Genomic DNA, 40,687 nt, shown 5'->3' with positions numbered 1-40,687 from the left:
ATATAAAGTATATAAACCAGTAACTGCTAGCAGCTTTGAAGTTGACAGTACAGCACCAGCAAAGGTCGTAGATGGGAATATGAGTACTCGTTGGGGAACAGCACAAAATAAAGCTGCAAATGAATGGGTAGAAATAAACTTACAAGAAGCTAAACAAGTAAGACAAATTAATATTTACTTTGAACGAACAGATGCAAACCAAAATATTCTAGGATATAAGATTGAGTTAGAAAATAATGGAACATACACTGAAGTTTATAGAAAAGCAGAAAAGGCCAAACAGGTGGAAAAAATACTTCTTAATGAAAATAAAACTGCTTCAAAGGTAAAAATAACTATTTTAGATGCTAATAGTGGAACATTAAATTGGAAAAATGTTGGGATAAATGAAGTTGAAGTTTATTCAACAGATCAAACTAATATACCAACATTAGATAGCGTAATTTCTAGTGTTACAGGTCAAACCATTGAAAATAATATAGAAAAACTACCAATGCCATCAGTACCAGAGGGATTTTCAATTAAGATAAATGGTGCTGATTTTGAACAAATTATTGCTACTGATGGAACTATTGTTAGACCATTAACAGATAAAAATGTAAAAGTTTCATTTGTGGTTACTGAAACAGCAACTAATAAAACAAAAAAGACTGATGATTTAAATTTCATTATAAAAGGAAAGAATACTCAAAAGGAAGGTATGAATACAAAGCCAGTTGTAATTCCAGAAATAGCAGAATGGTATTCAGATAGCAGTAATACTTTAAATATAAATACTATTAATAAAGTAGTTTATAATGATGACTCATTAGTAAATGTAGTAGATGAATTTATAGATGATTATAAGAATTTTACAGGGGTAGAATTAAGTAAAGAAAAGGGAAGTACTAAATCAAATTCATATAATTTTATAAAAGAAGCTCCAGATACTTTATTAGGTGATGAAGGATATACAATGGATATTCAAGGGGATAAGATTGTTGTAAAATCTCAAAGTGTTACAGGAAATATGTATGGAATGCAGACTATATTACAGATGTATAAGCAAAATAAAAGTACATTTAATGTGGGAATTATGAGAGACTATCCTAGATTTAAAACACGTGGATTTTTATTTGATGTAGCTCGTAAGCCTGTATCAATGGAAATGATGAAAGATGTTGCACGAACTATGAGATATTATAAGATGAATGATTTCCAAGTACATTTATCAGATAATTATATTTTCTTAGAAGACTATGGGAAATTAGAAAATGAAAAAGAAGCATTTAAAGCATATGAAGCTTTTCGTTTAGAATCAGGTTTAAAAAATGATAAGGGAGAATCTCCTACAGCAAAAGATTATTATATGTCTAAAGAAGAATTTAATGACTTTATTGTTGAGGAAAGAAATCTTGGAATGAATATAGTTCCAGAAATAGATGTTCCAGCTCATGCTACATCATTCACTAAAATTTGGCCAGAGTTAATGGTTGCAAATCAAGTATCTAGGTTAAATTCAAATCGACCTCTACTTGACCATATAGATATATCTAAACCAGAAGCTATAAATAAAGTAAAAGAAATATTTGATGACTATACAAAAGGAAGTAATCCAACTTTTGATTCACAAACAACAGTTCATATTGGTGCTGACGAATTTTTAGCAAACTATACATCATATCGTAATTTCATAAATGAACTAGTACCATATATAAAGGAAAGCAATACTGTTCGTATGTGGGGTGGACTGACTTGGATTGATGATGGAAAAACAGTAATTAATAAAGAGGCAATAGAAAACGTAGAAATGAATTTATGGTCTAGTGGTTGGGCTGATGGAATACAAATGTATGATATGGGATATAAGTTAATAAATACAATTGATGATTTTGGATATATGGTTCCTAACGGAAATAAAACACGTTCAAATTCTTATGGAGATTTATTAAATGTGAATCGTATATTTAATGAGTTTGAAGCAAATCGTATAGGAACTAGATCAGGATATAAATATATTCCTTCAGGTGATAATCAAGTTTTAGGTGCAGCTTTTGCAATTTGGAATGATAATATTGATAAGAGGGCATCAGGATTAACTGAATCAGATTTATATTGGCGTTTCTTTGATGCTATGCAATTCTATGCTGAAAAAACATGGGCTACAACTGGTAAGGAAAAAGGAACTTCTCAAGTTTTAAGTACATTAGCAAGTGAAAAGGGAATTGGACCAAGGATAAATCCATATTATCAAGAAAGTAAAGTGGGATCAGTATATCAAAGCTATGATTTTGAAAATGGATTACAAGATACTTCTCCTAATGATAGAGACTTAGTTCAAGGAAAAGCTAAGGTGGAAAATGGAGCTTTAGTTTTATCAGAAAAAGATAGTTATGTAACTTCAACTATTGAAAAGCTTGGTAATGGTAATAAATTATCCTTTGATATTACTTTAAATAAATCATCAAAACCAGGGGATATTTTATTTGAAGCAGATTCTCCATATGGTACTCATGATATAAGAATTATGGAAAATGGAAAGCTTGGATTTACAAGAGAATTGTATAACTATTACTTTGATTATGAATTACCAGTTGGTAAAAAAGTTAATATAAAAATAGTTGCAAAACAACAAAAAACTGAATTATATGTAAATGATGAATTTGTTTCTCAAGCAAGTGGAAAGTTTATTCATAATGATATAATTAAGAAAGAAAATATAACAAATTCTACATTTGCACTACCTTTGGAAAGAATAGGATCAAAGACAAATGCTATTCAAGGTGTTATTGATAACGTAGAAGTTTCTGAAACTAAAGCATTTGAAGATGTTTATCATAAAGAAAATTGGAATGGTACTACTAATACTGAAACTATTTATAATGATACTGAAGGTAAATTGATATATGCATTTGATAATAAAGCAAATACAATATGGCACTCTAATTGGCAAGGTGCAAGTGATAAGTTAAATGGAAGTAATTCATTTTATGCTGAAATAAATTTGGGTAAATCATATGAAATAAATCAATTCTCATTTACACCTAGATCAGATGCTGTAAGTGGTTATGTTACTAAAGCAGATTTATATATAAAAAATAAAGCTTCTGATGAGTGGAAGCTTGTAGCTGAAAATAAAGTCTTTGATGTAAATGCAAATAAAAAGACATTTATATTTGATGAACAAGAAGTTCAATACATTAAGTTTGTAGCTAAAGCATCAAATGATGGTTGGGTGGCAGTTTCAGAATTTGATATTGCAAATAAACCAGAGCAAATGTTTACTGTTTATGTAGATACAACTGATGGGGGAAGTGTAAGTGGTGGAAAAGATGTAAGGAAGGGAGAAGAGGTTACTGTTACTGCAACTCCTAATAAAGGATATTCATTTGATGGATGGTATAATTCTTTAGGGAATAAGGTTTCTGAAAGTGTAACATATACATTTAATGTAGCAAGCAATACATCATTAACTGCTAAGTTTATAAAGGTTGGAGTACCTGAGGCTAATAAGTCTGAACTTCAAAATCTTTATAATGAAAATAAAGATAGATTAGAAGAAATATATACATCAGAATCATGGGTAAGCTTTAAAGCTGAATTAGACAATAGTATGGTTGTATTAGAAAATAAAGAAGCTACACAAGAAGTAGTGGATGAAGCTTTAAATAAATTAACTAATGTTATTGATAAATTACAAATAATGAAAGGTGATAAGACTGAACTAAAAAAAATAGTTGAAACAATAAAAGTACTAGATGAAAGCAAATATATAGCATCAACCTGGTCTAACCTTACTGCAGAGCTTGAAAAAGCTAAAAAAGTAATAGAAAATGAAGATGCAGTAGAGTCAGAAGTTAATGATGCTTATAATAAGTTAGTTAAAGTATATTTAGAGTTACGATTAATAGTTGATAAAACTAAGCTACAAGAATTAATTAATGAAGCAGAAGCAATAGATGTATCTAAGTATACTGAAGTAAGTATTGCAATTCTTAATGAAAAAGTGCAAGAACTTAAGAGTATCTTAAATGATAAAGAAGCTACACAAGAAGTAGTGAATGAGGCTTCAAAAGCCTTAGAGAAAGTTTTAGATAATTTAGAATTAGTAAAAGCTGATGATAATGAAACTACATCCACTCCTGGAGATACTGAAACAAAACCAGCAACACCAAAGCCAACAGTACCACCTACAAGTAATGCTATAGATTTAGCAAACTCTACTATAACTATAGCAGGTAATAATAAAGTGAAAGAGGATAAAGCAAGTAAATTACCAAATACAGGAGGAACTTCAGCTATAGGAGTTATATTATCAGCATTAATGATAACTGGTGCAGGTGTATTTTTAAGAAGAAAGAAATAAAAAGTAATTAATTAAAGAATGAAAAAATAACTATAGATTTAGAAAAATAAGAACTTCTATTATAGGTATTAACCTAAAAATACTGTATTACAAAGTAATTGTAGTACAGTATTTTTTATTAATCATTAAGTAATAATATGTAATTTTATATAGTTAAATTTTATAGGAAAATAACTAAAATTCCTTGAAGTACCCCAATAACAGCACCCAATACGAGACCTAGAATTTCAATATGTTTTAGCTCCTTTTTAGCAACTTTAATTATTATTTCTTCTAGTTTTTCCAAGTCTAATTCATTGATTTTTTCTTCAACAATTTTTTGAATATCAACATTTTCCTTAGCCTTATTTAATAAATCGGTACTAATTTCATTAACTGCTTTAGGAACCTCATTATTTAATATTTCATCAATATAAGGTAATGCCATCACTCTAAAGGGCATAGGAATAATATCTAACTTTTCATTTATTATATTTTTAATTTTATCTATTAAATAAGAATTGAAGTTTTCACCATTAGAGCTATTAAATGCTTGATTTAATATATCGTCCATTGATAGTAATTCATTGGAAATAACTTCTCCTATATTAGCTGCAATTTCATTTTTTCTTTTAGGAATTAAGCCTAATATTTCAATATTTAAAATGGGAATCTTTATTGGTTTTATTGGTCTAAACAAAAGCTTTATAGCTAAGATATTAGTTATCCATCCTATAAGACCACCAACAATTGTTAGTATTAATATAGTTGTAAAATTATTCATAAGTGCCTCCCTATATCTTAAGTTTAATGATTGTATATGTAAAATACATAGAATATTTTATAACCAAGAAAGAAATATTTCAACAGAAAAATTGACTAATAAGTACAAAAGATAAATGTTACATATCTTGATTCAACTCCCAGTCATATAATATTTATCTTCTTCCAAGCTGAAGATAATAATACCTTATTTTATTCGCAATTATAAAATCTATTAGTAAAGTAAGCTCTTTTATAATATAAAAAAAGAAGTTCCTAGAGGAAACTTCTTTTTTACGTAATTTATTATTAATTCTTAATTGTTAATTTTGAATGAGCTCTTTAATGATACTATTCTATTAAATACTAATTTATCATCAGTAGTGTACTTAGGATCTACATTAAAGAAGCCGTTTCTTACTAATTGGAATTTATCTTGTGGTTTTGCAATATTAGCAGTAGTTTCTTCTATAAATCCTTCTAGTACTTCTAATGAGTTAGGATTTATTTGTTCTAAGAAATGCTTTCCTTCATTTTCTGGAGCATCATCTAATATTAATGGTTCATAAAGTCTAAATTCTGCTGGCTTTGCAGTTTTTGCATCTACCCAGTGGATAGTTCCTTTAACTTTTCTTCCAGTGAATCCAGAACCACTCTTAGTTTCTGGGTCATAAGTACAATGTAATTCAACTACATTTCCATTTTCATCTTTTATTACATCGTTACATTTAATAAAGTAAGCGCCGATTAATCTTACTTCGTTTCCAGGGAATAATCTAAAGTACTTTTTAACAGGTACTTCCATAAAGTCTTCTTGCTCTATATATATTTCTCTTGAAAATGGAACTTCTCTAGTACCAGCTTCTTCGTTTTTAGCGTTATTTGGAACTGGCAGCATTTCTGTTTGTCCTTCTGGATAGTTAGTTATAACTACTTTTAATGGTCTCATAACTGCCATAGCAGCATTAGCTTTTAGTTGTAAGTCTTCTCTTATAAAGTATTCAAGCATTTGAGAATCTACAACTGAATTAGCTTTTGAAACTCCAATTGCTGAGCAGAAGTTTCTTATAGCTTCAGGAGTATAGCCTCTTCTTCTTAATCCAGAAACAGTAGGCATTCTTGGATCATCCCATCCATCAACTACTTTTTCATCAACTAGTTGCTTAAGCTTTCTCTTACTCATAACAGTGTTAGTCATGTTAAGTCTAGCAAATTCAATTTGTCTTGGAGTATGCTCCATTTCACATTCTTTAACAAACCAATCATAAAGAGGTCTATGGTCTTCAAACTCTAAAGTACAAATTGAATGTGTTATACCTTCAATTGCATCTTCAAGAGGATGAGCAAAATCATACATAGGATATATACACCACTTATCTCCAGTATTATGATGTGTTGCATGAGCAATTCTATAAATAATAGGATCTCTCATATTGATATTAGGAGAAGACATATCTATTTTAGCTCTTAGAACCTTTGATCCATCTTCAAATTCACCATTTTTCATTCTTTCTAATAAATCAAGATTTTCTTCCACAGATCTATTTCTATAAGGACTTTCTTTTCCTGGTTCAGTTAAAGTTCCTCTATATTCTCTTATTTCTTCTGGAGTTAAATCGCAAACGTAAGCTAAGCCCTTCTTAATTAATAGCTTTGCTTTGTCGTACATAACATCGAAATAATCAGAAGCAAAATATATATTGTCCCAATTACCCCCTAGCCATTTAACATCTTCTTTAATTGATTCAACATATTCAGTATCTTCTTTAGTTGGATTAGTATCATCAAATCTTAAATTAAATTTACCTTTGAATTCTTCTGCAAGACCTGAATTTAAAACTATTGATTTAGCATGACCTATGTGTAAGTATCCATTTGGTTCTGGTGGAAAACGAGTTATTATTTCATCGTGCTTTTTATTTTCTAAGTCTTCAATAATTATATTTCTTATAAAGTTAGATGACATGTTTTCATTTGACATATGCAAACCTCTCCTATACAAATTATCTTTTAGTATTATATATAGTTATATACTATTTTTTTCTTTTAAATCAAATATTATATAAATAATTATGTATATAATTTTAAACCAATGATGAGAAAAAATAAAGTATTAGTAAGGGAAAAGATAGTTTTTATAAGTAATTATGAAAAAGTATATATTTTTAAGTAGATTTTTAAAGAATTCTATATAAAAGATGAAATATTAAGATAAATTAATATTAAAATATAATTAGATATTAATTGTAACTTATGGTATAAAAAGTAAAAATAATGTATAATTATTTTAATTAATATTTTTAGCTAGAAGGGAGAAGGTTTTATGAAAGAGAAGGTTAAAGCATTTTTTGCAGCGATAGGATATTTATTTATAGCATTATTGTCTCAATTATCAGTATCCATTATAGGGGGAATAATAATATCAGTATTCTATGTAATAAATGAAATGAGCAATATTAGTGGAGGGGTTAATCCTATTAGTTCAGATCTAGATGGTCTTTTAGAATTTACCGTAAGTTTAACAAATGTTTTTCTATTGATTTCATCCATATTAACTGTTCTTATTTTATTTTTAATTTATAAAATAAGAAAGAAAAATTGCAAGGAGGAACTTCAAATTAAAAAAACTAATAGCTTTAATATTTGTTTTGCAATTATTTTAGGTATTTCTTGTTGGTTATTTAATTCTGGTGTATTAAGTTTAATTGATGAAGCAGGATTATTTACAAGTCAATTTGATTATATGGAAAATATGTTAGCACCACTTAGTAGTGGAAGTATAATTATATCCATAATTGCAGTAGGAATAGTAGCTCCTTTTGCTGAAGAATTTTTATTTAGAGGGGTAATTTATAACACCTTAAGTAAGAAGATATCCATTAAATGGACTATAATAATACAGGCTATTTTATTTGGCGTTTTCCATTTTAATTTAGTTCAAGGTGCTTATGCAACACTATTAGGATTAGTATTTGGTTACATTACTTATAAAACAAAGTCATTATGGCCAGCTATAATTGTTCATATGGTTAATAATTTAATTGCAACTATAGCACCTTATGTGTTAAGTGAAAGCTTTGGAGGAAATACAGTTTATATAATCTTTAGTATAATAGGAGCTATTGGAGTAACCATAGGTTTACTTTTAACTAAAAATAAAAACGTAAATAATGATGAAGATTTTGCTTTTACTAATTCTAATAATTTTTAATTAATAGTAAAGAGTTTAGGATACATTAAAAAATGTTTCTAAACTCTTTTTTTCTTGCTTAAAAATAAAAATTAATATAAAATAATAATAAATAGTAATAAACAATAATAAATAATAATGAATAATCATAAGAAGGTGTATTTTTTTGTTTATGGAAGAAAGGCTTGAGGATATATTAGATATTCTTAAAAGAAATGGTAAAGTTAGAGTTAAAGAGCTAAGTGAAAAATTTAATGTTTCAGAAGGTATGATACGTAAGGATTTATGCAAACTTGAACAATATGGTGGTATAAAAAGAACTTATGGTGGTGCAATTCTAGAAAGAAAAATAGAACATAATGAGAATACTTCATCTAGAGTAATTATGAATTTAAATGAAAAAGAAAGCATTGGCAAAATAGCAATTGCTGAAATAGAAGAAGATGATGTTGTTTTTTTAGATATTTCTAGTACTAATTATATGATTGCAAATATGATGTCTAATTTTAATAAGAAAATAACAATAATTACAAATATGAATAGAATTGCTATGGAGTTTGATTTTAATAATAATATAGATGTTATTCAAATAGGTGGTTCTTATAATAAGAAGCTTGGGGGAACCATTGGAGCTTTTTCAATTGAAGAAATTAAAAAATTTAAAATAGATAAGGCCTTTATAGGTGTTGGTGGGATAAATATAGAAGAGAATTTTATAAGTAACTTTAACTTAGATGAGGCAGAAACTAAGAAAGCTATAATTAATTCAAGTAAAACCACGTATTTATTAGTAGATAATAATAAATTTTATAAAGATGGTTCATATAAATTTTCAGAATTAAATGAGGTTGAATATATAATTACTGATAAGGAGCCAGATAAAAATATAATAGAAGCTCTTAAGAAAACTAATGTTAAATTATTATATTAATAGGGAAGGGATTTAAAAATGATAAAATTAATAGCATCAGATATGGATGGAACATTGCTAAATAAAAATAATGAAATAAATGAAGAGTTTTTTAAAATTTTTAATAAGCTTGTTGAAAAAGACATAATATTTGCAGCTGCAAGTGGAAGACAATATTATAACTTATTAAAAAGATTCGAAAAAATTAAAGATAATATGATGTTTATAGCTGAAAATGGAACTTTTGTAGTATATAAGGGTGAAGAAATCCTTGTTAATGCTTTAGATAAGAATATTGCTAAAGAGCTTATAAAGATAGGAAGAACTATTGAAAATGCCTATGTTATAGTTTGTGGTAAAAAATCAGCTTATATAGAAAGTAGTGATGAAAGATTAGTAAAGGAAACAAAGAAATACTATGAGAGATACGAAATAGTAGATGACTTAGATAAAGTAGAAGATGATATATTAAAGGTAACAATATGTGATTTTTCAGGTTCTGAACTTAATAGTAATAATTACTATAATGAATATAAGGACAAGCTTCAAGTAACAGTATCAGGAGAAATTTGGCTTGATATAACAGCTAAGGGTGTTAATAAGGGAGTTGCTATAAAGAAAATTCAAGATATGCTTGATATAGATCATAAAGAAACAATGGTATTTGGAGATTATCTTAATGATTTAGAAATGATGGATAGTGCATATTATAGTTTTGCTATGGAAAATGCCCATGATGATTTAAAGAAGGTTTCTAGATTTATTGCAAAAAGTAATAATGATAATGGAGTAGTAGAAGCTATAAAGGAAACATTAAAAATTTAGAGGGCAGTATATAATATCCTTTAAGGTGTAGTTATAATAACTGCATGGAAATTCATAGGACTTTAGTCATATTATTTTATGACCATAATAAGATAATATAGGACTTTAAAAAGTTAGTTAATAGTATGACAATATATATAATAAGGTAAAATGTTACAATTGATATAAATTTTAGATTAATTGTAGGCTTAAGGAGGCTTAGTATGAATTGTATTGAAATAGATGATATTCTTTCAACTACAGTATTATATGAAGGTTTTTCTGATTATAGTGAGGTCCTTGAATTTTCTAAGGATAGTATGAAAAAGCTAAAGGAAATAGCAAATAAATATAAAAATGATTATGAAAATGATATTATATATAATGAAAACTACATATATTTAGATAATGATATTAATTTATATCTAAGAGAATTTGTTTATAGGTTCACAACTTCTATTACAATTGAAAAATTAATATATCCATTAGTTAATTATGATATTATTAGTTATGAAATTATAGATTTGTCACATGACAGTGAAAAATTAATACTATCCAGTGAAGAAATTAATAGAGATAGTGAAAATATAAAGATTAAATTAAATAATATAGAAGTTAATGGTATTAAACTAAAGATAAAAAGTAAAAAAAATTTATGGCCTAAAATTCCTCAAATTCAAATAATAAAAAGAGCTTAAAGGGTGCTGTGGTAACAGTGCCCTTTATTTAGCTATAAATATAGTATAATTGACTTTTAATTAACATTTAATATATTATAACAAAAAAGAAGTAATTAATTGGGTGATAGTAATGAATTATAAAAATGAAGTTTTTAGTTTTATTAATAATATAGAAGGAGTAAATGAAAAAGCAAAGGAAACTGCAAGAGAAAGAATGAATATCTTAGCTAAGCCTTTAGGAAGTTTAGGTAAACTTGAAGAATTAGCTATTAAATTATCTGGAATTACAGGTAAAGTAAAGAATAGAATAGATAAAAAATGTATAATAATTTTATCTTCTGATAATGGTGTAGTTGAAGAAGGGGTTGCATCATCTCCACAGTATGTTACCTTAGCACAAACTATAAATTTTTCTAAAGGTCTTACGGGTGTTGCAGTTTTAGCAAAGGAAAATAGCACTGATTTAATAGTAGTAGATATTGGAGTGAATTGTGATGGAGAAATTCCAGGTGCTATTAATAAGAAGATAAGAAAAGGAACTTATAATATAGCTAAGGGCGAAGCTATGAGCTATGAAGAGGCTCTAAAAGCTATATATATAGGAATTGATTTAGTAAGAGATGTTAAAGAAAAGGGCTATGATATATTAGGTGTTGGAGAAATGGGAATTGGAAATACTACTACAAGTAGTGCAGTTTTAGCTTCCCTAGTAGCTTGTGAAATAGATGAAGTTGTTGGTAAGGGAGCTGGCCTTACAGATGAAGCTTTTATACTTAAGAAAGAAGTAGTAAAGAAGGCAATAGAGATAAATAAGCCAAATAGAGAAGATCCAATAGATGTAATTGCTAAAGTTGGAGGCTTTGATTTAGCAGGAATGGTAGGAGTTTATTTAGGTGCAGCTTATTATAAGCTTCCCATTGTAATAGATGGATTTATTTCAGTAGTAGCAGCCTTAGTAGCAACTAAATTATGTAGCAAGGTTAAAGATTACTTAATTCCATCACATGTTTCAAAAGAAATAGGCTATAGTATTGCTATAAATAATATAGGCCTTGAACCAATGTTGAATTTAGATATGAGATTAGGTGAAGGAAGTGGATGTCCCATAGCATTTTCAATAGTTAATTATGCTTGTGCAATTATGAACAACATGGCTACTTTTCATGAAGCAGAAATAGATCCAAGCTATTTGAGTAAGATTAAGGATAAGAAGAATTATATTGTTGATAAATAAAAGAAAAAGGTTGAATAAAAATGATTATATTGTTAGTTGGTGGTTCTAAAAGTGGAAAATCTATGGCAGCTCAAAATTATGCAAAAAAGTTAGAAAATAAAGAAGGACTATTATATTATCTTGCTACTATGAAGCCTTCAGACCTAGAAGATAACAGTAGAATAGAAAGACATTTGCTAGATAGAGAAGGCTTTGGATTTACAACTATAGAAAAACATAGAAATTTAAAAGATATAGTTTATAACTTAAATAATAATGATACTATTTTATTAGATAGTATTACTTCTTTAGTTACTAACGAGATGTTTTGTGAAGGTAATTTTATACCAAATGTTAGAGAAAAGTTATTTGAAGATATAGATTCTATAAGTAAAAAGGTAGAAAATTTAATAATAGTTACTGATTATTTATTTAGCGATGGAATTATTTATGATAGTTACACAGAAGCTTTTAGAAAAGAAATAGGAAGGTTAAATATTAATTTATGTAAAATTTCAGATGTTGTTATTGAGTGTAGCTTTAACAATGAAATAATACATAAAGGTAAAAATATGATAAGGAAGATAAAATGAAGAATTTAATTAATGGTTTTATAATGGCTTTAAGTATGTTTACAATATTACCAGTACCCTATAAGGTATGGAAGGATGAAGCTGTTAGACATATGATGAAACTTTATCCTTTAGTTGGTATATTTGTTGGAGTTATAAATTATGTAGTTTTTAGGCTTACAGATTATTTTAATTTATCAACAATATTAATATCAGCTTTAACTATGGTAACACCTTTTATTATAACAGGAATGTTACATTTAGATGGTTTTATGGATGTATGTGATGCATTACTATCTAGAAGAGATAAAAAAGAAAAGGTAAGAATTCTTAAGGATCCTAATACTGGAGCATTTTCAGTTATTTCTCTTGGAATATTATTTATAATTGATTTTGCTTCTACTTATACCTTAGTAGAAAATAGAACTAGCATAATTGGAATTATAATTATACCTATTATATCAAGAAGCTTAATGGGGATTATGTTACTAAAAAAAGAAGCTATGAAGGAAAGTTCTTTAGGCTCTTATTTTAAAAAGGGAACTACGAAAGTTGATATATTAATTTTATATATATTTTTAATAATAGCTTCGGGCTTATTTATGTTATTAGGAATAAAGTTTATACTAGTATCTTTAGCAATGATAATTATTGCTATTCTTTCTGTAGAGAAAAGTATTAAAGAACTTGGAGGAATTTCAGGGGATATTGCTGGGTATGGATTAGTACTAAGTGAAGTTTTAGGAATATTAATCTTATCGATTATTTAGTTGGGAGTGATAGCTTTGATTTTAATTTTTGGAGGAGCTTATAACGGAAAATTAAGTTTTGTAAAAGAAAAGTTTAATATTACAGAGGATGATATATACACAATAAATGATGAATTAAATAGCATTGATATAGATTTCACCAAAAGTGTAATTAATAAATTTCATAAATTTATATATAAACTTTCTTTAAAAGGCATTGATGCCACTGAGTATATGATTAAAAATAAGGAACTTTTTAAAGATAAAATAATTATATGTGATGACATTTCCCAGGGAATAGTTCCATTAAAAAAAGAAGATAGAATGTGGAGAGAAAATACAGGTAAGTGTCTCCAATATATAAGTAAGACTTCTAAAACTGTTTATAGGGTTTTCTGTGGAATAGCAACGGTGCTTAAAGATGAATAAGATTGAAATTATATTAATAAGGCATGGAAAGACTATTGCTAATGAGAAGAGGCTTTATTGTGGTAAGACAGATTTATCCTTAAGTAATAGTGGAGTAGTAGAATTAAAAAAATTAAAAGAAAGTCTTAAATATCCTAAATGCGATAAATACTTTACTAGTGGAGCAAAAAGAGCAAATGAAACCTTTAAAATTCTGTATGAAAATAATGAATTTATAGAATTAAGAGGTTTCTTTGAATATGACTTTGGAGATTTTGAAATGAAATCCTATGAGGATTTAAAGGAAGATGAGAGATATATAGAGTGGATAACAGATAAGTCAGGAGAAGTGAAGTGTCCTAAGGGTGAAAGTAAGAATGCTTATAAAAAAAGGATAAGAGAGCAGTTTATATCTTTTATTAAAGATATAAATAATATGAAAATCAATTCAGTTTTATTGATTTCCCATGGTGGAACTATAGGTACAATATTAGAAGAGTTTTATGATAATAGTAAAAACTTTTATACTTGGCAACCTAGCTTTGGACAAGGATATAAAATTACAGTAGAGTTTTTAAATAATAAATTTGAAATTACAAAAGTTGAAGATATAAAGAATATATAAAGGTTAGGAAGAAGAAAATGAAGGAATTAACTATAGGTTTTTTATTAGATTTATTAATAGGAGATCCACAAAACCCCTTTCATCCAATTAGATTTATAGGGAAGATATGTAATAGCTTAGAAATGATTTTTAGGAAGATGCTAAGTAAATCCTTAAAAATAGCAGGTTTATTAACTTGGATTTTTTCTGTGGTAATAGTATATACTATAAGTTTTTTAATTCTAAAGTTAAGCTTTAGTATTAATCATATTTTGGGTACTGCTATTAGTGGAATTATGATTTATTTCACAATTTCAGCTAAGGCTTTAAAGGTAGAAGGCTTAAAAGTTATAAAATTTTTATTAAAGGATGATTTAGAAGGGGCAAGAAAACAACTTTCATATATAGTTGGAAGAGATACTAATTCATTAGATAAAGAAGGAATATTAAGAGCAGTAGTTGAAACTATAGCAGAAAATATGTCAGATGGTGTTGTAGCACCATTATTTTATGCTGGATTGTTTGGTGCTCCCTTTGCTTTTGTATATAAAGCTGTTAATACTATGGATTCTATCTTTGGATATAAAAATGATAAGTACAAGGATTTCGGTTATTTTCCAGCTAAATTAGATGATATATTTAATTACATACCAGCTAGACTTACAGGATATTTAATAATACTTTCATCCTACATATTAAAGTTAGATTATAAAAATTCTTATAAAATATACTCTAGAGATAAATATAATCATAGTAGTCCAAATAGTGCCCATCCTGAAGCAGCTGTAGCAGGTGCACTTGGATTAAAGCTAGGAGGAGCAAATTATTATTTTGGTAAATTAGTAGAAAAGCCAACTATAGGAGATAATATAAAAAATATTGATATTTCAGATGTTTATAAAACTAATAATATATTGTATTTAGTTACAACATTAAGCTATTTAGTTGCTGTTGTATTAAATTTAATTGGAGGATTTTAAATGAGTAAGGTAGTTCATGGTGGAAATATAGATGAGATATCTAGAAATTTTAATTTAGATAAAAGTAAGCTTATTGATTTTTCTGCTAATATAAATCCTTTAGGAATTAATGCTAGAGTTAAAGACATAATAATAAAGTCTTTAGATGAAGTTGAAAAATATCCTGATATTACATATTTTAATTTGAAATCAGCAATAAGTGAATTTGAAGGCGTAGAAAACAAAAATTTAATTTTAGGGAATGGAGCTGCAGAAGTTATTTTTAATTTAGTTAGAGCTGTAAAGCCTAAAAAGGTATTATTACCTGCACCTACTTTTGGAGAATATGAGGAAGCAGCCTTAAGTGTAAATAGTGAAATTAAATATTATCACTTAAAAGAGGAGAAAAATTGGATTATTGACGAAGAAATAAATAGTTACATAAATGATGATATAGATATGGTTTTTATTTGTAATCCAAATAATCCTACAGGAACTCTTACTAGTAAAGAATCAATTATAAATATAATTAAAAAAGCAAAATTTACCAATACAATTGTTGCAGTAGATGAATCTTTTTTAGATTTTATAAAGGAAGCAGAAAATTATTCAGCAATTAGCTTCATAAAAGAATATGATAATCTTTTTATTATTAAATCTATGACTAAACTATTTGCAATACCAGGTATAAGAATAGGATATGGTATTTCTAGCAATGAAGATATTATAAATAAAATAGAAGCTCTTTCAGTTCCATGGAATATTAATGTTTTGGCTGAGAAGGCTGCAATATATTCTTTAAAGGAAAAGGAATATATTAAGAAGACTATTTCATATATTGAAGAAGAAAAGAATTACTTATATAATGAGCTAAATAGCTTTGAGGATATAAAAGTTTTTAAGCCATCTGTTAACTTTATAATGTTTAAATTAGAAAAAGAAATAGATTTAAAATTAGAATTAATGAAAGAAAATATCATTATAAGAAGCTGTAGTAATTATGAAGGATTAAATAATAAGTATTACAGAGTTGCAGTAAGAAAAAGAGAAGAAAATGAAAAGTTAATTAAAGTGCTAAAAAAAGTTATAAATTAGTATATTATAATTGACATAATAAATGATTAATAATATAATTCTAAATGAAATTTAGCTATATAACTATATAAGGTGCTTTTTTTAAAGCTTAATAGGGAATCAGGTATAATCCTGAGCTACCCCAGTAACCGTGATATGGACGAAATCTATTTAAGCCACTGCTGTATTTAGTGGGAAGGCTAGAAAGTAGGATGAAATTAAGCCGGGAGACCTGCCTTTTATGGGAAAACTATTATCTTCTGAGGGTGGGATAATGGGAATACTATTATATTTTTGAGTTAGTATTATAATTCAAAACTATAATTAAGGTATTTTAGGGCATACTCTTAGTGTGTCTTTTTTTATTTTGTAATAAAAATTACAAAATAGCCCTAATAAAAAAATTAGGAGGATTTATTATGAAAAAAAGAAGTAGAATTCTTTCATTAGTGTTTGCAATGATGTTTTCTTTAGCATTATTTGCAGGCTGTAGTGATACTACAAAAACTATGACAGATAGGGAAGGTAATGAATTTACTTTACCTAATAAGGTTGAGAAAATAATATCAACAGCACCATCTAATACAGAAGTATTAGTTGCTTTAGGACTTTCTGATAAGCTTGTTGCTATTGATAAGTATTCAGCAGATATTGAGGGGGTAAATACAGATTTACCACAAATAAATTTCAGAAATCCAGATGCAGAAACATTAATTTCTTTAGAACCAGATATGATTATAGCATCAGGACATAATAAAGCTGGTGAAGAAGATCCATTTAAATTAGTTAAGGAAGCTGGAATACCAGTAGTATATATTCCAAGTAGTGATAGTATAGATGGAATTTATGGAGATATAGAGTTTATTGCTGAAATAACTAAAACTGAAAAGCAAGGAAAAGAAATAATTGAAAATATGAAAAAGGAAGTTGAAGAAATAAAGGCAATAGGAGAAAAAATAACTGATAAGAAAAAAGTATATTTTGAAATTGGTTCAACTCCTACTTTATATAGCTTTGGTAAGGATACTTTCTTAAATGAAATGATTGAAATAATTGGAGCAGAAAATATATTTGCAAATGAAATGTCTTGGATATCACCTACACCAGAATCAGTTATAGCTGCAAATCCAGACGTAATATTTACAAATGTTCCAGATCAAAATGGAGTAAAATCTGTTGATGAAATTAAGAGCCGTGAAGGATGGGATAGTTTAAATGCAGTTAAAGAAGGTAATATCTATAGTATAGATAAAAATACTTCTTCAAGACCTTCACAAAATGTTATTAAGGCGTTAAAGGAAATGGCTAAGGCTATTTATCCAAATGAATATAAATAGAGATAAAAAAAATAAGTCATTGATGATACTATCAGTGCCATTAGTATTTTTAATAATTTGTATTGGAACTTCCATTGGAAGTTCCAATATTAGCATTATGGATATTATATCAATAATTGCACATAAATTATTCAATATTAATTTAATGGAAGGCATTGAAGCTAAGGATGTTGCAATAATATGGAGTATTAGATTACCTAGAGTTTTATTAGCTTTTTGCATTGGTGGAGCTTTAGCAGCAAGTGGAGCAGTAGTTCAATCCATATTAAAAAATCCACTAGCTTCTCCATATACATTAGGAGTATCATCAGGAGCTTCACTAGGTGTAGGACTTTTAATTGTTTCAGGAATAACTATCCCTTTCCTTGGAAATTTCTCTCTACCCCTAGTAGGATTTTTATGTAGTTTAATTACTATGATTATAGTTCTAACCTTTGCTAGTAAGGTTGATAAAAAACTATCTAATACAACTATTATTTTAACTGGAATGGTATTTTCATTATTCTTTAATGCTGCTTCAACAACATTGACAGCTTTATTTACAAAGAAAATGGAAGCTATTACTATGTGGCAAATGGGATCATTTTCTATGAGGGGCTGGAGTTATCTTAAAGCTGGAATTCCATTTTTCTTAATTGGAATAATAGGAGTTATGTCTTTTGTTAAAGAAATGGATATTTTGACTTTTGGAGAAGAAGAAGCTAAATCTATAGGAGTAGAAGCAGAAAGAGTAAAAAAATTTCTATTCATTTTTGTAGCAATACTAACAGGTGCTGCTGTGGCCATAAGTGGAACTATAGGATTTGTAGATTTAATTGCACCTCATATAGTAAGAAAGATTTTTGGCTCAAAACATGCCTATGTTATTCCAATGTCAGTGGTTTTTGGTGGTTGTCTTATGATAATTACAGATTTAATAGCAAGAACTATTATAGTTCCATCTGAATTACCAGTAGGTGCAGTAACTGCAATGATAGGTGCACCATTCTTTGCATACCTATATTTTAAAAAGTCAAAGTAGGTGATTAAATGTTAGAAGTTAAAAATATATATTGTGGTTATAATGGAGAAGATGTAGTAAAAAACGTTAGCTTTAAGGTAAGTAGAGGAGAAAATATTTGCATAGTTGGACCTAATGGATGTGGGAAAAGTACTCTTTTAAAAGCTATAGCAAATTTACTTTCTTTTAAAGGACAAATACTACTAGATGGAAAAGACACTAAATTATTAAAAAGAAAAGAATTAGCTACAAAAGTTTCATTAATGACTCAAAGTTCAAATGTATTATTTCCCTATAGCATATACGAAACAGTTGCTTTAGGAAGGTATGCTCATTTAAATGGAGTATTTTCAAGACTAAGTAAAAATGATGATGAAATAATAAATAAAAGCTTAGATAAAGTTGGGATTTTAGATATAAAAGATAAACTTATAAGTGAATTATCAGGTGGTCAGCTTCAGAGGGTTTTCTTGGCTAGGGCATTTGCACAAGATCCTGATGTTATTATATTAGATGAGCCAACAAATCATTTAGATTTAAGATATCAAATAGAAATATTAGATTATTTAAAGCTTTGGGCAAAGGAAAATAATAAAATAGTTGTTGCAGTATTACATGATTTAAACTTAGTCCAGAACTTTGGAGACAAGGTTTTAATGCTTAAAGAGGGGACTCTTATTAATAATGGAGAAACTAAAGAAGTATTAAATGGAAGAGATTTAGAAAAAGTTTATGGAATAGATATAAAGTCATTTATGTTAAGAACTTTAAATAAATGGAGGTAAATTATGAGTAAGAAGTTTGTTATGTCATATAGCTGTGGAAAGGATAGTACATTAGCATTATACAGAATGATAAAAAATGGTCATAAGCCAGTTGCTTTACTTATAACTGTAGATAAAAAAGTATTAAGATCTTGGTTTCATGGTGTTCCAGAAAGCTTGCTTCAGGAGGTTTCTAAATCTTTAAATATACCATTACTATTAGTAAAGTGTGAAGGTGAAGAATACAAAGTTGCTTTTAATAAGGCACTTAATAAAGCTAAAAATGAGCTAGGTGCAGAAGCTTGTGTATTTGGAGATATTGACTTAGAAGCTCATAGAGTTTGGTGTACAGATAGATGTGATGAAGCTAATATGGAAGCTATATTCCCATTATGGCTTGAAGATAGAGAAAAGTTAACTTATGAATTTATAGATAGTGGATTTAAGACAGTTATTAAAAATGTAAGGTTAGATGTCTTATCAACAGAATTCCTAGGTAAAGTATTAACTAAAAAAGTGGTTTCAGATATAGTGGCGGCAGGTTCAGATGCTTGTGGTGAAAATGGTGAGTATCATACCTTTGCATTTGATGGACCTTTATTTAAGTATCCAATTAGATTTAAAGAAAATGGAATTATTACAAATGAAACTCATGGATTTTTAGATATAGTAGGTATTATTAATGAGTAAAAGTATAATGTTTCTTGGAACAGCTTCTTCAGTTGGAAAGAGTACAATAGCAACAGCATTTTGCAGATATTTTAAAAATAAAGGAAAGAAGGTTGCACCTTTTAAGGCTCTAAATATTTCTTTAAACTCCTATGTAACTGAAGATGGGCTTGAAATGGGAAGAGCACAAGTAGTTCAAGCTGATGCATGTGAAATAAAACCAAAAGCTTGGATGAATCCTGTTTTACTAAAACCTAGTGGCAATATGAAAACACAAGTTATTGTAAATGGAAAGGTAAAATGTGATATTGATTCATATAAATATAAGGAGCTTAACCAGGAGTTAAAAGAAGTAGTTAAAGATACTTATGAGAAAATATCTAAAGAATATGATTTGATTATTTTAGAGGGCTCTGGAAGTTGTGCTGAGATAAATTTAAAGGAAAGCGATATAGCAAATATGCATATGGCAAAGGTAAGTAACTCTCCAGTAATTTTAGTAGCAGATATAGATAGGGGGGGAGTTTTTGCCTCTGTAGTTGGAACTATTATGCTTTTAGATAAAGAAGAAAGAAATAGAGTAAAAGGCGTAATTATTAATAAGTTTAGAGGTAATATTGAGTCTTTTAAGCCTGCTATGAAACAGTTAGAAGAAATCATAAATATTCCAGTACTTGGCGCAATGCCTTATTTTAGCTTAGATATAGAAGATGAAGACAGTGTTACTGAAAGAATATCCAATAAGGCAAGTAGTGGTAAGGGAATAGATATAGTAGTTATTAGATTACCTTATATGTCTAATTTTACAGATTTTAATTCTTTAAGTAGATTAGAAAATGTTTCAATAAGATATGTAGATAAAGCACAGGAAATTGGAAAACCTCATTTGATAATAATTCCAGGAAGTAAAAATACTATTGACGATATTAGATTTATAAAGGAAAATGGAATATATAGTAAGATAGCATCCTTAGAAGAAATGGGAACTACAATTTTAGGAATATGTGGTGGATATCAGATGATGGGAAATTATATTATAGATGATTTAGGCGTTGAAGGAGAAAAAAGAGTTGAAAGTGGATTTGGTTTTTTACCTACTACAACTAAATTTAATAAAGATAAAATAACTAAGCAATCTTCTGGAAAAATTGTTTCAAATGTCATAGAAGAGATTAACAATATAGAAGTTTCAGGTTATGAAATCCACAATGGAGAAACTATAGTAAATAATCCTGATAATATATTTATTAAATTAAGTAATGGTGAAGTTGCAGGAGCCATAAATGACAAAGGAAATGCAATAGGTACATACCTCCATGGAATTTTTGATAATGGGGATTTTATTAAGAATTTTATTAAAACCTTAATAATTAAAAATAATATTGAAGAGGAGTATAATGAAGTTAGTACTTATAAAGAGTACAAGCTTAATGAATTAGACAAGTTATCTAAAATATTAGAGGAAAATATAGATATTGTAAAAGTTAAAGAAATCCTTAAGATATAGAGGAAAAGCCTTATAAAATTCTTAAAAATTAAATAGAATTAGCACAATATAATTACTATATTGTAAAATATATATATGTCATAATAATGAAAAAGCATTGAAGTATGGAGGGATTTTTATGAGAGGCTATATTAAAAATATTATTTTAAAATATAATATAAATGAAATAAAGTGGTTAGATTTAGCTTGGCTTATAATATTGCCAATAATAAATATTAATTACGTAATAGCAGCTGCAATAGCTAAGAGTGGAAAAGATATATCCTTAACTCTTGATAAGGAAATACCATATGTATCTGCATTTATTTTTCCATATATATATTGGTATGTTTTTATGGTTTTAGGATTAATATTTATTTTATCTAAGGATAGAAAGAAATACTTAAGAACTCTTATGGTAATTTATATAAGTATGTGCATTTGTTATTTATTTTATTATTTTTATCCTGTTGAGATGTCAAGACCTGTAATCTCTAATAATACAATAGCTAATAAAATAGTAAATTTAATATATGAAGCTGATAGACCTTTTAATTGTTTTCCTTCAATTCATGTATTAAACACATATATTATTATGAGATTTACAAAGCTTAAAGATAATAAATCATGGTTTATTTACACAATCATAACGGGAACACTAATAATTTTATCAACATTATTTATAAAGCAACATTATATTTTAGATGGAGTTGCAGCAATTATTATTGCTGAAATAGTTATGGCTTTAACTAAGAAAGTCAAAGACATATATATAGAAAAAGCTTTAAGCTTACCTTATAAAATTTCTAGTAAAATAAAGAAGAAAATTGATATACCTATAAATTGAAATAATAGAAGTAAAGATTAGGCTTAAAATGGTATTAAAGGAATTCTTTAATTTCATAAAGCAATATAAAAAGTTTATAAATACTATTTACAAAGAATAATAATTATTATATAATAAAAATATCGAAAATAAATTGTATAGAATTGTTTATAAGAGGAGGAACCTATTAATGAAAAAATTTGTTTGTACAGTATGTGGATATGTATATGAAGGAGAAACTGCACCAGAACAATGCCCAATATGTAAGGCTGGAGCAGATAAGTTCGTAGAACAAACTGGAGATTTAAAATGGGCTGACGAGCACAGAGTTGGAGTTGCAAAAGATGTAGATCCAAGAATCATGGAAGGTTTACAAGCTAACTTCATGGGAGAATGTACAGAAGTTGGAATGTACTTAGCAATGTCAAGACAAGCTGATAGAGAAGGATTCCCAGAAGTTGCAGAAGCATACAAGAGAATAGCTTTCGAAGAAGCTGAACATGCTGCAAAATTTGCTGAATTAATTGGAGAAGTAGTAGTTGCTGATACAAAGGCTAACTTACAAGCTAGAGTAGATGCAGAACACGGTGCTTGCCAAGGTAAGAAGGATTTAGCTACTTTAGCTAAGCAATTAAACTTAGATGCAATTCATGACACAGTACATGAAATGTGTAAAGATGAAGCTAGACATGGACAAGCATTCAAGGGATTACTTGATAGATACTTTGGACAAAACTAAGATTTAAATATTTAAAGGAACTGCTTAAGCAGTTCTTTTTTTGTAAATTCATAACCAAGTATTTCCCCTAGGGTCACTAAAAATATTTATGATGATATATAGATTATTAATTAACATATATTTTACATAATCTATATTTTTATATATTTTGCATATGCTATAATATAGAATGTTAATTTTAATGAAAAGAGGAAAACCTATGAAGATAAAGAAGATATCAACACTTTTAGTTGGGATAATTTTAACAGTGGGATTAGCAGGATGTACAAAAGCTAGTAGCAATATTCCAGAAGGTGATGTTAAGGTAGTTAATCAAGAAATTCAAGGAGTAGTTGAATTAATATTAAAATCAGCTAATTATGGTAGTGATAAAAGTACTGTAGTATCTATGGTGTTACCAAAGGACTCTGAATATAATATAAATTTATCTATGGAAAAGTACTTAAATGGGCAATTACAAGAAACTAAGGAAATTGCTAATTATAGCACAGATAATATAAAGAAAGACTCTATTATTCACATAGTATTAAATACAGCTAAAGCAAATGATGGCGAAGCAGATAAATCAATATATTCTATTGCAGAAATAGATTCAGAAAACACTAAAGATAATAAAAATCCAAATTATAAAGTATCTAGATATTATGGTGAGCCTATAAATTTTGATTCAAAAACTTCAGTATCTAAAATAGGAAAAGATTTAGAAGAAGAAGTTACTTTAGTTGGGTTAGTAAAATATAAAGAAAATGATACTGAAAAACCTACAATTAATCTAGAAACATATAAAGATGAAGTAAATAAATATTCTGAAGTAACAATAATAAATGCAAAGGTAAATAAAAAATAATAATATTGTTTTTTATGCAAATCATTCCATAAAAAAAATTAAATTTGATATAATGAATATAAATTTGTATAATTGTTATGAATTAGAGTAAATGGAGTGAATAATATGAGACTAAGAAAAAAGCCCTGGGCTAGACCTGAATTAGAAGCATGTAATTTTTTTATAGTAAATCCAAGTGAATATAAAGGTAAATGGAGAGATTCATTTAATAATGACAATCCTATATACTTAGAATTAGGATGTGGAAAAGGAACTTTTGTAGCTGTACATGGATCAGAAAATCCAAATATAAATTATGTAGCTATAGATATTAAAGATGAAGTATTAGTGCTAGCAAAAAGAAATATTGAAAAAGCTTATAATGAAAAAGAAATACAAGTTAATAATTTAAAGTTAATGGCACAAGAAATATTCTTAATTAACGATGTTTTTAGTAAAGAAGATATAGTTGACAGAATATATATTAACTTCTGTAACCCTTGGCCAAAGGAAAGACATAAAAAAAGAAGGTTAACATATCCAACCCAATTAGAAAAATATAAAGAATTTTTATCTAAGGATGGGAAAATATACTTTAAAACTGATGATGATGAATTGTTTGATGAGTCTTTAGAATATTTTAAAGAAGCTGGTTTTGAAATAGAGTATATTACTTATGATTTACATAATAGTGATTTTGTTGGTAATGTTAGAACTGAGCATGAAAATATGTTTAGCGAACAAGGTATCAATATAAAATTCCTAATAGCAAAAAGATAAGAAGGGGCTGCCAAAGCAGCTCCTTTATTTTAGTTTACTTATAATTTCTAGTGTATTTAAGAAGATATCTAATTCATTTATAGAATTATATACTCCAAAGCTAGCTCTAACCATCCCAGGCATTTTACAAGTAGTGTCTACTAAATGTCTTCCATATTCTTCATCCTTTATATTTAGCAGTCTTTTTACATAGGGATGAGCACAAAAAGCACCTTGCCTTACTGCTATGGCTCTTAAGCTAGCTAATAAACTAGCACATTCAGCATAATAAATATCTTTAAGGTTAAAGACAACTATTCCAAGTCTATCTTCTATATTAAAATTATCACCATAAGAAATAACTCTATTTATAGAATTAAGTCCTTTAATAGTATGCTTTAGCAATATTTTTTCATTTTTTTCTATTACATCATAGCCTATATTCTCCAATTCTTTCATAGATTGTACTAAAGCAATAGCACCAAAAAAGTTAGGGCTACCAGCTTCATTTTTTTCAGGAGGTGGTAATAATACTTCTGAATTATCTAAAACTGTTTCCACTGTACCTCCACCTTTAAGATCAGAATTTAATCTTTCAAATTCTTCTTTTAGCCCAATAATTGCACCACTGCCAAAGGGTGCATACATTTTGTGTGCAGAAAAGACCAAGTAATCAATATTAGTTTCACTAAAGTCTATTTTTTTATGAGCTACAATTTGAGCACCATCTACTATTATTTTAGCGTTATATTTATGAACAAGCTTAGATAAATAAGATAAATTATTTATATAACCTGTAACATTTGAGGCTGCAGTAATAGTAACATATTTAACTAAACCCTTATTTTTCTCTAATAAGTATTCTAGTTCATCTAGTTTTAGTCTACCATTTTCATCTACTTCAATATATTTTAAGTTGCATTTTCCTCGCCAAGGTAAATCATTAGAATGATGCTCCATTCTAGTAGTAATAACTATATTACTTTTATCTTCAATTAATATATTAGATAATCTATTTATACCTTCTGTAGTGTTATTTACGAAGATTACAGTATATTTTTCTTTAGAAGCATTAAAGAAATCTAAAATATAATCTCTTGATTCAGCATAAATTTTAGTTGAATATTCTGATTTTTGCCCAAGACCTCTACCTATTGCTCCATATAATTCGCATTCCTTTGAAATTCTATCTAGGACACTTTTAAATACTGGAGTTGTAGCTGCATTATCAAGATTAATTGCTATTATTTTATTGTCGTTAATAATTGATACTTTCTTATCAAGGCCTATAAATAAATGTCTAAAAGAATTATTTGTTAAATCATTCATAGCAAAACCTCCTTTTCTATAATATTCAGTAAAGTATATTAAGGTGATAGTAAACTAAGTTAAATATGTTCTAATGCAAATAAAAAGAACATATATAAAAATATAGCGTATAAATATAATGAAATATTTTTTGGAGGAAATATATGTATTATAATAATATGAATGGTAAGGAAGATGATGATTTGAAATTCATACCATTAAATATAAGTGAACCATTTAGAGATAAAGATTCAACTTGGTTTCCTATTATAGATATGGCATTACCAACATTTAGTGAGGTTCCCAATACTTTTACATTGAGCTTTGCAAATACAAATCCTATTGATAATTCTAATTTACAAGTAAATACTTTAAATACTTTAGGTTATATTCAAAATGACAATAGTAATTTACAAAATAATGGTAATAAGCAAGTAAAAAATTTCGAAAAGAATTTTAACTTAGAATATCCATCAGAAACATTAAATGAAGAATTGATGTCTTATAATAAGGAAAATAAATGTAAGAAAAATGCTAATAATAGTATAAATAAAAATAATAATACAACAAATATTCAAAAAAGTACTAGTGATCAAATGAGCAATCTTAATGAAATGAAGAACCCTAATGTAATGAATAACCCTAATATTATAAATAATCCTAGTGGAATGAATAATACTAATAATATGAATAATACTACTGGAATGCAAAATATAAATAATGAATCTATGATTAATAATAGAGATTATATAGAAGAACCAATTCATATGGAACTTTTAAGAAATTTAAACTTTGATAGTTATTTAAATAAATCTTATAGAGGTGAAGAAGAAAATAAATTGAATCAAATAGACATTATTTTTGGAAGCATAAAAAATGATAATTCAATTATAGAAACTTTTAAAGCTTACAATATGCCTAGACCTATTTATGAGCTAGTTATTAAGAAAATAATTCAATTAGCTGTAGATGAAGCCAATTGTAAGAGGGGGGATTAGTAGTGCTATTTCGTCAAAACCTACCTAATTTACAAAGTAAAATAAGGTTAATTCATGCAGTTCCATCAGCACCTTCAGTAGATGTTTATTTAAGTGGAATGTTAATTGGTAAAGACTTAGCATTTTCAGACATAACTTGTTACGAAAATATATCCCCTGGAAACTATGAATTGCAGTTATATAAGTCAGGTACTTATGATAAGCCATTAATAAGCAGCAATATAGATATTATTCCTAATATTAATTTAACTATAAGTGTAGTAACTTTAGGAGGATCATTAGATATTTTCACATTAAATGATGCAAATATTAAAGAGAAAGTGCAAATAGGAAATTGTTTTTTAAGGTTTATTCACTTATCTCCAAATTCTCCATTAATATCATTATCATTATCTAATGATGAAATTCTATTTAATAATGTTGAATATTTAGAAACCACAGGATATTATCCATTATCACCAGCAATATATGATTTTAAAGTAACCTTTTCTTCATTTGCAGGGTTAATTAAATATATTAATGATAAGAAGCTTACAAATGGTAGATTTTATACTATATATATTATAGGTTTGTTAAATAAAGAGCCTAAATTAGGCTACCTTCTTGTGGAAGATGGAATAGAAGCAGGAATGAAATAATAAAGAAATGAAAAATTAATGAAGAAACTTTTTTGGGAGTTTCTAAAATAGATACTTTTTAGTGATTTTTTCAAATTACATTAATAATTATAGATTTTTAATTTGAGCTGTTTAACACAGCTCCTTTTCTTTTTCTATAGATAAATAAATATCATATTGCCATAACTTGGAGTTTATGATGGAGCAAGGAATATGATATTTATCTTATCTATTAATGTGCATATATATGGCTTAATATAATTGTTAGAATACCTAAAAAAATAGAACAGAGATAGGTTCTATGATATTTATATTCTCTAGCAGCTGGTATAAGTTCTGAAAAGGATATATAAAGCATTATTCCTGCTACTAATGCGAAGGTTATAGCTAAGATTATTTCATTAATATATGGTCTTAAAAATAAAAAAGCAATAATAGCTCCAATAGGTTCAGCAAGGCCAGAGTAAAGAGTATATTTAAATGCTTTGGCTTTACTATTTGTAGAATAATAAATAGGCATTGCTATGGAAATTCCTTCAGGTATATTATGAAGTGCTATAGCAATGGCAATAGAAATCCCTAAAGAGGTACTTTCATAGCCTGAAACAAAAGTAGCAATTCCTTCTGGAAAGTTATGTATCATTAATGCAATCATTGATACAAAGCCAACTCTATATAGTTTATCAGGAGCTGAGCTATTATAGGTCTTAGGTTTATCAGGAATAAATTTATCAATAAGTAAGGCGATAATAGCCCCAGAAATTAAAAAAAATAAAGAAAGGAATACTCCTTGTAAGTTACCATGGTACTTGCGTAAAGTTTCTTCTGCTGAAGCAAATAAATCTGTAAAAGATACTGTTATCATAACTCCAGCTGAGAAGGATAAGGCAAAGGTTAGTAGTTTTTTATTTTGTTTTTTAGAAAAAAATAATATAAATGCTCCTATTATAGTAGATAATCCTGCTAATATAGATAAAATTAATGGTATAAAAGACTGACTATGTATCATATGATTCTCCTAAAAGTACTTAATATATTATTAAATATATTAAGTAAAAGTAATACTATGCAAAATTAATTAAATATAAATTTGAAAATTTTCAGCTATGGTAGGTACATGGATAGGGAGTAGGCATATTAGTCTTGAATCAATAAGAATGTTTTTCTATAAGTGGACTTAACTGACTTTTTAACATTATAAAACTATATTTTTTTAGATATATTAATAAATATTTTAGTTACGTAAATTGAAGAAATATACAAAAAACTTCAAAAAATATATTTACAAGTGAATACTTAATGATTATACTAGTGTATATACACTAGTATAGGGGGATTTATATATGGAAAATAGTAATAAAATTAGAAAAATGGTATTTGCAGCTGTATTAACAGCTATAGCAATAATTATTCCTACTCAATTTGGATTTTTAAAAATAACACTTGGACCTTTTACTGCAACTATAGCATCACATGTACCAATGTTTTTAGCAATGTTAATATCACCATCAGTTGCAATAGTTGTAGGTGTAGGTTCAGCACTAGGATTTTTTATAACCACTCCATTAGTTGTAGCTGCTAGAGCATCTATGCACATAATAGTAGGATATGTTGGTGCATTAATAATTAGTAAAGATAAGAATTTAAAAAAGGCAATTGCTTTTACTGCACCTATACATGGAATTTTAGAAGGACTGATAGTTATTCCTTTTGGTTTTTCTGTTTATCAATTTGTAGTGGTGGTTGCTATTGGTACTATTCTTCATCATTTTGTAGATGGAGCTATATCTTATGCATTAGCTAATGCTTTAGCAAAAGCAAGAAGAAAAGATCTTTATGAAGTATTTACAAGTGAAGTAGTTTAATATATAAATTAAGAAATAAAATCACTAAAATAAGTATTAAATGCATACTTATCTTAGTGATTTATTTTTATTTTCTAGGAATTTATAATATCTATATCCTTTTTTATCGCTTTGAATATTTCATTATTACTATGCCATCTTCAATATAATATGAATTAAGATTTAAATCTATTTTAGGGTTATTATCTAAAAATAACTTTCTTCCTTTACCTAAGATAGTAGGTATTATTGCTATAATATATTCATCAATTATATTATCTTTAAGGAAGTTATCAATAAGGATTCCACCACCAAATAAATATATATTCTTACCTTCATTTTTTAAATTAAGTATAGTTTTACATATATCTCCACTTATAAAATGGAAGTTATCATAGTCCTCTAGTTCTTCTGAGGTTGCAATATATACTTCTTTTTCTTTATAGTCTTCATGAAAGCCTTGAAAACAGCAATTTTTCCCCATAACTACAACGTCAATATCTTCTAGAAATTTTTCAAAATCATATTTAGTTTCTGTATTAAGAGAAGAGTTACCATCTCCAATCATCCATTCAAAGCCACCATCTTCTTGTGCTATATAACCATCTAAACTCATTGCTAAGTTTAATATTATTTTTCCAGCCATAGTATTTACACTCCTTAAATTTATATTATTCATAAAGAAAGTATATCATTAAATTTCTTTTTTAGTTTTTTTATTTCTTGTAAGTGGACAATTCAAATATAAAAAGTTTATAATTTATCTAATATATAAATAGGGGGCTTACAATGATTAGAGAAATGGAATATAAAGATATAGAGAAAGTTTTAGAAATATTATCTGAAGCTATTATTGAGGGGAATTCAACATTTAAAAGAAAAATTCCTACTGTTAGTGATTGGGATAAAGGTCATCTTAAGGACTGTAGACTTGTTAAATTAATTAATGATGAAATAGTTGGATGGGTTGCATTATCTAGAGGTAGAACTGCACCTGCATATAATGGGGTATGTGAAGTTAGTATTTACATTTCTTCAAAGTATAGGAGACATGGTATAGGTGATGAACTTTTAAAAGCTGTTATTAAAGAAAGTGAGAAGTGTGGTTGTTGGCTTTTAGAAAGTATAATATTTTCTGATAATATATCAAGTATAAATTTACATTTAAAAAATGGCTTTGAAGTAATTGGAACTAGGAAAGCTATTGCGAAGGATATATTTGATAACTGGAGAGATGTTACCCTTTTAGATAGAAGAAGTAATTATTATTAAAATTAGGTAGGCAATTGCTTACCTTTTTGTTTGGATATTTTTAGTATATAAGTATAAAATAAATATTAGACTAGTGTTAGTTATGTTAAATTTATAATGATATCTTTTTAATATGATGGAAATAATTACAGTAGAATGTTGTTATAGTTGGAGGATTTGTTATGAATAATACATCACTTATACTTGAAGGTGGAGGAATGAGAGGAGTTTACTCTGCAGGAGTTTTAGATTTATTATTAGATAAAAATATTAATATAAATTATTGTATAGGAGTATCAGCAGGAGCTTGTAACTGTGTTTCTTATATTTCCAAACAAAAAAAGAGAAATTATAGAGTTAACATAAATTATATTAACGATAAAAGGTATTTAAGCTTTAGAAATTTACTTAAGACAGGATCAGCCTTTGGAATGAATATGCTTTTTGATATAATACCAAATGAGTTAGAGCCATTTGATCATGAATCTTTTAGAACATCAGGTACAAAATTTTTAGTAGGAGCTACAAATTGTGATACTGGATTACCTGAATTTTATCCTATAAAGGATTTTGATGAAGATGGATATGATTCATTAAAGGCTTCTATATCACTTCCTTTAGTTGCAAAAGTAATAGAATATGATAATAAAAAATTAATGGATGGAGGTATTGCAGCTCCTATTCCAATTCAAAAGGCAATAGAAGATGGTATAGAAAAACATGTTGTTATACTAACTCAACATAAAGGTTATAGAAAGAGTAAGTCAAAGATTATGCCTATAATAAAGAGAAAATATAAGAATTATAAAGGTCTTATAGATGCAATGGAAAATAGATATAAGATTTATAATGATACCTTAGATTTACTAGATAAATTAGAAAAGGAAGGAAAATGTTTTGTTATTAGACCAAGTGCACCTTTAGAAGTAAGTAGATTTGAAAGAGATAAAAATAAGCTTGAAACTATATATAACAGAGGATATGAGGACGCAAAAGCTCTTTCAGAAGATTTAATAAAATTTTTAAATGAATAATAAAATTGGAGGTACTTAAATGAGAATATTCCACATGGGGGATTGGCATATAGGAAAGCTTGTAAATGGCTTTTATATGACTGAAGATCAGGAGTATATATTAGAAGAATTATGTAGTGTTATTAAAGAAAAGAAACCAGATGTACTTTTAATTGCAGGGGATTTATATGATAGATCCGTACCACCTGTTCATGCTGTTGAATTATTAAATAAGTACTTAAGAAAAATAGTTAAAGATTTAAATACTAAGATAATTGCAATAGCTGGTAATCATGATAGTAATGAGAGAATAGACTTTGCTAGTTCTCTTTTATGTGATAGTGGTTTGTATATTACTGGAACTTTAAAAAGAAATATAGAAAAAATAGTATTAGAAGATGAGCATGGAAAAATAAATTTTTATCCAATACCCTATGCTGATGTTCCAGTTGTTAGGGAATTATTTCAAGATGAAAATATAAAAAACTATAACTTAGCAATGGCTAAAATAATGGAAGAAATAAATAAGGATTTTAATAGTAATGAAAGAAATATAGCAATTGCTCATGGCTATATTACTAAAATAAATGATGGAAATATAGAGGAATTAGAGGAAAGTGATTCAGAAAAGCCTTTATCTATAGGAGGAACTGATTTTATAGATTATAAGCATTTTGAAAAATTTAATTACACAGCCCTTGGTCATTTACATGGTCCACAAAAGGTAGCTAGTGAAAAAATAAGATATTCTGGTTCTCTTATGAAGTATTCTTTTTCAGAAATTAATCAAAGAAAAGGTGTAACTATAGTAGATATAGATAAAGATGGTGAAATAGAAGTTGACTTTGTAGATTTAAAGCCTAGAAGAGATTTTAGAGTTAAAAAAGGAACTTTAGAAGCTTTATTAAAGGATTATAAAAATGAAAATAATGAAGATTATATAAAAGTAATATTAGAGGATAAAGGTGAAATCTTAGATCCAATGGCAAAACTTAGAGCTGTATATCCAAATGTTATGGAGCTAGTAAGAGAAGAAAAGCTTTTAAAAAAATCTAATAATGAAGTAATGTCTGAGGAAGTAAAGAAAAAATCAAAGGTTGATTTATTTAAAAGTTTCTTTAATGATATTGTTGGTGAAGAAGCAGAAGAAGATGAAATAGTTATTATGGAGAAGATTATAAATAAGGCTGAAAGGGGAGAAGAGTAGTGAAGATAAAAAAATTAATTGTATCTGCTTTTGGACCTTATGCTACAGAACAAGAGTTAGATTTTGAAAAGTACTTAGATAACCAAAATATGTTTGTTATAACTGGTAATACAGGTGCAGGAAAAACCACTATATTTGATGCGATAAATTTTGTTTTATACGGGGAGGCTAGTGGAAGTGAGAGAGATGGAAAATCTTTAAGAAGTGATTTTGCAGATTCTTCTACTAAGACAGAAGTTAAACTTTGGTTTTCTTTAAAAAACAAAGATTATTATATAAAAAGATCTCCTCAGTATTTTAGAAGTAAACAAAGAGGAGAAGGATTAACAGAAAATAAGGCAGAAGCAGAGCTTATATATGATGATAAAACTATTACAGGTACTAAGGAAGTTACAAGACAAGTAGAAGAAATACTTGGTATAACTTGTGAGCAATTTAAGCAGCTTGTTATGATACCTCAAGGAGAATTTAAAAAATTACTTAATTCTGATAGTGATAAAAAGGAAGAAATATTTAGAAAGATATTTGGAACTAAAGTTTTTTCTGATATTCAAAATAATATAAAGACTGAAGCTAATAGTTTAAAAAAATCTATAGAAGAGGTTTTAAGAGATAGAGAAAATAAGATAAAATCATTTCAATTAAGAAAAGATGATGACCTTTTAAATAGCTTAATATTAAATAAAGATTTAAATATTGAATTAATATTAGAAGAATTTGTGAAGTCTATAGATGCAGATAAAGAGGAAGATAGAATTTTAAAAGAAAAAGAAGATAATATAAAAAGTAAACTAGATAATTTATCTAAAGAATTAGTACTTGGAAAAGAAGCTAATAAAAAGCTAGAGACTTTAGAGAAATATAAAATAGATTTTGAAAGATTAAATGCTTTAAAGGAAAGCTTTAAATTAAAAGAAGAAGAATTAAGATATGCTAAAAAAGCTGTTACAGCCTTAAATTATGAGGAAAAATATATAGAAAAGAAAAGAATTCTTGATAGAATAAGAAAAAATTTAAGTATAAGTATAGAGAATTTAAATAAGTTAAAAATTCATTTAGAAAAAGCTAAAGTTGATTTTAAGAAGGAAGTGGAAAAAGAGCCTATAAGAAATGAATTAAATAAAAGGCTAGATGAAATTCAAGGTTTAAAGGAAAAAACTTTAGTATATAAGGAAAATAGTGAAAAGTTAAATTTATTAAAAGCTTCTTATACTAAAATTAAAGAAAGAATAGAAAATATTAAAAAAGAGATAGATGAAAAGACTAAATTATTAATAGAAATTAATAATGAAATTAATATAATTCAAAGCTTAAAAGAAGAAGCATCAAAATTAGATATAGAAAGCTTAAATTATAAAGCTAAGGAAGAAAAATTAAATACTTTAAAGTTAAGTATAGATAAGTTAATTAATGAATTATCTAAAGAAAAAAAATTAAGAGAAGACTATGAAGTTTTAAATAATAATTATATAAATAAAAGAAAGATATATGAAGCTTTAGATGAAAGCTTTAGAAATAACTTAGCAGGGATTTTAGCAAAGAATTTAGAAGAAGGAAAAGAGTGTCCTGTTTGTGGCTCTATAAGTCATCCAAACCTTGCAAAATTAGAGGACAAAGATATTAGTGAAGATGAAGTTAAGAAAGCTAAATTAGAAGAAGAAGCTTCAAGAAAAAAGATGGAGGTTTCATTAACAAATCTTACTAAAATAAAAGCAGAAATTAATTCTTTAAAAAATGATAATATAAATAAGTTATTTAAAGAGATCTTTAATGAAGAATTAGAAGAAGATATATCTTTAAGTTTTAACAAAGTATATAAAGAGCTAATTTCTGTAGAAGAAATTTTAAATAATATCACTTTAAAGAAAAAAGAAGTAGATAAAGAAATTTTAAAAGAACTAAATTTAAGTAAAAAGAAATCAGAAATTGAAAACTTAAATGAAGCTTTAAGAAAAGAGTTAGAAGAAAAAAATAATGAACTTTTACTTAGAGAAGGAGAAGTTAAAACACAAGAAGCTAACTTAAATAATATAGTAAATGATTTTAAGGGAAGTATAAAATCTATTGAGGAATTAAACTTAGAAGAAAAAGATATATCTAATAAGCTTAAAGCTTTAAAGGAAGCTTATGAAAAATCTGAATTGGATTTAAAAAATATAAAAACTGAATTTGATAAAGAAAATGGGAATAAGGATACCTTAGAAAAGCAAGAAAAAGAAGCTGATACAGAATATAATAATTGTGTAGCAGAATTTAAAGATAAGGTTTTATCTTTAGGTTTTGAAAACTATAAAGATTATATAAGTAAAAGAAAACAAGAATCAGAAATTGAAGTTTTAGAGAATGAAATACAAAAATACAATGTTGATTTATCTAATGCAAATAAATTATATAGTTTAACTCTAGAAGAATGTAAAAATATAAAGTTTGTAGATATAAAATCAATAGAAGTTTCTATTGAAGAGGTAAATAAAGAAAGAGTATATATAAATAATTTATTAAAAGAAGTTTATTTAAGAATAAATCAAAACACTAAAATTTTAGAGGATTGTTTAAGCTTTAATAAAAAAATAGAAACACAAGAAGAAAAGTATAAAACAATAGGAAGATTATCAAAAATAATAAATGGAGATAATCCAAGAAAAATAAGTTTTGAAAGATATGTTTTAGCAGCATATTTTGAAGATATTATTTCTGCAGCTAATATAAGATTTTCTAAAATGACTAATAGTAGATTTGAACTTTTAAGAAAAGAAGATGTTGGAGATAAAAGAAAAGGCCAAGGCTTAGACCTTGAAGTTTATGATAATTATACAGGAAAGTCAAGAGATGTAAAAACTTTATCTGGTGGAGAATCCTTTAAGGCTTCACTTGCAATGGCATTAGGTCTTTCTGATGTAGTTCAAAGATATTCAGGAGGAATTCAATTAGATACTATATTTATAGATGAAGGCTTTGGAACTTTAGACCCTGAATCTTTAGATATAGCAATAGAAACCTTAATTGACCTTCAAGATAACGGAAGAGTAGTAGGAATAATTTCACACGTCCAAGAATTAAAAGATAGAATAGAAGTTAAATTAGAAGTAACTTCAACTAACCAAGGAAGTAAAGTGGAATTTAGAATCTAATTATAGGTAAGAAGTAATAAGTAAGAAGTAAGAAGTAATAGTTAAGAAGTAAGAGGTAAGAGGGAAATATTTTTTTAGTGTAAAGTGAAGATATAGAAAATATAATTAATAAGAACTTCTTAAGGAAATAGGAGAGTAGATAGGTTTATGTAAAATGTAAATTTATCTACTTTTTTGATTTAGAGTTATTTTTGATATATAAATATTTATAGCAAGGTATAAAAGAAATTAGGATACTAATAATATCTTATAATTTAATTAATATTATAGAATTAAATATTCAAAATGAATATATATTTTATTTTAATTTCGACTTTTTTATTATAAAATTAATTTATATAATGAATAGTTATAATATTGAAAATTTTATATTTTATTACTATTTAAATTAACAATATATATAATTGGAGGCGGGAATATGGAAAATGGAAAAAATAATAGATATGGATTATTTGCATCTATACTTATAGCTTTAGGACCTATAATTTGGTTATTTATTAACATATCTAATAAGGATTATGAGAAGATAACATTAAATGTAGTATTTATTATACTTACATCTACAATAGTTTTATTTAATCTAAAAAATTATTTAAAAGTATATAAAACTAGAAATAATGTTTTTTTAGAAATTATAAAGCATATAGTATCATTTATATTTTTTATTTTGCTAATAGCAACAATGATAATCTTATTTATAGCATTTTATTTAGTTATAGCAATAATACAGAAAGAATTGTTTGTAAAAGGAGATTATATGTTTTATCTTATAAAATCTCCATATTCATATTTATTATTTATAATAGTTTTTATTGTATTCAGTTTTATAGTAGAAAAAATCTCTAATGTAAAAAAGGGATTGCCTTTTTTTAATAAATTTGATAAGTTCACTGCATTACTATTAATTCCCATTATGTATATAATATTTACTAGTGTAGTAGTAGTTACTGAAGATGGTATTTATGATTATAGTTTTTATAATTTAAAAGGAAATAAATATACTTTTGCTGATGTGGAATATGTAAACACTGGGTTTAATGAGGGATGGATAAATAAGGGGGAATTCTTTTATAATATTCAATTTAAAGATGGGAAAAAGTTAAAGTTAGCACATCCTTCTTCAACACAACTTTCAAGAAAATATGAGTATGATACTTGGCAAGAATATGTTGATATAGATAAATATATTATGGATGCTAGAGCAAAAAAAGAGTCAAGTGAAAATGGAGTTGAACATGTGAAAATGGATAAGGTGTATGTGGATAAGTTATTAAAGGTTGTTAGGAATAAATAGGGTTTAGGTAATAGTGAATAAGTAAGAGTGAAGAGTGAATAAGTAATGGTGAAAAGTGATAAGTAAGAATTAGGTAATAGTAAAAAGTGAATAGGTAAAAAGGTGATTTAGGAATATAAAATTAATATAGATATAAAGTAGTATTTAATTTACTTTAGTGTTATTTTAATACAAAACACATATAAAATGGAGTGTCAAATACTTTTGACATGGGAGGAACAGGAAATATCGAATACATTTGATGGTAAATTTTAATTTCAGGTTATAGACTGATAGTGCAGGAGGACATTGTATGGAGATTGGAAAACAAATAAAAAAATATAGAACGGAAATGAAACTTTCACAGGATGAATTAGCTGAAAAGATATTTGTATCTCGTCAAACTATTTCAAATTGGGAAAATAATAAGAACTATCCAGATGTTAAAAGCTTATTATTGTTAAGCTCTGTTTTTAATGTTTCTCTTGACATATTAATTAAAGGAGATCTGGAAGAAATGAAAGAAAAAATTAAAACAGAAGATATTGCTGAATTTAAACATGAAGGCAATATATTTAGTATTTTGTTTTTATTGACTATGTTATTACCTATTCCACTTGAAGTGTTTATGGGATACATTGGATTAGGAATTTGGGCAGTTATTGCTACAGTAACAATGTATTATGCTATTAGAGTCGAGAAACTTAAAAAGAATTTTAATATCCAAACTTATAGAGAAATTGTTGCTTTTGTAGAGGGAAAAAATATGGATGAACTTGAAAAGAATCGTGAGTATGGGAAACGTCCATATCAGAAATTTCTATTAATAATAGGATCATGTTTATTGGCAATAGTAGTATCAATAATTATGGCATGTATATTATTGTAAACTTGTATTATTTTATAATAAAAATATGTAAGTATTTTAGTTAAGGGGGAAGCTTTTTGGGATGGGTTGGAGTTATTTTTTTAATGATTATAATATTTTACTGTGATTATCCTGCTAAAGTAAGGAAGTTAGAAAAGAAGGTTAAAAAATTAGAAAGAAATGAAAAGGGGGATTTGCCAATGTCAAAGATAATATCATCGCTTGTAGGAGAGAAGTGTAAAATAATAACGCAGACAAATATTTTGGGACTTTCTACAGAGGATGTAGTAGATATTTTAGAGGTAGATGATGAATGGGTTAAGGTATCTTTTACTCACAAAAAAGATGATAAAAAGGTAAGAATAATAAGCGTGGAAGATATTAATAGAATAGAAGTAGTTTCAGAATAAGTAAGTATTATAGTATAAAATTTAATAGTTAAATATTAAAGAGATGGTTAATGACCAACGGGTTCCGTTTTGAGGTGCAAACATATAAAATCTCATAACAAATCACAGTAATAATCACATACTAAATCACGTAATAAATCACTAAGATTTTAAATCATTTATTTGATTTAGAATCTTTTATTATACAATATTAATAAAATAAGGAAAATTTAGAATTAAATAGGAAATTGTGTTATAATAACATTAGACTATAATATGAACAATTGTATTTTAAGATGATTTAGTTTGATTTTTAAATCACTTAATAAAGTTGAATTTTAGGGGGAGTTTTAATGGATTTAATATATAAATACCCAGGAAAAGAATACAGTATTAACAGTATTTTAGAGTTTCAAAGAGATGAGCAAAGTGCTTTCTGGAGTGAACCTTTATTTCATTTTTTTCCTAATATAGATAGAGAACTTTTTAAAAGTTTTAATTATAGCCAACGTGTTAATTATTTAAATGAATTTTTTAATAAATTTTCAATGGAAAATGAACCACATATAAATGAAAAAATTATTAAATATAATGAAATATGGAAATTATACAAATCACAAATTGTAGATGCATTAGAAGAAGCATTTGAAATTAATCTAGATAATGTATTTAATAATATGGTAGCATATATTTCATTTAATCCTATTTCTCCACGTTATTTAGATAATGATTCATTTGATGTTTTTTTCTTAAACAGTGAAAGAGGAGCATTAGGAATATCCCTTCATGAAATAATTCATTTTGTTTGGTTCTATATTTGGAATAATCATTTTAATGATAATTATGAAGAATATGAGACACCAAATCTTAAATGGATATTAAGTGAAATGGTCGTAGATTCAATTATGAGAGATGATAGATTAAAATCTATAAATCCTTATTTTAATGATGGAGGATGCGTTTATTCATATTTTTATACTTTGAAGATTGATGATGAACCTATTTTAGATATTTTATATGATATGTATAAGAAAATGCCTATAACCGATTTTATGGAAAAAAGTTATGAGTTATGTTTAATACATGAATTAAAAATAAGAAAACATATTGATGAAAATGAATAATAGTATTAAGTAAATTCTAATTTATAGGTTAGATTTGATTAACAATTTGAGTTGGCTTGATTGCGATGTTGAGTTAAAAAAATAGCATATATATAAGCATTTACAAGTGGTTTAAACTTGGTTAAAGTTAAATATATGCATCTCAATATCGCAATCAATTACTAGAACGAAGTCGCTAAAAGCTGTCGCCCCGTATGGGGATTCAAAAATTCACGACCATGTTTTAAATTTATAATTTATATAATTCACTTAATATTCTGCTGTTCCCATTTGGAAAATTAAGGTTATATCTTATTTTAGTATATAGCATCCCCCTCCCCATAATCAAGTGCTTATTTACTTTTACTTTTATTTATGGTGGGGAAGCACTTCTGGGCATGATTTTCTCTATTTTTATTAAAGTTCCATTCTCACATTTACTACACTTACCTATATTTATTCCTGTTAATTTAAAAAATAGCTCCGCTGACGATAGATTCTCAAAATCTTTTAGTTTAATCCTAAAGATCTCTATGCAGCGCTTAAATTTTAGTTTTTTATTTCTATTTCCTAGAATACCGTAATGTCTTATTTTTATAAATCTATCAGGTAATACATGCATTGAAAATCTTCTGATAAATTCTTCTGGTTTTAAGGTCATTACTTTTTCTTTATTTTTATCTCTATAATCTCTCCACTTAAATATAACTTTTTCTTTATCAACTTTAATAATTCTATTATCCGATATTGCTACTCTATGAGTGTATCTACCTAAATATTGCAATACATATTCTGCACTACTGAAAGGTGCTTTACTATAAACAATCCATTCTTTTTTGTATAAATTGTCTTTAAATACATTAAAGACTTCTTTAAATTGAAATTCCTTAATACTACTTGGAAATTTCAGCTTATTATTTTTATAAAGTTCATTTAGGTAAAATAAATATTTACCTCTAAATTTTCTTGAAATCACCTTCACAGGAATAAAGAATTTCTTTTTTGATTTTATCCATTTACTGTTGTCAGT

Annotated in this window: 38 protein-coding genes and 1 riboswitch; of the genes, 32 read left to right on the top strand and 6 right to left on the bottom strand. The window is 26.8% G+C overall.

Annotated elements, in window-relative coordinates; all coding sequences use genetic code 11:
• A partial coding sequence (locus tag ACQRD5_RS09340; protein ID WP_427746751.1) for a discoidin domain-containing protein occupies positions 1-4,345 on the top strand: 4,345 nt, incomplete at its 5' end.
• 160 nt (positions 4,346-4,505) lie between these two features.
• On the opposite strand, the gene ACQRD5_RS09335 is transcribed toward ACQRD5_RS09340, so the two are convergent.
• The gene (locus ACQRD5_RS09335; RefSeq protein WP_291628721.1) at positions 4,506-5,108 is read right to left on the bottom strand and encodes a DUF445 domain-containing protein; all 603 of its coding nucleotides are present in this window, start codon (positions 5,106-5,108) and stop codon (positions 4,506-4,508) included.
• 294 nt (positions 5,109-5,402) lie between these two features.
• A complete protein-coding gene (locus tag ACQRD5_RS09330; RefSeq protein ID WP_291628719.1) occupies positions 5,403-7,067 on the bottom strand; it encodes a glutamine--tRNA ligase/YqeY domain fusion protein in 1,665 nt (554 codons plus the stop codon).
• A gap of 342 nt (positions 7,068-7,409) precedes the next feature.
• On the opposite strand from ACQRD5_RS09330, the gene ACQRD5_RS09325 reads away from it, so the two are divergent.
• The 20 genes from ACQRD5_RS09325 (at position 7,410) to trmB (ending at position 24,676) form a co-directional block, all read left to right on the top strand.
• Positions 7,410-8,297 carry a type II CAAX endopeptidase family protein gene (locus ACQRD5_RS09325; protein ID WP_320628004.1) on the top strand — a complete coding sequence of 296 codons (888 nt, stop codon included), beginning with the start codon at positions 7,410-7,412 and terminating at the stop codon, positions 8,295-8,297.
• Between the two features lie 151 nt (positions 8,298-8,448).
• The gene (locus ACQRD5_RS09320; RefSeq protein ID WP_291628713.1) at positions 8,449-9,207 is read left to right on the top strand and encodes a DeoR/GlpR family DNA-binding transcription regulator; all 759 of its coding nucleotides are present in this window, start codon (positions 8,449-8,451) and stop codon (positions 9,205-9,207) included.
• Between the two features lie 18 nt (positions 9,208-9,225).
• Entirely contained in the window at positions 9,226-10,011 is a 786-nt protein-coding gene (locus ACQRD5_RS09315) for an HAD family hydrolase (RefSeq protein ID WP_291628711.1), read from the top strand.
• 203 nt (positions 10,012-10,214) lie between these two features.
• The gene (locus ACQRD5_RS09310) at positions 10,215-10,688 is read left to right on the top strand and encodes a hypothetical protein (RefSeq protein WP_320900220.1); all 474 of its coding nucleotides are present in this window, start codon (positions 10,215-10,217) and stop codon (positions 10,686-10,688) included.
• A gap of 112 nt (positions 10,689-10,800) precedes the next feature.
• On the top strand, positions 10,801-11,904 hold the full coding sequence (gene cobT, locus ACQRD5_RS09305; RefSeq protein ID WP_291628707.1) for a nicotinate-nucleotide--dimethylbenzimidazole phosphoribosyltransferase: 1,104 nt from the start codon (positions 10,801-10,803) through the stop codon (positions 11,902-11,904).
• A 20-nt stretch (positions 11,905-11,924) separates the two neighbouring features.
• A complete protein-coding gene (locus tag ACQRD5_RS09300) occupies positions 11,925-12,476 on the top strand; it encodes a bifunctional adenosylcobinamide kinase/adenosylcobinamide-phosphate guanylyltransferase (RefSeq protein WP_291628704.1) in 552 nt (183 codons plus the stop codon).
• Positions 12,473-13,225: an adenosylcobinamide-GDP ribazoletransferase gene (locus tag ACQRD5_RS09295; RefSeq protein WP_291628702.1), complete on the top strand. Its 753-nt coding sequence runs from the start codon at positions 12,473-12,475 to the stop codon at positions 13,223-13,225. Before ACQRD5_RS09300 ends, ACQRD5_RS09295 begins: the two co-directional genes overlap by 4 nt.
• A gap of 15 nt (positions 13,226-13,240) precedes the next feature.
• Complete coding sequence (locus tag ACQRD5_RS09290; protein ID WP_291628701.1) at positions 13,241-13,633, top strand: bifunctional adenosylcobinamide kinase/adenosylcobinamide-phosphate guanylyltransferase; 393 nt, start codon at positions 13,241-13,243, stop codon at positions 13,631-13,633.
• On the top strand, positions 13,626-14,237 hold the full coding sequence (locus tag ACQRD5_RS09285) for a histidine phosphatase family protein (protein ID WP_291628700.1): 612 nt from the start codon (positions 13,626-13,628) through the stop codon (positions 14,235-14,237). Before ACQRD5_RS09290 ends, ACQRD5_RS09285 begins: the two co-directional genes overlap by 8 nt.
• Positions 14,238-14,254: 17 nt before the next feature.
• Complete coding sequence (locus ACQRD5_RS09280) at positions 14,255-15,196, top strand: cobalamin biosynthesis protein (RefSeq protein ID WP_291628699.1); 942 nt, start codon at positions 14,255-14,257, stop codon at positions 15,194-15,196.
• Entirely contained in the window at positions 15,197-16,270 is a 1,074-nt protein-coding gene (gene cobD / locus ACQRD5_RS09275; protein ID WP_427746748.1) for a threonine-phosphate decarboxylase CobD, read from the top strand.
• Positions 16,271-16,323: 53 nt separating this feature from the next.
• A riboswitch (cobalamin riboswitch) is annotated at positions 16,324-16,503 on the top strand.
• A 165-nt stretch (positions 16,504-16,668) separates the two neighbouring features.
• Positions 16,669-17,586 (top strand): ABC transporter substrate-binding protein, encoded by a 918-nt coding sequence (locus ACQRD5_RS09270; protein ID WP_291628697.1) that lies wholly within the window; start codon positions 16,669-16,671, stop codon positions 17,584-17,586.
• Positions 17,573-18,607, top strand: a complete 1,035-nt coding sequence (locus tag ACQRD5_RS09265) for a FecCD family ABC transporter permease (RefSeq protein WP_427746747.1) — start codon at positions 17,573-17,575, stop codon at positions 18,605-18,607. The genes ACQRD5_RS09270 and ACQRD5_RS09265 overlap by 14 nt, the downstream gene beginning before the upstream one ends.
• Before the next feature lie 8 nt (positions 18,608-18,615).
• Positions 18,616-19,371 (top strand): ABC transporter ATP-binding protein, encoded by a 756-nt coding sequence (locus ACQRD5_RS09260; protein WP_427746746.1) that lies wholly within the window; start codon positions 18,616-18,618, stop codon positions 19,369-19,371.
• A gap of 3 nt (positions 19,372-19,374) precedes the next feature.
• The gene (locus tag ACQRD5_RS09255) at positions 19,375-20,040 is read left to right on the top strand and encodes a diphthine--ammonia ligase (protein ID WP_427746745.1); all 666 of its coding nucleotides are present in this window, start codon (positions 19,375-19,377) and stop codon (positions 20,038-20,040) included.
• The gene (locus ACQRD5_RS09250) at positions 20,033-21,526 is read left to right on the top strand and encodes a cobyric acid synthase (RefSeq protein WP_427746744.1); all 1,494 of its coding nucleotides are present in this window, start codon (positions 20,033-20,035) and stop codon (positions 21,524-21,526) included. Before ACQRD5_RS09255 ends, ACQRD5_RS09250 begins: the two co-directional genes overlap by 8 nt.
• Positions 21,527-21,644: 118 nt before the next feature.
• On the top strand, positions 21,645-22,352 hold the full coding sequence (locus tag ACQRD5_RS09245; RefSeq protein ID WP_294170092.1) for a phosphatase PAP2 family protein: 708 nt from the start codon (positions 21,645-21,647) through the stop codon (positions 22,350-22,352).
• 169 nt (positions 22,353-22,521) lie between these two features.
• Complete coding sequence (locus tag ACQRD5_RS09240; RefSeq protein WP_291628690.1) at positions 22,522-23,070, top strand: NADH peroxidase; 549 nt, start codon at positions 22,522-22,524, stop codon at positions 23,068-23,070.
• A 199-nt stretch (positions 23,071-23,269) separates the two neighbouring features.
• Positions 23,270-23,917: a hypothetical protein gene (locus ACQRD5_RS09235; RefSeq protein WP_427746743.1), complete on the top strand. Its 648-nt coding sequence runs from the start codon at positions 23,270-23,272 to the stop codon at positions 23,915-23,917.
• A gap of 105 nt (positions 23,918-24,022) precedes the next feature.
• The gene (trmB, locus tag ACQRD5_RS09230) at positions 24,023-24,676 is read left to right on the top strand and encodes a tRNA (guanosine(46)-N7)-methyltransferase TrmB (RefSeq protein ID WP_291628686.1); all 654 of its coding nucleotides are present in this window, start codon (positions 24,023-24,025) and stop codon (positions 24,674-24,676) included.
• 24 nt (positions 24,677-24,700) lie between these two features.
• On the opposite strand, the gene ACQRD5_RS09225 is transcribed toward trmB, so the two are convergent.
• On the bottom strand, positions 24,701-25,984 hold the full coding sequence (locus ACQRD5_RS09225; RefSeq protein ID WP_427746741.1) for an aminotransferase class V-fold PLP-dependent enzyme: 1,284 nt from the start codon (positions 25,982-25,984) through the stop codon (positions 24,701-24,703).
• A 143-nt stretch (positions 25,985-26,127) separates the two neighbouring features.
• Here ACQRD5_RS09225 and ACQRD5_RS09220 point away from each other — a divergent pair, with 143 nt between their 5' ends.
• Together ACQRD5_RS09220 and ACQRD5_RS09215 are read left to right on the top strand one after the other, a co-directional pair.
• Positions 26,128-26,961: a hypothetical protein gene (locus ACQRD5_RS09220; protein WP_291628682.1), complete on the top strand. Its 834-nt coding sequence runs from the start codon at positions 26,128-26,130 to the stop codon at positions 26,959-26,961.
• A gap of 2 nt (positions 26,962-26,963) precedes the next feature.
• Positions 26,964-27,599 carry a DUF4397 domain-containing protein gene (locus tag ACQRD5_RS09215; RefSeq protein WP_291628680.1) on the top strand — a complete coding sequence of 212 codons (636 nt, stop codon included), beginning with the start codon at positions 26,964-26,966 and terminating at the stop codon, positions 27,597-27,599.
• Positions 27,600-27,810: 211 nt separating this feature from the next.
• Here ACQRD5_RS09215 and zupT read toward each other — a convergent pair whose 3' ends face one another.
• Positions 27,811-28,587, bottom strand: a complete 777-nt coding sequence (gene zupT / locus ACQRD5_RS09210) for a zinc transporter ZupT (protein WP_427746740.1) — start codon at positions 28,585-28,587, stop codon at positions 27,811-27,813.
• A gap of 334 nt (positions 28,588-28,921) precedes the next feature.
• On the opposite strand from zupT, the gene ACQRD5_RS09205 reads away from it, so the two are divergent.
• The gene (locus tag ACQRD5_RS09205) at positions 28,922-29,443 is read left to right on the top strand and encodes an ECF transporter S component (protein ID WP_291628676.1); all 522 of its coding nucleotides are present in this window, start codon (positions 28,922-28,924) and stop codon (positions 29,441-29,443) included.
• Positions 29,444-29,546: 103 nt separating this feature from the next.
• Here the strand turns inward: ACQRD5_RS09205 and ACQRD5_RS09200 are convergent, their stop codons facing one another.
• Entirely contained in the window at positions 29,547-30,068 is a 522-nt protein-coding gene (locus ACQRD5_RS09200) for a dihydrofolate reductase family protein (RefSeq protein WP_291628674.1), read from the bottom strand.
• A 143-nt stretch (positions 30,069-30,211) separates the two neighbouring features.
• Here ACQRD5_RS09200 and ACQRD5_RS09195 point away from each other — a divergent pair, with 143 nt between their 5' ends.
• The 8 genes from ACQRD5_RS09195 to ACQRD5_RS09160 all read left to right on the top strand — a co-directional run bounded on the left by ACQRD5_RS09195 (position 30,212) and on the right by ACQRD5_RS09160 (position 39,678).
• Positions 30,212-30,694, top strand: a complete 483-nt coding sequence (locus ACQRD5_RS09195; protein ID WP_291628672.1) for a GNAT family N-acetyltransferase — start codon at positions 30,212-30,214, stop codon at positions 30,692-30,694.
• A 161-nt stretch (positions 30,695-30,855) separates the two neighbouring features.
• Complete coding sequence (locus tag ACQRD5_RS09190; protein ID WP_291628670.1) at positions 30,856-31,707, top strand: patatin-like phospholipase family protein; 852 nt, start codon at positions 30,856-30,858, stop codon at positions 31,705-31,707.
• 19 nt (positions 31,708-31,726) lie between these two features.
• On the top strand, positions 31,727-32,893 hold the full coding sequence (locus tag ACQRD5_RS09185; RefSeq protein WP_291628668.1) for an exonuclease SbcCD subunit D: 1,167 nt from the start codon (positions 31,727-31,729) through the stop codon (positions 32,891-32,893).
• Positions 32,893-36,024 carry an SbcC/MukB-like Walker B domain-containing protein gene (locus ACQRD5_RS09180; RefSeq protein ID WP_427746739.1) on the top strand — a complete coding sequence of 1,044 codons (3,132 nt, stop codon included), beginning with the start codon at positions 32,893-32,895 and terminating at the stop codon, positions 36,022-36,024. The genes ACQRD5_RS09185 and ACQRD5_RS09180 overlap by 1 nt, the downstream gene beginning before the upstream one ends.
• A 418-nt stretch (positions 36,025-36,442) precedes the next feature.
• Positions 36,443-37,318, top strand: coding sequence for a hypothetical protein (locus tag ACQRD5_RS09175; RefSeq protein WP_291628661.1), 876 nt, complete (start codon positions 36,443-36,445; stop codon positions 37,316-37,318).
• Positions 37,319-37,610: 292 nt separating this feature from the next.
• The gene (locus ACQRD5_RS09170) at positions 37,611-38,186 is read left to right on the top strand and encodes a helix-turn-helix domain-containing protein (RefSeq protein WP_291628656.1); all 576 of its coding nucleotides are present in this window, start codon (positions 37,611-37,613) and stop codon (positions 38,184-38,186) included.
• Between the two features lie 56 nt (positions 38,187-38,242).
• Positions 38,243-38,575: a hypothetical protein gene (locus tag ACQRD5_RS09165; RefSeq protein ID WP_291628655.1), complete on the top strand. Its 333-nt coding sequence runs from the start codon at positions 38,243-38,245 to the stop codon at positions 38,573-38,575.
• A gap of 332 nt (positions 38,576-38,907) precedes the next feature.
• On the top strand, positions 38,908-39,678 hold the full coding sequence (locus tag ACQRD5_RS09160) for a hypothetical protein (RefSeq protein ID WP_291628652.1): 771 nt from the start codon (positions 38,908-38,910) through the stop codon (positions 39,676-39,678).
• A 352-nt stretch (positions 39,679-40,030) separates the two neighbouring features.
• Here the strand turns inward: ACQRD5_RS09160 and ACQRD5_RS09155 are convergent.
• Positions 40,031-40,687 (bottom strand): IS91 family transposase (locus tag ACQRD5_RS09155; protein ID WP_427746737.1); only part of this gene is annotated, 657 nt, incomplete at its 5' end.

It is taken from the genome of Clostridium sp. SGI.024 (genome assembly GCF_050315195.1).
Lineage (GTDB): Bacteria > Bacillota > Clostridia > Clostridiales > Clostridiaceae > Clostridium.
The sequence above is the reverse complement of the archived record's forward strand: the minus strand, read 5'-3'. Positions and strand labels throughout refer to the sequence as shown.

Excerpts from the sequence above, each read along its gene's own strand:
- ACQRD5_RS09285 (WP_291628700.1), top strand. The coding sequence starts at position 13,626 with ATGAATAAGATTGAAATTATATTAATAAGGCATGGAAAGACTATTGCT.
- ACQRD5_RS09270 (WP_291628697.1), top strand. The coding sequence starts at position 16,669 with ATGAAAAAAAGAAGTAGAATTCTTTCATTAGTGTTTGCAATGATGTTT.
- ACQRD5_RS09315 (WP_291628711.1), top strand. The coding sequence starts at position 9,226 with ATGATAAAATTAATAGCATCAGATATGGATGGAACATTGCTAAATAAA.
- ACQRD5_RS09320 (WP_291628713.1), top strand. The coding sequence starts at position 8,449 with ATGGAAGAAAGGCTTGAGGATATATTAGATATTCTTAAAAGAAATGGT.
- ACQRD5_RS09200 (WP_291628674.1), bottom strand. The coding sequence starts at position 30,068 with ATGGCTGGAAAAATAATATTAAACTTAGCAATGAGTTTAGATGGTTAT.
- ACQRD5_RS09250 (WP_427746744.1), top strand. The coding sequence starts at position 20,033 with ATGAGTAAAAGTATAATGTTTCTTGGAACAGCTTCTTCAGTTGGAAAG.
- ACQRD5_RS09260 (WP_427746746.1), top strand. The coding sequence starts at position 18,616 with ATGTTAGAAGTTAAAAATATATATTGTGGTTATAATGGAGAAGATGTA.
- ACQRD5_RS09225 (WP_427746741.1), bottom strand. The coding sequence starts at position 25,984 with ATGAATGATTTAACAAATAATTCTTTTAGACATTTATTTATAGGCCTT.
- ACQRD5_RS09220 (WP_291628682.1), top strand. The coding sequence starts at position 26,128 with ATGTATTATAATAATATGAATGGTAAGGAAGATGATGATTTGAAATTC.
- ACQRD5_RS09235 (WP_427746743.1), top strand. The coding sequence starts at position 23,270 with ATGAAGATAAAGAAGATATCAACACTTTTAGTTGGGATAATTTTAACA.
- cobT (WP_291628707.1), top strand. The coding sequence starts at position 10,801 with ATGAATTATAAAAATGAAGTTTTTAGTTTTATTAATAATATAGAAGGA.
- ACQRD5_RS09175 (WP_291628661.1), top strand. The coding sequence starts at position 36,443 with ATGGAAAATGGAAAAAATAATAGATATGGATTATTTGCATCTATACTT.
- ACQRD5_RS09160 (WP_291628652.1), top strand. The coding sequence starts at position 38,908 with ATGGATTTAATATATAAATACCCAGGAAAAGAATACAGTATTAACAGT.
- ACQRD5_RS09265 (WP_427746747.1), top strand. The coding sequence starts at position 17,573 with ATGAATATAAATAGAGATAAAAAAAATAAGTCATTGATGATACTATCA.
- ACQRD5_RS09205 (WP_291628676.1), top strand. The coding sequence starts at position 28,922 with ATGGAAAATAGTAATAAAATTAGAAAAATGGTATTTGCAGCTGTATTA.
- ACQRD5_RS09185 (WP_291628668.1), top strand. The coding sequence starts at position 31,727 with ATGAGAATATTCCACATGGGGGATTGGCATATAGGAAAGCTTGTAAAT.
- ACQRD5_RS09295 (WP_291628702.1), top strand. The coding sequence starts at position 12,473 with ATGAAGAATTTAATTAATGGTTTTATAATGGCTTTAAGTATGTTTACA.
- cobD (WP_427746748.1), top strand. The coding sequence starts at position 15,197 with ATGAGTAAGGTAGTTCATGGTGGAAATATAGATGAGATATCTAGAAAT.
- ACQRD5_RS09280 (WP_291628699.1), top strand. The coding sequence starts at position 14,255 with ATGAAGGAATTAACTATAGGTTTTTTATTAGATTTATTAATAGGAGAT.
- ACQRD5_RS09190 (WP_291628670.1), top strand. The coding sequence starts at position 30,856 with ATGAATAATACATCACTTATACTTGAAGGTGGAGGAATGAGAGGAGTT.
- ACQRD5_RS09310 (WP_320900220.1), top strand. The coding sequence starts at position 10,215 with ATGAATTGTATTGAAATAGATGATATTCTTTCAACTACAGTATTATAT.
- ACQRD5_RS09245 (WP_294170092.1), top strand. The coding sequence starts at position 21,645 with ATGAGAGGCTATATTAAAAATATTATTTTAAAATATAATATAAATGAA.
- ACQRD5_RS09300 (WP_291628704.1), top strand. The coding sequence starts at position 11,925 with ATGATTATATTGTTAGTTGGTGGTTCTAAAAGTGGAAAATCTATGGCA.
- ACQRD5_RS09330 (WP_291628719.1), bottom strand. The coding sequence starts at position 7,067 with ATGTCAAATGAAAACATGTCATCTAACTTTATAAGAAATATAATTATT.
- ACQRD5_RS09240 (WP_291628690.1), top strand. The coding sequence starts at position 22,522 with ATGAAAAAATTTGTTTGTACAGTATGTGGATATGTATATGAAGGAGAA.
- ACQRD5_RS09335 (WP_291628721.1), bottom strand. The coding sequence starts at position 5,108 with ATGAATAATTTTACAACTATATTAATACTAACAATTGTTGGTGGTCTT.
- ACQRD5_RS09170 (WP_291628656.1), top strand. The coding sequence starts at position 37,611 with ATGGAGATTGGAAAACAAATAAAAAAATATAGAACGGAAATGAAACTT.
- zupT (WP_427746740.1), bottom strand. The coding sequence starts at position 28,587 with ATGATACATAGTCAGTCTTTTATACCATTAATTTTATCTATATTAGCA.
- ACQRD5_RS09255 (WP_427746745.1), top strand. The coding sequence starts at position 19,375 with ATGAGTAAGAAGTTTGTTATGTCATATAGCTGTGGAAAGGATAGTACA.
- ACQRD5_RS09195 (WP_291628672.1), top strand. The coding sequence starts at position 30,212 with ATGATTAGAGAAATGGAATATAAAGATATAGAGAAAGTTTTAGAAATA.
- ACQRD5_RS09325 (WP_320628004.1), top strand. The coding sequence starts at position 7,410 with ATGAAAGAGAAGGTTAAAGCATTTTTTGCAGCGATAGGATATTTATTT.
- trmB (WP_291628686.1), top strand. The coding sequence starts at position 24,023 with ATGAGACTAAGAAAAAAGCCCTGGGCTAGACCTGAATTAGAAGCATGT.